The following is a 57,671-nucleotide window of genomic DNA, read 5'->3' on the forward strand; positions in this document are numbered from 1 at the left end:
TCGGCGAAGGCTTCAACCGTTGACAGCGCGAACCGGCCACCTAAACTGAATCCGATGAGCGAGAATCGACCGATGCGGTGTGCTTCCAGAAAAGCCGCCATTAACCTTTGCCAGCCCGTTTTGGTTAGTAGTTGATTGCTGGTGTATCGACTGTCGCCGTGAAAGAAAAGATCGATGGCAAAGATCGTGAACCGATGACCTGCCGTTTCGTTGAGGGGGTAAAAGACGTGTCCGGTTTGCCCAAAACCATGAAATCCCACCAATGTCGCCGGACCATGCCCAACTTTATGGTACGCCAGCCGGTTGCCTTCGTAATCAAAAAACAAAACGTCGTCGGCTTCGGTCATGGCGGCAAATTTGCACAAAACCAGAACACCTATGCAAACCTTCGCGAATCTGGCCGACTTTTCGGCTCATGCCGGGCAGTCGCTTGGCGAAACCGAGTACATGACCATCACCCAGGAAATGATCAATCTGTTTGCCCAGGCTACCGGCGATCATCAGTGGATTCATACCGACCCCGAACGTGCCGCCCGCGAATCACCCTATAAAGCAGCTATCGCGCACGGCTTTCTGACGCTCTCGCTGGCCCCCAAGCTTATGGCAGAGATTTACCAGGTTGAGTCTGTGAAGATGGGCGTTAACTACGGAGCCAACAAAATTCGCTTTACCAACGCCGTGCCCGTTGGGAGTCGGTTGCGCATGAAATCCTGGCTCCACCATGTTGAGCCGCAAAACGCGAATGAAGGTTCCAACGGGGTGCGGGCGATCATTGAATGTGCATTTGAAGTAGACGGTGAGCACAAACCGGCCTGCGTGGCAGAGTTGATTACCCTGCTGTTCGAATAGTTAGTGGCGAAAACAGTATGCGTGCATACCATTTATGTAGCTTTTTTGTATCTTTACAATCTTCTCAACAAACACATAATACATTAAATTACCTAATTCAGATGGCAACGGCAACGCTGGAGTTACAGGGATTGAATTTTAACTTATCAGAGGAACACCTCGCCGTCCAGGAAGCGGCCCGCGATTTTGCGCAGAATGAATTGATGCCGGGCATTGTTGAGCGCGACAACGAGGCCCGGTTTCCGGCTGCGCAGGTAAAGCGGATGGGCGAACTGGGCTTTATGGGTATGATGGTGTCGCCCGAGTATGGTGGGGGCGGCATGGACACGGTTTCTTACGTGCTGGCGATGGAGGAAATATCCAAAGTCGACGCGTCGGCCTCGGTTGTCATGTCGGTCAATAATTCGCTCGTTTGCTATGGCCTCGAAGCGTATGGCACGGAGGAACAAAAGCAAACGTACCTCACTCGATTGGCCACCGGCGAAACGATTGGCGCGTTCTGCCTGTCGGAACCCGAAGCCGGTTCCGACGCTACCTCACAAGCCACAACCGCCGAAGACAAAGGCGATTATTACCTGCTGAACGGCACCAAAAACTGGATTACCAACGGCAATTCATCGGGCATCTGCCTAGTAATTGCGCAAACCGACCGCGAGAAAAAACACCGGGGTATCAATTGCCTTCTCGTTGAGAAAGGCGTACCGGGCTTTGTTGTCGGCAAGAAAGAAGATAAAATGGGCATTCGGGCGTCGGACACACACTCACTACTGTTCACGGACGTGCGGGTGCCGAAGCAAAATAGGATCGGCGATGACGGTTTCGGCTTCAAATTCGCCATGTCGACGTTGAATGGAGGACGCATTGGCATTGCGGCACAGGCGTTGGGTATCGCGGCCGGGGCCTACGAATTAGCTTTAAAATACAGTCAGGAGCGTAGGGCGTTTGGAAAGCAGATATTTGAACACCAGGCTATTCAGTTCAAATTAGCTGAAATGGCGACCAAGATTGAAGCGGCCCGGTTGCTGGTTTACAAAGCAGCCCGGATCAAAGACGAACATAAGGATTATGTGCAGGCGGCTGCCATGGCCAAACTCTTTGCGTCGGACGTAGCGATGTGGGCCACAACCGAAGCGGTACAGATTCATGGCGGCTACGGCTACGTGAAAGAATTCCATGTGGAGCGCCTGATGCGCGACGCAAAAATCACCCAGATTTACGAGGGTACGTCTGAAATACAAAAATTAGTGATAGCCCGCGAACTCGTTCGATAAGTATTTTCTTGGATAAATAGAATTTTTTTAGGGGTAGAGTGCGTCTTCCAAGCGAATTCGCACTCTTTTTTTTATATACAGAAACTTTTATACTAATATTAGTTTTGTACAACTTATTAGTTTTGTGCAACTTTGGGCGCAAAAGCATTTTAGAGACACACCCCTTTCTGTTATGGAAGACTACAATAAAATTATCGAATCGCTCGGTGTCAAGTTTATCAAGGCCCGCAACATTCGGATTCTCCAACCGATTACGATAAAGAATTTCTACGATGTCGAGAACACGTTGTTGATTCTTTACAATGGTGAAGTATCCATTGGCGACGAAAAAATAAAGGTGGACGTGGGCGATATGCTGTTCATTCCGGGCGGCAAACACGTGACCGTTACCTACGGCGACCCCTCAAGCGCCAAAGGTGTATCGAATGAGGAGTTTATGACGCACCGGGAATCGTACTGGGAAGGCAACCATGATCCGAAACTGATTGGACACATGCCAAACTCGTTTGGCTACGTATCGTTCGAGGCAAAGGTGTTCGACTCGGTTAACTTCTTCAACTCGCTCGACGTACCACCGTTTATCATCAAACGGGAGGATCACTTAGCGAATACCATCGATCAGATTCTGGCCGAAGACATGACCGATCTGGCTGGTAAAGGGCGTATCATCAAGATTAAAACCGAAGAAATTGTTATTGAAGTTGTTCGGTACATTCTTAAAAACAGGTTGTTCGTCGAACAACTGGTTACGAATAGCACGTATTTTAAAGACCCGCGTCTGATCGACATCTTCGCTTACATCAAGGAAAACCTCGGTGGCGACCTGTCGAACAAGGTTCTGGCTAATGTGGCGAACGTGTCGGAAGATTACGTTGGGCAGTATTTTAAGATGCTAACCGGCATTAACCCGCAGGATTATATTGAGTACCAGCGGATGGAAGCAGCCGTTGGATTGTTGCGGACAAGTAAGAAGAGCATTCGGGCTATTGGCGCCGAAGTTGGGTATAAAGATACGGCCTACTTCTGCCGCCGATTCAAGATGATGTTCGGCATTCCGGCTGGCAAAATGCGCCGTCGGGAATCGTTGATGAATGTGTAAGGAAAAGTCGTAAGTGGCTGACGCGAGGGGTTTGCTCTCGCGTCAGCCACTTACGACTTACCACTTCTTTGACTTACGACTCTCTTATTACAGTGTCACCTCGATTGGCAAGGTGTAAAAAACCGACACCGACTGGCCATTAACCTGTCCAGGACGCCAGGGAGGCATTTTCTCAATAGCCGCGATGATCGTTGTCATAAACTCCTGCATCCCTTTTTGCATGTCCTTACTGAGCGGTTTCGTCGTGACCCGAACGTCACGCACTGTGCCCGACTTATCAATAATAAACCTGGCAGCAACCGGACCGGTATTGTAGTTTTTGCGCATCAGCGAACTGGGAAACCGAATATTGGCAGCCAGATACCGACTGAGCGCGGCTTTTCCACCCGGAAACTCCGGTTGTTGCTCTACAACCGTATAAATTAATTCATTACGCGTTTGGGCAGGGGCATTTGCGCTACTCAACAACAGTGTCGTAGCAAGGCTAATCAGAAAAAGCAACGCATTTGATACAGGTCTCATACATTAGCATTAACGGCGGCTGACTGATTAAATTCATGTATAACAGCCGACAGTTGCGGTAGCAAATCCGGGTCCTGTTCGAGACCATTCCCAACCACAATCATATCGGCCCCCGCCTTCAGCGCTTTGTACGCTTTTTCACCCGTGTTTATACCTCCCCCAACCACAAGGGGCGTTTCGATTACCGCTCGAACGGCCTCGATCATTTCGGGGGACACCGGACGGGGAGCACCACTGCCCGCATCTAAATAGATTAACTGAAGACCGAGCATTTCGCCCGCCATGGCCGTGCATGCTGCTACACCGGGTTTATCATGGGGCAACGGCATTGTTCCACTAACGTAAGAAACGGTCGTTTGCGTACCACTGTCAACGAGCATATACCCGGTTGGCAGAATTTCCAAACCACTTTTTTTGAGCAGCGGAGCAGCAATAACATGCTGACCAATTAAAAATTCGGGGTTTCGGCCTGAGATGAGCGATAGAAAAAGAATGGCATCGGCCGAGGGTTCAATGTGCAGCGGATTACCCGGAAAAAGAATAACGGGGATTGCTGTATGCCGACGAATTGTCGCGATAACCTCCTTATGAACGTAGTCGGTGACTAAGCTGCCGCCTACCAGAAAAAAATCAATCGGATACGTACGTGTACGGATGAGCAGGGCCTTAAGCGCGTCTTGCTCGACCTTATCGGGATCGAGCAAGACGGCAAGTGATTTTTGGCCAGCTTCTTTACGACTGCGTAGTGTAGTCAATAGGCTGTGTGGGAGCCTTTTCGTGGTATTCCGTTGGGTTTGGCTCGGCGGCTGGGTTGATGGCATTATTCTGACGGATGCGGCTCAAAAATCCACTTAGTTGTTCGCGGGCGATATTGGTTAGGATCGACGTTACCAGACCCCCTATCAACCCACTTGCGGCTGCGGACTTTTGCGTTTTTTTCGCTTGTTTCTTTACGCCCTCGCGAGAAGATGGCTGAGCATCGTTGTCATCATCTTCATCATCGTCGTAGTCTTGTTCGTCCAGTTCACCATACTTCTCGGCGTATCGGTACTCATCGGACTTGGGCAAGATGGCATTAGCAATCAAATATACGGCTAAAGCGGCACCTCCAACAAACGCAGCCGTTTTACCAATCTCATTTGCGTCTCCTTTAATTGAATCAACACTGTCGGTAATTGAGGATTTGAACCGCTCCGTAGCGGCCATCAACTGCGCCCGGCGGGCGGTGGTATCAGCGAAAGGCACTTTTGGGTCTTCCATATTTATACATTTTATTCGGGTAAATTAATGAATTCAGTTATGCCAGTTGCTGCGTATCAACGTGTCCGGGGGTCCGCTTGGGTAGCGGCAGCACGCTCGGCCGTTTCATTGATCGACGTGCGTGTTTGAGCCATCAACTCCTGAACCGCATCCGACTTTTCTTCAACCTTTTTTTCTTGGCTTTTCTTGATGGCATTGTAAGCAGCCACCCTGATTTTCGACTTAAAGAAGTCTTTTGCTGCGATCCAGATGACGGTTAATAATAAGAAGAACCCGGCTACAATTAAAAAGCCCATGTACCGGCTGTCGGTCAATTGATTCAGGTAAGCAGCCAATAAGCTAAAAAGAAAGATGGTCGTCATTGTGCCCAGTAATGCGAGTACAATACCGTGAACGCCAACAACAACGCCTTCTTCCAGTTTCCCCCGCGTTTCGAGCGTGAAAAGTTCAATGCGTGCTTCCAGATAACGGAATATGTTTTCCCGAATTTCTTCCAAACGTTCCAGCATGATCGTGAGCATTTAGTTTTGCTGCTCTGCCGTATCTACAAAAAAACGTCCAATTTGTTTAAAAAACGTAGTGTACTGTGTTAGGGAAACTACATGAGCTAACGTAAACAGCTTATTTCAGCCGCAGCAACCAACAATTGGATACTACGCATGTCAAAAAACTACGTGCTGTCATCAGTCAAATCCTTTCCCAACCACTCATCGGTTGACAATTGGGAACAGGATTGTAGAAAAACCGCCCACTCATTCATCTGCGCCGTTGCTCCGCGGCTTAGCAGACAACGGGAAGGGTATGTAACAGCTTCTGTTCCCCCAGAAACCAGAACAGCCCCGATGGACTGACCACCGAAGCTGTTTAGATTAAGAATATATGATTAGTCAGGCGTCAGAAAGTTACGCTGTCGTTCAGTAAGCTGACGACAGTTCTGGAACACAGCGAACAGGCGAACTCTAATTGGACTGCCTTAGCTTGGCTTCAATAGTTTGCTGCGTATGGGGCACCGCCCGGAGTCGCTCCTTCGGAATCAACTTGCCAGTATCCTTGCAGATGCCATAGGTTCCGTTTTTGATGCGCACCATAGCTGCGTCCAATTGCTGGGTAAACTTCTGCAAACGGGCGGCCAACTGACTTAGGTTCTCGCGTTCGCTGGTGTCAGCCCCGTCTTCGAGCGCCTTCGAGTTGCCCGACGTATTGTCGGTACCGCTGTCATTTCGCTTGCTTAGTGTTTCTTTAATGTAATTCAATTCGCTACGCGTGGCTTCGAGCTTCGAACTAATCAGTACCTGAAACTCCCGAAGATCTTCTTCCGAATAACGTTTCCTTTCTTCCTGAACCATACCGCTTATCTATATGGGGTGATACGCTTAATAAGGCCACAAAATTAACGTATTTCAGGGGGATTTTCAATCAGTACACCCGTAAGTTATATGTTCACGCTTTTTTTATCAAATTACGAAACAGCAACTTACCCAATTAAAATTTGGCGGCTCTCAAACTTGCTGATAAAGTATTCTGAACTTGTAAAGTAATGTAAACGATTATACGGAGTTTAATTATTAGATTAATCATAGAAAAAATATACTTTTCAGTATATCGTTGTAGTTTTAGTAAGTTTGCGCTACACTTCGCTGTCATTTTTAGTTTATCTACCAAAGTTATGGCTATGGCATACATTGAACCAGCCCCGATAAAAGATAAAGAAAATCCACTTGAGTCAATGATGTCGCGCTTTGACGCGGCTGCCCGCATGTTGGGCATTTCAGACGAGATGTATGATATTTTGAAGGTACCGGCCCGTCAGGTTATTGTTGGCTTACCCGTCACTATGGACAACGGTAGCATTCGGGTATTTGAGGGATACCGCGTCATTCACTCCAATATTCTGGGTCCGTCCAAGGGTGGTATCCGGCTCGACCCCGGCGTTCACCTCGACGAAGTACGTGCGTTGGCGGCCTGGATGACGTGGAAGTGCGCCGTTGTCGATATTCCGTATGGTGGTGCCAAAGGGGGTATTGCCTGCAACCCGCGCGAGATGTCGGCGGGCGAAATTGAGCGACTCATCCGTCAGTACACCGTGGCGATGCTCGACGTATTTGGTCCCGACCGCGACATACCGGCTCCCGACATGGGCACCGGTCCCCGCGAAATGGCCTGGATTGTAGACGAATACTCGAAAGCAAAAGGCATGACCGTCAACAATGTTGTGACAGGCAAACCACTCGTGCTGGGCGGCTCACTGGGTCGCACCGAGGCTACCGGGCGGGGCGTTACGGTGGCGGCCTTAGCGGCTATGGACAAGCTACGGATGAACCCCTACCGCACAACAGCTGCCATTCAGGGCTTTGGGAACGTCGGCTCGTTTGCGGCCGAACTGCTCCACGAGCGGGGCGTTACGGTTGTGGCCGTCAGCGATATTTCGGGAGGCTACTACAACGCGGCTGGCATCGATATTACGGCGGCTGTCACCTATCGTAATGCCAACAAAGGCACGCTGGACGGTTTCAGCGGAGCAGAGAAGATTTCAAATGAGGAGTTGCTGTCACTGGCCGTGGACGTGTTGGTGCCAGCCGCTAAGGAAGATGTCATCACCGACGATAATGCCGGGTCGATTCAAGCCAAGATGATTGTGGAGGGGGCCAATGGGCCAACCTCGGCCTCGGCCGATGAAATTATCAACTCTAAAGGCATTCTGGTTGTGCCCGACATTCTGGCCAACGCCGGGGGTGTAACGGTATCCTATTTTGAGTGGGTACAGAACCGAATTGGCTATAAGTGGACACTCGACCGCATCAACCGCCGGGCTGACCGCGTCATGAAAGATGCCTTCGACCGGGTGTTTGAAACGTCGCAAAAGTATCAGGTACCCATGCGCCTGGCGGCTTACATTGTAGCCATCGACAAAGTGGCCAGTACCTACAAATTTCGGGGAGGATACTAAAGGAGATGTATGATGTGTAATGTATGATGTATACTTTTGCCCATACTCGATGCATTGAAAATATAGCATACCGCAACGGCGGACCGTTCATACATCATACATTTCTACGATGCACTTACACCGGGAAGGGAACACCATAATGCTGACAACGGGGCTGATTCTGCTAACGCTTAATCTGCTTGCCTATTTTTACCTGTTCTCCGACAATACCACAGCGATTGTGCTCTTAGCGCTGGCCAGTATCATCTTGTTTGGGCTGGTTGTGCAGTTCTTTCGCATACCAAACCGACTGCTCACAACGGGCGAAACTCAGGTGATTGCCCCCGCCGACGGCACCATCGTCGTGATCGAAGAAACTGAAGAAGGCGAATATTTTAAAGCGCGTCGGCGGCAGATTTCTATTTTCATGTCACCCCTCAACGTTCACGTCAACCGCAATCCCGTATCCGGCGTTGTGCGGTATTTCAAGTACTATCCGGGCAAATACTTAGTGGCATGGCATCCAAAATCAAGTACGGAAAATGAGCGAACGACCGTCGTAATCGAATCGGCCGGGGGCACGCAAGTGTTGATGCGACAAATTGCCGGAGCCGTAGCCCGGCGCATCATCTGGTACGTGAAAGAAGGCCAACCCGTTGAACAGGGTCAGGAAATGGGTTTTATTAAGTTTGGCTCACGGGTTGATGTTTTTCTGCCATTAGATGCTGAAATAAACGTGAAGATCGGCGACCGCACCAAAGGGGGCGTTACGGTATTGGCCGAACTGACGTAGACGTGTAAGATTCAAAGAGCAATGCTCAGCAATTCCCCGCGTTCACTTTCGGTGACGACCAAGCCCAATTTGCCGGATGGATCGAAGATGCAGTTGGTGGGGTTTTGACCGGGCAGACTGATGTCCCGAATAAACTCGCCTTCGGCCGATAACACCCGAATTAGGCCCGCGCCAAATACCGCTGTATACAAGTTTCCATCAGGACCAACGGCCATCCCATCGGGGCCGGGAAAGGGCGCGTTCGCTGGTGCGTCGATGACGTGCGCCCACACCCGAATGGTTTCCCAGCTTAATCCTTCGTTATCCCAAAACCCTTCCCAAATTCGTTGGCGGTGCGTTTCAGCAATTAGTAACGTTTTAGTATTTGGCAAGAATGCCAGTCCGTTTGGGTAGGTCAGGCCATCGGCAATCACGTTGACGAGGCCACCGGGCGTACGAACGGCCACATAGCCCGCATCCTTCCCGTCTTCTGAACCGGGGCACGTGAAAATCAGATTGCTTCGCTCATCGAACAGCAGGTCGTTCGGTTTGTTGAGCGGTCGGCCACCAATTTCGGTTAGGATCGTGTCAATGGTCTTGGTTTCTATGCTCATGCGCCGGATGGCATTTTGACCTGAATCACAAAACCATACGTGTTCATCCTGAATTACGGCTCCATTGGGTCGGCCTCCCGTATGCACCCGCATGGTGCTGCCGTCTTTGTCGCGGCAAAATAAGCCTTCTCCTTCCTGTTCGACGCACCACAGACAGCCTGATGCATCAAACGCCGGACCCTCCGGAAACCGAAGTCCGCTTGTTAACACCTGTATCTTATCCATGTTAGTATGTCTCGTTGAGTTATTATACAATCAACTACTTGTTGCAACAGTCTGATTGCCAATTTATATATCGTCTACTATTAATCACACTCAGTAAAGGCAGTGCCTGATTGCTCATCATTTACGCAGTGAAGAAAGTGGACGGAGGTAGAAGAGGTAACTTGCTATTTTGTTTAAAAATTTAGTTTGTGTTACCAGCAGAACTCGAGTTACGTGCGTAACAAGTGCTTACCTGAACGCTCGTCAATAAATCAACGCGAAAAGAGTATTATTTTAAGAATAGCTTGTATCTTCACAATGCAAACTAACTCAATCCCAGCATGAAATTCGATTATATCATCGTAGGTGCCGGATCGGCAGGCTGTGTACTGGCGAATCGGCTTTCGGCCGACCCAACCGTGTCCGTACTTCTGCTGGAAGCAGGCGGTCCAGACACGAAGATGGAGCTGCATATTCCGGCCGCTTACTCAAAACTAAATGGTACGGTCGTAGACTGGGGTTTCTGGACGGAGCCACAAACGGCCCTCAATGGCCGCCGAATGTACCAGCCGCGTGGTAAAACCCTCGGCGGCTGTAGTTCAACCAACGCCATGGCCTACGTACGTGGTAGTCGGCATGATTATGATGATTGGGCCGCACTTGGCAACCGGGGTTGGGGCTACGACGACGTGCTCCCGTATTTCATTCGGTCGGAACATAATGAGCAGATCGACCAGCTCGATGCCCGCTACCACGGACAGAACGGCCCGCTAAACGTCACATTTGCAACGCGATTTCGTACGCCTTTAGCCAGCGCTTTCATCGAGTCGTGTCAGCAAACCGGTATTCGCCCGAATCACGACTATAACGGGGCAGAACAGGAAGGAACGGGGCTTTTTCAGTTCACGATCAAAGGCGGGAAACGCCATAGCGCGGCTACGGCATTTTTGAAACCCGCTCTCAACCGCCCCAATCTGACGGTTATCACCCGTGCCATGACGAAGCAGGTGCTGTTGAAAAATGACCGGGCCACGGGCGTTGAATTCGTAACGGGTAAAAACCAGACACAAACGGCAACGGCGACAAAAGAGGTGATTTTGTCGGCGGGCGCGTATCAGTCACCCCAGTTGCTGATGCTATCGGGTATTGGACCGGCCGATGCGATGCGGTCGGCGGGGGTTGCCGTCAAAAAGGAGCTGGCAGGCGTGGGGCAAAACCTGCAGGATCATTTATTCACGGCTGTCAGCACGTTATGTTCGCAGCGGGGCATTTCGTCCAATTTTCACCTGAAGCCGCTAAATCAGATCAAGGCGCTGGGGCAGTACTTTCTGTCGAAGAAGGGACCTATGACCACCAGCCCGCTCGAAGCCGTGGCGTTCCTGAAAACAGACCCGTCGATGGAGCGAATCGACATGCAGTTTCACTTCGCGCCTATTCACATGGGCGAAGACTACAAAACGGACATGTATGACCTGACTACCTGGCCCACCACCGACGGGTATACGATTCTGCCGACACTACTCAAGCCTAAAAGCGTCGGGCACGTGGGCCTGCGGTCGGCTAATCCCCTCGACGCGCCCCTGATTCAACCCAATTACCTCACGCATGAAGACGACCGGCAGGTGCTCATGCGGGGCATTCGGCAGGCGCTGGATGTGATGCAGGCCGATGCGTTCGGACCGTATCGCCAGCGAATCATAACGCCTGCCAGCCACACATCCGACGACGGTATCTGGCAGCACATTCTACAGCAGCTCGAAACAGTTTACCACCCGGTTGGCACCTGCAAAATGGGTACCGATACCGATGAAATGGCCGTTGTCGACGGGGACTTGCGGGTTAGGGGAATTGAGGGGCTGCGCGTAGTCGATGCGTCGGTGATGCCCACAATTGTTTCGGGCAACACCAACGCACCGGTGTACATGATTGCGGAGAAAGCAGCCGATCTAATTCTGGGAAAGGAGTTGGCAGAGGTGGCGAAGCAGACGGTTTCGCGGTGCCACCCTACGGCAGCGGCCGACCGTCCCCGGCCGCTGCCGTAGGGTGGCACGCTCATTTACAGATCCTTCAGCAGGTCGATATTCCGCTCTACAATCTCAATCACAACGACGTCGGGGCGTTCCGTCCGCACCTGCCTCAGATCGAGCTGGGGGTCACGTGTAACGAACGTTTCGCGAAAATAACTCGGCACGAACTGATTCATGCTGTAGGTGAATGAATCGCCGATCAGGAACAGTTTCGGAGCCGTTTTATTGGCCGTCACAAACCGCTGGGTTGGCAAGTGCGTTATTGGATTCGGTATGCTTTCCAGTGCCTTAATGCGCAGGTGAGCCGCCGGTTCGATCTGGTAATTAGTCGAATCCACAATTTCCTGGTTCAGCGCAAGCAGAAACACCAAATCGCCGGGTGATCCCCGTTTAGGCCGGATGCTGTAGTTGGCTAAGCGCGGGTCTGGCACTTGGGGGAAATCCTGCCGGACGCGCTCCGCCAGCCCCATCGACGCAATCAGTGAGCCGAAATCGTTCCAGTGCGTGTCGGTCTGGCAGTAGGATACGTTAATGGCTTTAGCCGCCCGCAGTTTATACCGCAAATCGATCAATTGAATGCTCGTGTGCTGCGCTAAGTGGCTTTTTAAGAGATCAAAATTAGACGGTGCTTTCCGCGTTTTCAGGTAGTCGGGTACGTTTTCCGGGTAAATGGTGTAGGAGTCGGGGGCTATCAGCACGTAAAGCCGGGTGCCCTGCTTCGCCAACGCCTGCTCATAATAGGTCAGCCGCTTGCCAATTGACTCCAGCGTTGTTGGCGAAAGCGTTCGTAAGCCCCGGTATTGGTCCACAACCATGTTATGGCTGTTACCTGGAAAAAACCAGCCGTTTTTGCCAATCACCACTTTATCGGGTAGGGGAGACACCCCCAGTCCTTTAAACTTCCACTGGCTATATTGATAAAACAGCGCATTCCGCCAGCCGAAATTCTCTTTGTAGTACAGGTTAAACTGGCTGACGAACGTCCGAACGTGGGGAAAGTGGAATGTTGGCAGTGGCGTCAGGATACGCTTTTCAGTGCTTTTGAAGCTGGCCGACAAATCAAGCCACTGATCGAGCATGGGCAGCCACAGTAGTCCAACAAATCCGATTGCAGTGCAGATAAACCGGAACCGCTTCGGAAACAGTTCCTGATCACTGCGGGGCGGGGCATCGGCAGCAGGAGGAAGTTGATTATCGAACCCCGTTGGTAATGACATAGTTGGCGTTATTAAAAGCGGAAGTAAATAAATGGGTTATAGGTATCGGCGGCTAAATACATGACTGCCATGATAAACAACCCAAATAAACCAACGGCATAGAGCGAGTCGAGCATCATCCGCCCGGAGGCATACAGCACCCGCGTTTGCAGTCGTTGCCACCCCCGCTGAAGCCAATGGTAAACGGGAGTAGCCAATAGAATGCCCAGCAGCAACGCTGTTATTACCTCGGCGTTCAACAGAAGTGAGGGCGGAAATGCCACGTTAGTCACCGTTGGGGGCGCTAAACCGACCAGTTTTTGCAAGAAGGCAACCCCAGACGTCAGCGTTTCGGTCCGAAAGAAGACCCAGCCCACCATGACCACCAACAGCGTATAAAGATGGGCGATGGGGCGCCAGACGCGGTCCAACCATTTACCGGCCCCGGCCCGTTCGATGAGCAGAAAAACGCCATGATACAGGCCCCAGACAATAAAACTCCAGCTCGCCCCATGCCACAATCCGGTCACAAAAAAAACGACCAGCAGGTTACGGTACGTACGCGCCAGGCTGCCCCGATTGCCCCCCAGCGGAATGTACAGGTAGTCGCGAAACCAGCTCGACAGCGAAATATGCCAGCGTCGCCAGAAATCCTGAATCGAACGGGCTACGTATGGGTAATTAAAGTTTTCTTTAAAATCGAACCCAACCATTTTACCCAGACCGATGGCCATGTCGGAATAGCCGGAGAAGTCGAAATAAATCTGGAGCGTATAGGCCACGATTCCGAGCCAGGCCGTGGCCGTCGGGTAACTGTCGGGGGGGGCGTTAAAAACCGTGTCGGCCAGTTCGGCGAACGTGTTGGCGAGCAGGATCTTTTTGGCTAAACCAATAATGAACCGCTCGGCCCCAAGGCCAAACTTGGCTAATGTCGTTGTCCGGTCGGCCAGTTCGGGAGCGATGTCGGCGTAGCGCACAATGGGACCGGCAATCTGATGTGGAAACATGGCCACGTAGGTGCCGTAGTCCACAAAGTTGCGGTTGGCCCGAATTCGTCCCCAGTAGATGTCGAGCGTGTAAGAGATGCCCTGAAACGTGTAGAAGCTGATGCCGATGGGCAGCGCAATGTTCGCTATCGTGAAGCTGTCGGAAACGGGCAGGGCAAAACTCCCGGCAAGCTCACGAACCGAGTCGAACAAAAAGTTGGTGTATTTGTAATAAAAAAGCAGTGATAAACTACCAGTCAACGAGAGCCAAAGACCCACCCGGCGACGCCCCCGCTCAATGAGTTGCCCAGCGAGGTAGTTGATCAGCGCCGACGCCAGTAGTACCAACACCACCGGACCCTCGCCCCAGGCGTAAAAAACCAAACTGGCAGCAAACAGGAATGCGTTATGCCATCGTTTAGGACATACATAATAGATGAGCAGAAATAACGGCAGGTAAAGGAATAAAAAGAGTGCCGAACTGAATAGCATAGTATTTTTGTCGGGTATTTAACGCAAAAATACTTGTTTCGACTAATAAATCTACCGAGACTCTATACGCCCACGTATGACTCCAGCAGTTGACTTTCTCGCCAGTCCTGGCAACATTTGGTTTTGGGATGGCCATTTGAAAACAGCGTACGATTTTAGCGATACGGTATGGCTGCTCATGATTCCTGCTCTGGCAATTTATGCGTTACAGCAACACAAAGTTAGCTACCTGCCAATGCGTCGCACCATTACCTGTCTGATTTGTCTATGCTTTTTCCAATGGGGCTGCGCTCAGTTTGCAACCGTTGAAAAGAACGCAGCGGCCCGGCAGATCGCCGACTCCGGCTGCGATATACCCGGTTGTATGCCCAGCACAGGCGTACGCGTACCTAAAGCCCCACCCGCTGCTCCGCAGGGGCTACCCATTCCTACCTTCAGTCCGCAAACGGGAACCGTGGCATTCGGTACTAAGATAAACCTGTCCGTTTCAACCCTGCCTACGGGGGCGGTTATCGAATACTCCTACGATAACGGAAAAACCTGGCTGCCCGGCAACAAGGTGGCCGTTGTGGGCACCGAACCCATCCTGAGCCGCACCCGCATCAACGACCTGACCTCAAATCCGGCCCAGGCTACTTTCAGGCCGTTTTACCAACGGATGCTGGTTATTGGCAACAGCATCATGAACCATGGCCCGCTGCCTGCTCAGGGCTGGTTCAACACCAACGGCATGGCCGCTTCGGCACCCGATAAAGATTTTGTTCACGTATTGACTGCCCACTTAGCGCAGCAGTGCCCGGAGGTGGCGTTCCGTTTAGTGTCGGGAGGCAATTTTGAGCGCCATTTCAGTCAGCAGGAGTACAGCTTTGACGAGTTCAAAGAGCCCCTGCAACAATTTAAGCCTGACTTGATTGTTGTCCGACTTGGCGAAAACGTTGATGAGGGCAACGTGTTCAGTCCGATTGGTTTTGAAGCCCAGTTTCGGCGCTTGCTGGAACGGCTTGCCACCTACAGCGGTCAGCCCGTCAGGATTGTTTGTACAACAAGCGTGTGGAAACGGCCACAGGCCGATGCCATAATCCGGCGGGTGACCAGCGAGAAAGGCATCCCGCTGGCTGACCTTAGCAATATGGTTGGTCAGGATCAATATTTTGCCATTGGCCAATATACCAGTGCCAGCGTTGCCGCCCACCCCAACGACGCGGGCATGAAACGCATAGCCGATCTGATCTGGCAAAAATTGCCATAATGTAAAATTCTGACAGCCAAAAAAAGGCGATTCCAATAGATGGAATCGCCTTTTTTTGGCCGAACTGCACAACTCAAAAGAATGACAACCGCAAAATAAACGGACTTCCGTAAATGTCACGGGCCAGCGCGTTATCATTCAGGTTATACAAGGCCGTCAGGTTTACCCCAAACCGGCGGGAGATCGGCTGCGAGTAGGTCAACCCAATCAGGGGGGCCGTTAAGCCGTAACTATTGGACTGATTGTTCTGATCACTCCTAATTCTGATCGTTGTGCTTTCTACTTCGCCGTGTAAGTACAGGTTCGGCACCAGCGACGGGATCGCTTCAAACATAACAAAGCCGCGTCCGCCAAACTGATTTAGCGTGGTTGGCGAATAAACGGGCAGTTTATAGCGCGTGTAATTATACGTTCCACCCACGCCCAGGAGCAACCGCTCCGTTGCCTGATACGCAACCACGGGAGACGCCCCCAAACTAAACGGATTGCCAAATCGGAACCCGTTGATGCCGCCCCCAAAGCGCAGCCGCTGGCCAAACGGCAACGGACGGCCTTCGGGCGTTTGTGTGCGTAGAGGGTCCTGCCCCTGTCCCCGGCGGTCGTCCGGGTCTTCGGTAAGTTGGCCAAAGGCCATGCTGCTGCTGAACAGCGCTGCGAACACAACTAACTTCTGAATATGATTCATGATCTATTGTAGGGATGAAAAGCTGGCGTTCAATTGATTACTACTGAAACAATTCCCAAAAAGTCAGAAAAAAACAGCCAGTCGTTATCGTATGGTGCCAACGTCTAAGTAAACGAAATCAGAACGTAAATTCTTTTACTTCCGGGTCATTGAGCAGGCGTTTGATGCATTTTTCGTGATTCTTTTCGGAACCGTCCACGCGCCATTGACCAATTATCTCGGTGCCAATGCGCTGCTGTCGGCTCCGCGTTGGCGACAGACCGCATTCGGCAAAAAATTTCTCGTATTGATTCAACGTCTTGTTTCGGAACGGCGTCACAATTTTATAATCACGGGTTTGGTTGGCCCGGCTAATCCGTTTGGACAAGCCCGTTAGCAACAGGAGCGACCCGGCGATGAACACGAAGCCCATAATGGCAATGTCGTACAACCCGCTTCCCAGACACATGCCCAGCGCCGACACGGCCCAGACGGTGGCAGCCGTGGTCAGGCCCTTCACGCGGTTATCCTCCCGAAAAATGATACCCGCGCCCAGAAAGCCGATGCCATTGACAATATTGGCCGCAATCCGGTCGCCCGAACCGCCAATCCGCCCGGACACCATCGTGAACAGCGCCGATCCCACGCAGATCATAATCATCGTGCGAAAACCAGCGGCTTTCCCGTGGTATTCGCGTTCCGCGCCAATCAGCCCACCAATGAGCAGAGCGGCCGTAAGCCGGATAATATCTTCCTGTGCGAAATCCATGTTTGGATGTATGATATAGGATATATGGTGTATGCTGCACTGTTTGACATACACCATATATCCTACATCATACATTGTTAAAGAACCTAACCGAAGAGGAAACCGTTAAAATTAAGATAGAGTTTATCCTACTGACACCGCATGACTTCACCTACGGAAACCGAACGCCAGATCTCCGAACCGCCGAGTGTCGGACCATTACGTTCCGTTGACCACCTCGACCCCAAGCAGTTTATTATTATCAAAGGAGCGAAAGTACATAACCTGAAAGGCATTGACGTTGCCATACCGCGCAACAAATTAGTAGTATTGACGGGCTTGTCGGGGTCGGGCAAGTCGTCGCTGGCGTTCGACACGCTGTTTGCCGAAGGGCAGCGGATGTACGTTGAGAGCCTGAGCAGCTACGCCCGGCAGTTTCTGGGCCGGATGGAAAAGCCCGATGTTGAGTACATCAAAGGCGTTTCGCCCGCTATTGCCATCGAGCAAAAAGTGTCGACCCGTAATCCGCGCTCCACCGTTGGCACATCGACCGAAATTTACGATTACCTGAAGCTGCTGTTTGGCCGGGTTGGTATTACATATTCGCCTGTATCGGGTCAGGAGGTGCGCCGGGATACGGTTACAGACGTCGTCAACTTTATTTTCTCGTACCCAGCCGGTCAGCGGGTTATGATTATGACGCCCCTGCTCATTCACCCTGGCAGGACGCTCGACTACGAACTGAAAGTGCTGCTTCAGAAAGGCTACACGCGCGTGGTAGCCGATGGACAAGTGTTGCAAATTGAGGACCTGCTGGAACAGGACCCGGAGTTGACCAACGCCCTCGCTCACGATAAAACGCTGGAGTTATTGGTTGATCGCGGCACGGTGATTTTAGATGATAATGGCCAGCCCGATGAAGATACGCAGTACCGTTTTTCGGACTCGGTGCAAACGGCCTTCAACGAAGGTGACTGCATCTGCCGGGTAGACATCGTTGGCATCGAGTCCCGCGTTTTCTCCGATAAGTTCGAGTTGGATGGCATCGTGTTCGAGGAGCCAAGCGTGAACCTGTTCACGTTCAATAACCCGTACGGTGCCTGCCGCCGGTGCGACGGTTTTGGCAAAGTACTCGGCATCGACCCGGACCTGGTTATTCCCGACAAAAACCTGTCGGTATTCGAGGGGGCGATCATGCCGTGGCGGAGTGAAAAAATGAATCAGGAGTTTTTAAAACCCTTACTTAAAAACGGCATCCGCTTCGACTTCCCTATTCACCGGCCCTACAAGGAACTGACCTTCGCTGAGCAGGAACTTCTGTGGACGGGTAACAACTACTTCGACGGCCTGAACGCGTTTTTTGCCTACGTTGAGAGTCAGACATTCAAAGTTCAATACCGCGTGATGCTGTCACGCTACCGGGGCAAAACGACCTGCCCTGAATGCCGGGGATCACGGCTTCGTAAAGATGCGGCTTACGTGAAGGTGGGTGGCAAGAGCATTACCGACCTTGTGCTGATGCCGCTAACCCAAGTGACGACGTTTTTCCGCGAGATAGAACTGCCTGCTCACCAGCATCAGATAGCGAACCGGATTTTGGTCGAAATTCGCAACCGGCTCGATTACATGGAGCGCGTGGGATTAGGATATTTAACCCTCAACCGCCTGACCAACTCCCTGTCGGGTGGTGAGTATCAGCGCATTAAATTAGCTACGTCGCTTGGTTCGGCGCTGGTGGGTTCGATGTACATTCTGGACGAACCGAGCATTGGTCTGCACCCGCGCGACACGAAGCGATTAGTCAGTGTGCTTAAAGCGCTGCGCGACATGGGCAACACCGTCATCGTGGTGGAGCATGAGGAAGAGGTCATGCGGGCCGCCGACCAACTCATCGACATCGGCCCTGACGCCGGTACGCTGGGCGGGCATCTGGTATTCCAGGGAACTTGGGGGGATGTAGTAAATAATGAAAACTTACTGCAAAATCATTCTGCGTTAAAATCCCACACCCTCGACTTCCTGACCGGGCGCGAAACGGTGCCGGTGCCGACGTTCCGGCGGAAGGCAACTAATTTTGTTGATCTGAAAGGAGCGCGGGAGAACAACCTTAAAAGTGTGGACGTACGGTTTCCACTCAATACGCTCACCGTCGTAACGGGCGTATCGGGGTCGGGCAAGAGTACGCTTATTCGCAAGGTGCTGTACCCGGCGCTGGCTCGCCAAAAGGGCGATGCGGCCGAAGAATCGGGCAAGTACGATTCGCTGACCGGGTCGCTGGATCGAATTTTAGCGGTCGAGATGATCGACCAGAACCCCATCGGCAAGTCGAGCCGCTCCAACCCCGTCACCTACATCAAAGCGTACGATTACCTCCGGCAGGTGATGGCCGACCAGCCCTTGTCGAAGTCGCGGGGCTATAAACCCAGCCATTTCTCGTTCAACGTGGACGGAGGCCGCTGTGAAGTGTGTCAGGGGGAAGGCGAGGTAAAGATTGAGATGCAGTTCATGGCCGACATTTACCTCAAATGCGAGGGCTGTGGCGGCAAACGCTTCAAGCAGGAGGTGCTGGAGGTGACCCTGCACGACAAGAACGTGTCGGACATTCTGGACCTGACCGTTGACGAAGCCATCGACTTTTTCCGCAAATCTGACCCAAAAATGGCCGATAAACTGCAACCGTTGCAGGACGTGGGCTTAGGTTATATTGGTTTGGGGCAGTCGGCCAATACATTGTCGGGTGGGGAGGCTCAGCGCGTAAAGCTGGCGTCGTTTTTGGGCAAAGGCAACCCGAACAAGGGCAGCACGCTGTTTATTTTCGATGAACCAACCACGGGGCTGCACTTCCACGACATCCGCAAATTGCTATCGGCCATCAACGCACTGGTCGATCAGGGCGACTCGGTCATCATCATCGAGCACAATATGGAAGTCATTAAAAACGCCGATCACATCATTGACCTCGGTCCCGAGGGTGGCGAAACGGGCGGTTATGTCACCTTTAACGGCACACCGGAAGACATGGCAAAACTAACCGACGGCAACTACACGGCTGAGTATTTGAAGAGGAAGGTGTAACTTTGGCTATGCCTACTGTCCTGCTTGTCCGGGGATACCGTTTCTTTTTCTACCTCAATGAGCACGAGCCGATTCATATCCATGTTGTCAAAGCCGATAGCGAAGCTCGATTCGTGCTCGTCCCGGAGATTGACATGACGTACAGCCGGGGTTTCAAGAGAAGCGAATTACGCGATATTGTCCAGTTGATTACCGAACATTATGGGACCTTCATCACTGCCTGGCGTACCACCTTCGGTCAGTAGCCGACTGACTGATTTACTACGATCAAATACCGACGAACCGGTCAACAGCGGGGGCGATGAGTTTGATCGTCTGATAGCCGCTGAGCGTCTGCGGATTAACCGGTTCGTTTTTTTTCGTGATCTTGATTTACTGCTGCTCATTCTCACCAACCGGCGGATTATCAGCCGACGCCTTTCAGATTATTCGTTTATGCGTAATGCAACAGATGAGCAGCTAACCAATTATGTTGTTTCTGCCAACGGTGTTCACTGGCCCGCCCTTGATACAGACTTAAGCCTGAGGGGATTCTTGATGGAAGAAGCTGTGCTGAACTTTCGAGCCAGCACAGCTCCCATTCTGTCACCCTCGGATGTCAGTTAGTCCCTCAAAAGCATGGCAAAGGCGGATGACAACATCCGCTTTTCTGGTTTATAACCCGGCTTTCTACTTACTTTCGTGGTAGATTATTCCTGCCATTCATGTCATTTTCTCCGAAGTGGGCCGTTCTGCTCCTTATTAGCTGGCCCGCGTTTGCCCTCGCTCAACTCCAGATTTCGCACCCGATGCCGAGGCTTGTGGTGCAACGCGCAAATGATGGTAACGGGCGGCTTTACGTATCAGGACGATTCACGGGCACCGTGGATCGCGTTGAAGCGCAACTGACGCCGGTTTCGCCCGGTCAGGGCACCGCCACCGACTGGCAAACGGTGCAGACCAATCCAGCAAATGGGCTTTTTCTCGGATTCGTGACGGGTGCGGGCGGCTGGTATGTGCTCACGGTGCGAACCATCGTCAACAACGCCGAAACCAGCCGGGCATCGGTGCAGCCGGTGGGTATTGGCGAGGTATTCATCACGGCCGGACAGTCGAACTCGCGGGGGCTTGGCTCCGGCGACAACGACCTCGGCACCGCCACCGACCGCGTTAACGCCATCGACTCCATCAACCACTCCTACCCGCCGGGGGCACAGGCGCTCGTGTCGTCCGGCGACCCCTCGCCGGTGCCGGTGTATCAGCCGCTGACAGCGGGTCGGCGTATTTTTCCGATGGCCGAAAGCTCGTGGGGCTGGGGCGAGTTGGGCGATTACGTGGTCAATCGGTACAACGTGCCGGTGGCATTTTACGTCGCTGGCTGGGACGCGTCTACGGTTGAGAACTGGATAAACTCGGCCAATGGCATTCCCACCTGCAACCGCTACTACTGCGTTGAGAACTGGCCGAACCTGCAGCCCTACACCAATCTCAAAAATATTTTGACCTATTACGCATCGATGGCGGGCGTCCGGGCGGTGCTGTGGCATCAGGGCGAAGCTGAATTTGGCGATGCGAGTTCGGGCAGCATCCCCAGCTACCGCAGTCGGCTAACGGCACTCATCCAGAAATCGCGTCAGGATTTCGGTGGGCGCAACCTGCCGTGGATGGTGGCTCGGGCGTCGTTCGACGGAAGTAGCACCCAGCCGGAGATCATCAACATCCAGCAGCAGGTCATCGACACGCCGGGGCTAAACGTGTTTCAGGGACCCTTCAACGATACGCTTATTAACCGCAACGCCGGAGTCTCCGACGTGCATTTTCGCAACGCACAACGCCCATCGTCTCACCCGCGCTACTATTTAGCTCCGAATGCTATTCCAGTCAACATGGGCCTGTCTCGTTTTGCCCGCAACTGGAACAACAGTCTAAACAACGCCTTTTTTCAAAACGCCCAGCCGGTCACGCCAACCCAGTTTGCCGCCACCGGAACACTGGCCAACTACGTTCTGCCCGGCGCTACTATCGACGTATCGTTTGCAACACTTGGCACATTTGCCGGGGACAATCAGTGGCAGGTGCAGTTGCTCGATTCGCTGGGGCACTACAAAGCCGTTCTGGGCAGTGGTCCGGCGAGTCCGGTGCGGGTGACACTGCCTAATGCATACCAGAGCGGCCGGTTTCAGGTTCGGGTGGTATCGATCTCACCGGGTCTGGCAGCGGTGCCCTCAAATTTGTTCCGCATCACCAATACCCCCCCCAGCGTGGAGCCGTCCGGCACCGATTTGAGCCTGATGATGACGGCCAGTCAGCGAACACCCAACGTGAATGATCCCATTACAATAACGCTCGTGGTGCGTAACAGCGGCACTCGTGCGGCAACCAGTATTTCGGTACGAAACCGCCTGCCCGACAATCTGGCCGTTGTTTCGGCATCAGGCTTAGCCCTCAGTGGCAACGTATTAACGGGCACGATCAGCAGTCTGAATCCTGGAGCAGTCACTACGCTTTATTTTGTGGCGCAACCCACCGCAGCCGGTACGTACCGCAACGCGGCTGAAATCATCTCGTCGTCGCTGACCGACCCCGACAGTCAACCTAATTCGGGTACTGGCGACGGGCAGGACGATGCCATTTTGGTAGACTTTCGGACTCGCCAGGCCAGTGGAGCCGTGTTTGCATCCCCCAATCCCGATCAGGTACCGTTGCCCCCCGCTGCCAGCAATCAGCCCACGCCCGACCCCGCCAAAGCGGATATTAGTCTGAGCTTGTCGGTCAGCAACCGCGTGCCTCAGCTGAGCGACATCATTACGTACACGCTGACACTCGCGAACCGGGGCGGACAAACGGCTACGGGCCTGAGTGTATCGGCAATCTTACCACCCGGACAGATGTTTGTGTCAGGCGACGACTTTGCCCCCAGTAACGGTAATCTAATTGGGGGGGTCAGCAGTTTGTCAGCCAACAGCAGCTTTTCAATTCGTTTCCGCGCCCAGGTCACCGCACCGGGGCCGGGTGTTTGTACGGCTCAGGTAGTAAGCGCCAGCCAACCCGATCCGGATTCTGTTCCGGGCAATGGCGTCGATAATGGCGAAGACGATACCGCCCGGACGGATGTGCGGGGGCAATAAGGCGATTGAGTATTTGAGTGTGTAAGTATATGAGTGCGTCCGCATACACCTATACACGTACACACTCAACCACCCAAACACCTTACCACTGAACGCATTAGCGCTTATCTTGGTTAAATTTGCACCCACCCGTGATTTCCTTAGTACAAAAAGCCGCTTTCCTGCTTTTAGTTAGGATACTCAGTCCATTTGTACCCGTTTATGAAAACTCAGTGGATCATTTTCAGCGCTGTTATCATCGCTGTGGGGTTGACTCTCACGTCATTCCTTGGTGTTTTTGAGAGTCGGGTGGATTATAACACCCAAATCAAACCGCTGCTCAACAAAAACTGCATTGCCTGTCACGGGGGCGTCAAGAAAGCGTCGGGCTTTTCGCTGTTGTTTAAACACGAAGCCCTCGCCCCCGCCAAATCGGGCAAACCGGCCATTATTCCCGGCGATGCCGACGGCAGCGAGATGATCCGGCGGCTGACCCTCACCGATCCTGACGAACGGATGCCGCTCGATCACGCCCCTCTAAAACCCGACGAGATTGAGACCCTGCGCAAGTGGATTGATCAGGGAGCCGAATGGGGCGATCACTGGGCGTATCAACCCGTTGAAAAGCCCGATGTACCCAGGGTCGGCACGTTCTGGAGTCGGTTGGGATTTGGCGACAACACTGAAGCAAGCTGGGTAAAAAATGAGATTGATCCGTTTATCCTCGACAAATTAAAGACCGATGGACTGAAACCGTCGCCCGAAGCCGACCGCGCCACGCTCATTCGCCGGGTATCGCTCGATTTGACGGGTTTGCCACCAACGGAACGGGAAGTAGCCAGTTTTGTCAATGACAAGTCGGCTGATGCCTACGAAAAAGTGGTTGACCGGTTGCTCAAATCACCGGCGTATGGTGAACGCTGGACCGGCTGGTGGCTCGACCTCGCCCGCTACGCCGACACGAAGGGCTACGAACGCGATCCCGGCCGCAAAATATGGCGGTATCGCGACTGGCTCATCAACGCCTTCAACAACGACAAACCCTTCGATCAATTTACCGTTGACCAGTTAGCGGGCGATTTATTGCCAAAGGCAACGGATGACCAATTGATAGCCACGGCGTTCCACCGCAACACCATGACCAACGATGAGGGCGGTACGCAGGACGAAGAATTCCGCGTGGCAGCCCTGCTCGACCGGGTGGGTACAACTTGGGACGTTTGGCAGGGCACGACCTTCGCCTGCGTCCAGTGCCACAGCCACCCCTATGACCCGTTTGTGCACGACGAATTTTACAAGTACGCGGCCTTTTTCAACAACAGCCGCGATGAGGATGTCACGAGCGACACACCGACGCTTCGCTTTTATAATCCCACCGATTCACTGAAAATCGTTCAGTTGAAGCAGTACATCGCATCGGCAGTGACCAGTCCAAAGCAGGCTCTGGCTGAAACAAACCACTTCACGCATTTTGTACGGACTGTTGAGCCGAAAATCAATTCGCACGACTTTGACCAGTTAGTCAATGCGTCACTGCTCGATGCCAAGTATTTCGGTTTTCAGGATAAGGGACTGGCCCGCGTCAAAAATGTGACCCTAACCAACCGACCCCGGCTCCTGATTGCCTGGGGAACCAAGGCACCCGACGCCACGGTTACGATCCGTCAGGACCGGGCCGATGGACCAATTCTGGCAACGATGCCCGTCCCGAAGACCGGTAGTCAGTGGAACGACACGATTCAGATGATTCCGTTGCCGCGTGTGCAGGGGCGACACAATCTGTATTTATCGCTGAACAGCCCCAAAGCACCGAAAGAATGGGTACTGATTAAATGGGTGTCATTCCAGCCGATGCTGCCCGGTCAACCCGCCAACGCCGTTGGTCCGCAGGATAAATTGCTGATCGACGTGCTCAACGCTGATGCCGAGTCACTGCCGATCATGCTCGATGGATCAGGCGATCTGGTCCGCGAAACGCACGTGTTCGACCGGGGCAACTGGCTCGTGAAAGGCAAGAAAGTAACGCCCGACGTACCCAAAGTTTTTCCGGCCATGAACCCGGCGTTGCCAAAGAACCGGCTGGGGCTGGCCCGCTGGATGGTCGACCGGGACAACCCGCTAACTGCCCGAGTGGCCGTAAACCGTTTCTGGGAACAGTTGTTTGGAGCAGGTATTGTGGAAACGGTTGAGGATATGGGTACGCAGGGCATTCCGCCCACGCACCGCGAATTGCTGGATTACCTCGCCATCGGGTTCATGGAAACCGACCGCTGGAGCGTCAAAAAGCTGTTGAAGCGACTGGTTATGTCGGCCACCTACCGGCAACAATCCAGCGCGTCGCCCGAGTTGCTGGCCAAAGACCCGTTCAACAAACTGCTGGCGCGGGGACCGCGCATCCGGTTGTCGGCCGAGCAGGTACGCGATCAAGCACTGGCAGTCAGCGGGTTGTTGAGCCGCAAAATGTATGGTCCGAGTGTGATGCCGACGCAGCCCGACGGCATCTGGCAGTCGCCCTACGATGGTGAATCATGGAAGCAGAGCACGGGCGACGACCTGCACCGGCGGGCCTTGTACACGTATTGGAAACGCACGGCCCCGTACCCGTCGATGGTCACGTTCGACAGCCCCAGTCGGGAGTTCTGCCAGTCGCGCCGGATTAGGACTAACACACCCTTGCAGGCCCTGGTAACGCTTAATGACCCGGTTTATATCGAAGCGGCTCAAACGCTGGCCCAGTACATGCAACAGCACGGCCGCTCACCCGAGAGTCAGATTCAGGCCGGTTTCCGGCGGGTGATGCTCCGCGACCTGCCGCCTAAAAAGCTGGCCGTACTAACCCGGCTTTACCGCACCACCGAGCAGTATTACCGACAGAAACCCGATGAAGCTAAAAAATTAGTAGCGCGGGCCGATGGCACACCGCAGCAGGCGGCCCTGACGGTGACGGCCAACACGATGCTGAATTTAGATGAGGTGATAACGAAAGAGTAACCATGAACAAACTCCTCAACGAGTTCCAACACGCAGCCGCCCAACGCGAAACCCGGCGGCATTTTCTGCACACCTGCTCAACGGGCTTAGGCGCGATGGCGCTCAGCTCAGTGCTGGGTAGCTGCGGTTTTTTCGGCAAAGACGATGCTCAGACCAACGCCGTCGGGTCCGAACTGTCGACCGATGGGCCGGGCACGGCTCCGCACCCGTCGCAGTATTTGCCCAAAGCGAAACGAGTAATTTACATCCACATGGCCGGGTCGCCGAGCCAGTTGGAGTTATTCGACTACAAGCCCGAATTGGTAAAATACAACGGCAAAGACTGCCCGCAGGAACTGCTCGAAGGCAAGAAGTTCGCCTTTATCCGGGGCGTTCCGAAGATGCTGGGGCCGCAGGGTAAGTTTGCTCAACGGGGGCAGTCGGGCGCGTGGGTATCCGATTACATGCCGCATCTACAGGGCGTCGTCGATGACATTACGTTTCTGAAGGCGATGCATACCGACCAGTTCAACCACGCTCCCGCGCAGCTACTTATGCACACGGGCAGCGCCCGGCTCGGTCGGCCAAGTATGGGGTCGTGGGTGACGTATGGGCTGGGTTCGGAAAACGACAATTTGCCGGGTTACATCGTGCTGGCATCCGGGGGCAAATCGCCCGACGCGGGCAAGTCGGTGTGGGGCAGCGGTTTCCTGCCGTCGGTGTATCAGGGAGTGCAGTGCCGCACGGACGGCGACCCGGTGCTGTATGCCTCGGACCCAGACGGCATGTCGCGCGATGTTCGCAAAGGCACCATCGACGCCATCAACCAGATCAATCAGCAGCAGTATGACGACGTAAAAGACCCCGAAATTCTGACCCGGATCGCGCAGTATGAGCTGGCATTCAAGATGCAGATGTCGGTGCCGGACGCAATGGACATCAAAAGTGAGCCGCAGTACATTCTGGACAGCTACGGCGTTGACCCTAACAAAGGCTCGTTTGCCCGGAACTGCCTGCTGTCACGCCGGTTGGTGGAGCGCGGGGTGCGGTTTGTGCAACTCTTCGACTGGGGCTGGGACACGCACGGCACCAGCAAAGACGGTTCCATTGATTTCGGGCTGAAGGATAAATGCAAAGAGTCCGATCAGGCCGTGGCGGCTCTGTTGACCGACCTGAAACAGCGCGGCTTGTTAGACGATACGCTGGTGGTGTGGGGTGGGGAGTTCGGCCGTACGCCCATGCAGGAAAACCGCGACGGGCAGGTGCTGCCGTTTATGGGCCGCGATCATCACCTCGACGCGTTCACAGTCTGGATGGCGGGCGGGGGCGTCAAGAGGGGATTTTCCTACGGCGAAACCGACGACATCGGCTACTACGGAGTTAAAGACAAAGTACACGTTCACGACCTGCAAGCCACGATTCTGCACCTGCTGGGCTTCGACCACGCCAAACTAACGTACCAGTTTCAGGGCCGCCCGTTCCGCCTTACCGATGTAGCAGGAAAGATCGTGAAGCCGGTAATTGCGTAGGTGTTAAGTACGGCCATAAGGTGTGTTTTCAAACAAATAAGCCGTAATTTTACTTGGTATGCTACTTCATCAGTACGCTCATGGATTTCGGGAAAACGCATAACCTCGACGCGGTCAATTTCGCGCTGCCGCCCGGCGCACCCTTCAACGCTACTATCTGGGCCGCCGTTGAGCCCACGTCCCGGCCGCAGGTGTTCATAGGCGGACCCGTGTGGGCGAATAAAGATTACGTCGGTAAAGTATATCCGACCAACGCGAAGGAACGCGACTTTCTGCACTACTACACCCGGCAATTCAACACCATTGAACTCAACCTGACACACTATCAGATTCCAACAGGGGGCATAATTGACAAGTGGCGGGCCGAGGCCACAGTCGGCTTCACGTACTGTCCCAAATTTCCGCAGATCATCAGTCACGAACGGCAATTGATCGCCACCGAAGGGCTGACGGAAGAATTCGTAAATGCCGTGCTGGGATTAGAAGAATATTTAGGTATGACGTTTTTGCAACTGCCCCCCTCGTTCGGACCGGATAAATGGCCGGTGCTGGAAGCTTACCTCAAAAGCCTGCCCGACGAATTAGACGTAGCTGTCGAGTTTCGGCACCCCGACTGGTTCAAACCCGCCACCGGTATGCTAACCTTGGAGCGACTCTACGGCCTGCGTCGCCACACGGTCATCACGGACGTAGCCGGTCGGCGTGATGTGTTGCACATGGGTCTGAGCAGCCCCGTTCTGACGCTCCGGTTCATCGCCAACGAAGGGCATCCCACCGATTATACTCGTGTTGATGCCTGGGTGCAGCGGTTGAAAACGTGGTTCGATAAGGGGTTGCAAACGGCATATCTGTTCGTGCATGGCGGGGGCGACAACGACACTGCGCCCGAACTAATTCTTTACTGGACCCGCGAACTCAATAAGCACTGCGGCCTGAACCTCCGCGAACCCGTGCTGCAACCGAAGGTGGTGCAGGGAAGTTTGTTTTGATACGTATATTGCTACTATGAATTATAAAGAGCGAATCACTTCCGACCACCGAGTTATGCTGGGCAAGCCAGTAGTTAAAGGTACTCGTTTGACAATTGAGCTACTGCTTCGTAAATTGTCTGAAGGGGCTACGATAGCCGATTTGTTAACAATGTATCCAAATTTGCAGGAAGCGGATGTGCTGGCTGCGCTGAATTATGCATCCGATATGATGGCTAATGAAGAAATCATTACGCTGAACGTAGCCTGAATAGATACTCGTATTTTTCTTAAGAGATCGTGCATATGTATAGTCAAAAAGCGCGACCATGATTGTAGCTGACGAGAACATTGACCACAGCCTGATTGATGCCATTCGCGATTTAGGCATTGAGGTATATTCGATAAATGAGTCTAACGGAGGTATACGCGACGAGCAGGTTATCGAATTGTCACGTAGTCCACCCCGTATTATCCTGACTGAAGACAAAGACTTTGGAGAATGGGTTTTTGCTCATCATGTTCGGGGTATCAGCGTACTATTTCTGCGCTATCATTTTAAAGATACGACGGTTATTAAGTCGATTCTGGTTGATCTGCTTTCAAAGCGACTTCAGGCTCTTGTCGGCTATTTTACAACGGTTACAGCTCAGAAAATTAGGACTCGGCCTATAGATTCATAATATAGCATCAACCAACTGTTCATTTTGATTTGCCCGACCGCGTTTTTACCTTTGCCACATGACCACCACGAAAGATACAATACATCACCATCACGTTCGGCCACAGCAGAACGGGGTGCGTTTGTTTTTGTGATTCGTATTCGATTGATTCACTCAGCTATACACAAAGCCCGGCTCTGCCCATGAGCCGGGCTTTTTAATGACTAATTGTCAATGTAAAATGAACAATGTCAGTCGCCGATTCGCATTGCGCATTTTACATTATCCATTTTACATTACCCATGAAAACCGTTATTATCAAATACAACGCAGGTAACGTGCAGTCGGTGATGTATGCGCTGGAACGGCTCGGAGCCAGTTACCTGCTCACCGACGACGAAGCCGAAATCCGCTCGGCCGATAAGGTCATTTTCCCCGGCGTGGGCGAGGCCAGTACGGCTATGACTTATCTGCGGCAACGGGGTCTTGAGAAACTCATTCCATCATTGAAGCAGCCGGTGCTGGGCACCTGCGTGGGAATGCAGCTTATGTGCCGCTACTCGGAAGAGAACGATACGACCTGTATGGGCATTTTCGACATCGACGTTCGGCGGTTTCCCGCTAATGCTCTGTTGGGGACGACCCGGCTCAAGGTGCCGCACACGGGCTGGAACAGTATCCATACCCTGCGCGGCCCGCTGACGGACGGCTTACCCGAAAACGCCTACGTGTATTTTGTGCACAGCTACGCGGCCGATGTCTGCGAACACACCACCGCTACCTGCGACTATGTCCGGCCGTTCAGCGCGATGTTACACCGCGACAATTTCTACGCGGCTCAATTCCATGCTGAAATCAGCGGAGACGCAGGCCAGCGTATTCTGGAGAACTTTTTGACGTTGTGATGTATCCTGGACGGCCACGTCCGGACGTGCACAGTAACTTTTTACGCCCGGACGTGGCCGTCCAGGATACGGACATTATATGCACATTATTCCCGCCATTGACCTCATCGACGGTAAGGCCGTCCGGCTTACCCAGGGCGACTACCGCCAGAAGACCGAGTACAATGCCCGTCCGTTGGAGGTGGCTCAGCAGTTCGAAGATGCGGGCTTGACGCGGTTGCACCTCGTGGATCTTGACGGTGCCCGCGAAAAGCGCGTCGTTAACTGGAAAGTGCTCGAATTGATTGCGTCGAAAACCCGACTGCACGTCGATTTTGGTGGGGGCGTTCAGTCCGACGACGATTTGCGGATGGTTCTTGAGTGCGGAGCCAAACAGGTTACAGGCGGCAGCATTGCCGTTAAACAGCCCAACGTGCTGGAACGCTGGCTTTCGCAGCATGGACCGGAGAAAATCATTCTGGGAGCCGATGCCAAAAACGAGAAAATTGCGGTCAGCGGCTGGGAAGAAGGCACGGACGTCTGGATTTATGACTTTCTGGAGAAGTGGGTCGATACCGGCGTTCGCTACGTAATTAGCACCGACGTGGCGAAGGACGGTCTGTTGCAGGGCCCCTCGTTCGATCTATATCGTAACCTGCAGGACCGCTTCCCCAATTTAAACATTATTGCCAGCGGGGGTGTCAGCAACCTGAGCGACGTCGAGATGCTCGCCGACATGGACATTTACGGCGTCATTATCGGCAAAGCGATTTACGAAGGGCGCGTGACGTTGAAAGAGTTATACGCAATCAGCCAGCAATGAATAGTGAGTATTCCATTAGTACCGACAAAAGCCGCCTGGACTTACCGTTGATTCAGCAGTTTCTGAGTCAGGAGTCATACTGGGCGCAGAACGTTCCACTTGATGTGGTGGTGCGGTCGATTGCCAACTCGCTGTGTTTCGGGGTTTATCAGCAAGATCGTCAGATTGGTTTCGCGCGGGTGATTACTGACCAGGCTACGTTTGCGTATTTGTCCGACGTATTTATCCTGCCCGAACACCGGGGCAAGGGGTTATCGAAGTTGTTGATGGAAAAAATCTCGAACTGGCCAACCTTGCAGGGCCTGCGTCGGTGGGTACTGGCAACCCAGGATGCTCATGCGCTCTACGAACAGTTTGGGTTTACGGCCCTCGACAAACCCGAAATTTTCATGCAGCGCAAGCTGATCGAACGTTACTAAATCATGCTCACCAAACGCATCATTCCCTGCCTCGACATCAAAGATGGGCGTACCGTGAAAGGCACTAATTTCGTGAATCTGCGCGATGCGGGTGACCCGGTTTCGCTGGCCGCGATCTACGCTGAACAGGGGGCCGATGAACTCGTTTTTTTGGACATCACGGCCACCGTCGATGAACGAAAAACGCTGATTGATCTGGTCAGAAACGTGGCGCATACAATCAATATTCCGTTCACGGTCGGGGGCGGCATCTCTTCGGTGGCCGATGTGTCGGCCCTGCTCAACGCTGGAGCTGACAAAATTTCGATCAACTCGTCGGCGGTGCGAAATCCTGATCTAATTAACGAACTGGCACTGGAGTTTGGTAGTCAGTGCGTGGTTGTAGCGATTGATACGCGGTACGTTGACGACCAACACATCGTTCATACGTACGGCGGACGCAAACCGACCGAATTGCGCACGATTGCCTGGGCGAAAGAAATTGAAGAGCGGGGCGCGGGCGAAATCTTGTTAACGTCGATGGATACCGACGGCACCAAAGCTGGATTTGCGCTGGAACTGACCGCCCAGATCTCCGGTGCAGCCAACATTCCGGTCATTGCCTCGGGCGGGGCCGGAACAATGGATCACTTCGTAGACGTGTTTACCACCGGGCAGGCAGACGCGGGGCTGGCTGCCAGCATTTTTCACTTCAAAGAAATAGAAATTCCCGCGCTGAAAGGGTATCTAAGGGAGAAGGGTATCGAGATGCGGATGTAATCTGGAGCAGATTTTTTATTATTCCGACGCAGGAGGAATCTCATATTTTCCGATCAAGAAAACTTGAGATTCCTCCTGCGTCGGAATGATAAAAAATCAGAACTTAAATCCTAAATCCAGACTTACCACCCGACTTTTGGAGATTAGTTGATTGGCCCGCGCTACGTTTACCAGACCGCGCTGGTACGTTACGCCAATGTTGAACGCATTGTTCTGGTTGATTTTGTATTGCACACCCGTCCCCAGCAGCAACTCAATATCGCCAAAGCCGTACTGCCGACGGTCACCGCCACCCTCCGCCTGATATAATCCGTTACGCTCAGTTTGCAGGGCTTTTTCAGCGAGTTTCAAGCTCAATAGACCGCCCGTCTGGAGGTACAGGCGTACGTTTGGCGCAATGTTATTGGCAAGCAGTTTCACCGTTGCCGGAACTTGCAGGTACTGCAAATTATAAATGGATTCTTTGAACGGAGTGCCGGAAAGGGGGCGCGTTTCGCCGAAGGAACCGGGCATCTGGAAACCAGACCGCTTAACGGTGTACCAGAGTCCGGTGCTGAGGGCGTAGCGGTCCTTGAAGAAAAAATAATCGAGCGTCGGTCCGATACTCATCCTGACGCCCGCGCCGTTATCCTGAAAACCAGTGTACGTCCCGAATCCCCCAGCTGTGTTGAGGTCGAGGGAGGGGGCAACCCGGATGCTCATTTCAATGAGGTGGTTCGGCCGGGCGTAATCGGGTCCAGTGCCGTCATAGGAGCCGTCGGCTGGTTGTTGCTGCTGACGACGCCGACGCTTCCGGTCATCCTCGTAGTCCTTTCGGTTTTGATCCTGGTCGTTGTAGTTATCGCCCAGAATTTTGCGAAACCGGCTATCCGATTCTTTCGAGAAAGCCGTTTTTGGGCGATATACTTTGGGACGGGCTACGCTGGATTGGGCGCAGACCGCTACTACGGTCAGCAACGTCAAAATCAGGCTGATCCCTGCAACTTTTTTCATAATTTTGCACGTTTTCAATATAGAAATCCAGTAATTTTCATGCGACTATGCTTGGCCCTGTTTGGGCTTTTTTGTTCTTTTCTACTGGTTTCGTGCGGTAAACACGACAATTTAGCGATTCTGCGGCTCGACCAACACCTGTTTGCAGGAAAGTCGCCTGACAGCGTCCGGGCGTTTCTAAACCGGAACCCCGCCGTCTCTCAATTGTACTTTAACGCGAACGGAGCCGGAAATGATACGGCTCTGATCAGCGAATTGACCAACCGGATCAACAACCCGGCTCTCAACGAACTTTATCGGCAGGTTCAGACCGAGTTTGGGGACCTGAACGATCTCAACAGCCAACTTTCTGAAGCGTTCGCCAACATCAAAAAAGACTTTCCTGACTTCCGTACGCCCAAGGTCGCTACCGTTGTTACGGGCTTCGACCTTGGGCCGGACTTAGTCGTTACGGACAGCCTGATTGTCATTGGCCTCGATTACTTCGTTGGCCCCAAAGCGAAGTTTCGTCCGCAGGGAGCACAATATCCACAGTATATTCTACGACGGTATCGGAAAGAGTACATTGTGCCTGCCATCGTCTTCGCCCTTTCGGACAAATACAACGCCACCAACAGGGCCGATCAAACCATGCTGGCCGATATGGTTTATTACGGAAAAGGGTACGTTTTCACCAAAACCGTGCTGCCCGAAGTGGCCGATAGTTTAGTCATCGGCTATTCAGACAGACAACTGACCGAAACGTTTAATGCTCAGGATATTGTTTGGGCGCATTTTATCGACAATCAGTTGATCTACCAAACAAATCCAGCCATAAAAGGCCGATATTTGAACGAACGGCCCTTCACGGCTGAAATTGGGCAGCGTTGCCCTGGTGCTATTGGCCGGTGGATGGGGTGGCGAATTGTGGGCCGGTACCACGACAAACACGACGACGTCAGCATTACTGACCTGATGCGCAACAGCGACGCCCGACAGATTTTTGAGCAGTCGGGCTACAAGGGACAAATAGAAGAGAGATAACATGATTTGTGGTTCGTGGTTTGTCGTTGTCGCAAAGGCACCAACGACAAACCACGAACCACAAACCACGATAGATAAACAATGGCACGAGGACGAAATTTGGGCGGTGAAACCCCCGAAGCGGATAAAAAGAAACTGAACCGGGACAGCCTTAAGAAGGCTATAAGCATCTTTCGGTTCATCAAACCCTATCGCATGAAATATGCGGCTGGATTTGCATTTCTGGTGCTGTCAACGGGCACTACCCTTAGTTTTGGGTTGCTGATCGGGCAGATTACGAGCGTGATTCAGGGTAAATCGGCGTTTACGCTCAACCAGGTGACGCTGTTTTTTGTGGGTGTGCTGGTGGCACAGGCCATCTTCTCGTTTTTTCGCATCTACTTCTTCTCGCAGGTAAGCGAGCGGGCCATGGCCGACGTGCGCCGGGCCACCTACAGCAAAATCATTACGCTGCCGATCCCGTTTTTTGAGCAACGGCGCGTGGGTGAACTCACCAGCCGCATATCGGCCGACGTGTCGCAACTACAGGACGTACTGACGCTGACGCTGGCTGAGTTGTTCCGCCAAATTGCGACGCTGACCATTGGAACGGCCATTATCTTCTATGTGTCGTGGAAGCTGACGCTGTTCATGCTGGCTACGTTTCCGGTGATCATTGTGGCGGCAATCGTGTTTGGCAAGTTCATCCGTAAATTGTCCAAACTGGCGCAGGATCAGTTGGCAACGGCTAACGTTGTGGTTGAAGAGACGCTTCAGTCGGTGAATATCGTTAAGGCGTTCACGAATGAAAAGTTAGAGATCGACCGGTACGGAACGGCTCTGCAACGGGTTGTAAATACAGCCTTGCGGGCGGCTAAATTCCGGGGTGTGTTCGTCTCGTTCGTAATTTTTGCGCTCTTCGGCGGCATCATTGGTGTGGTTTGGTACGGTGGTTCGCTGGTGCTGTCCAACGAAATGCCCTTCGCCGATCTACTGACGTTCATTGTTTACACAACTTTCATTGGCGGCTCTGTGGCGGGCATGGGCGATCTGTACGCACAATTGCAAAAGACCGTTGGCGCATCGGAGCGCATTCTGGAAATCCTGGAAGAGCCATCGGAAGTAAACGCTACTGAAGAGTTGCCGCTGTTTGTGCCGGTGCAGGGCCACGTTCGGTTTGAGGATGTCCGCTTTACGTACCCATCACGGCCCGACGTTCCCGTGCTAAAGGGCATTACGCTCGACGTGGCGGCTGGTCGCAAAATTGCATTAGTTGGACAAAGTGGAGCGGGCAAGTCAACCATTGTGCAGTTGCTGATGCGCTATTACGCCCTTAGCAGTGGCAAAATTACAGTCGATGATCGCGACTTGACAGGCTTCAACGTGACGGAGCTTCGTAAGAATATTGCCGTAGTACCCCAAGAGGTGATGCTGTTTGGGGGTACAATCGCCGAAAACATTCGGTATGGTAAAGCCGATGCAGCCGAGGCCGAGGTGCGCGAAGCGGCCCGTAAAGCGAACGCACTCCAGTTTATCGATTCGTTCCCGGAAGGTCTTCAAACGATTGTGGGTGAGCGGGGCGTTAAGTTGTCGGGTGGGCAGCGGCAGCGGATTGCCATCGCTCGGGCCATTCTGAAAGACCCGGCCATCCTGATCCTGGACGAAGCAACAAGCTCGCTCGATGCGGAGTCGGAGCGGCTGGTACAGGAGGCTTTAGATGAACTAATGCAGAGCCGCACGACTATCATTATTGCGCATCGGCTGGCCACCATCCGCAAGGTCGACATGATTTACGTCATGCGCGAGGGGCAAATCGCCGAAACAGGCACCCACGACCAGTTAGCGACGCAGGAAGACGGAATTTATGCCAATCTGGTCAGATTGCAGTTTGAAACGATAGAGTAAACAGTTAGTGAGTCAGCCAGTCGATAAGTCAGTAAGTATTCGCAATAGAATTGACATGAATGGTACTCACCGACTGGCTAACTCACTAACTTACTGAATCTTATGACACCAGCCGCTCAGACACTTAAAGACTTTAAACTCCGGCACACTAACGGCCGCGAGGAAGTGCTCGACCTGTTCCTGAACGCCGGTCACGCGCTGGCGCACAACGACGTTGAGGGCGGTTTAGGCCCCGATCACGACCGCGTCACGATCTACCGTACGCTCCGCACGTTTTTGGATAAAGGGCTGCTTCACAAAGTGCTCGACGACGAGGGCGGCACGAAATACGCACTCTGCCGCGAAACCTGCGCCGACGGGCATCATCACCACGACCACGTTCATTTCAAGTGCGATGCCTGCGGGCAAACGACCTGCTTAGACCACGTCAGCATCCCGGCCGTGGTGCTACCCGAAGGCTACAGTCGAAAGGAGACAAACCTGCTCATTCAGGGCGTTTGCCGGGAGTGTAGTTAGTAAGTTGGAAGCTCAACAACGTCATTGAATTCACTACCATCGGCAGCGCCCGCACTGCCGATTTTTTATGCCTACCAGCATGACCCCCGAAACTACCTTCAATCAGCGTCAGCGACAATTTAGTCAGGCCGAGAAAACAGCTCAGGACCGATACGATAAACTGGCGTTTTGGCGGCTTGTGTGGTTTCTGGGTAGCGTAGTGAGCGTTTGGCTGCTCATCCGAGTCGACCAGCAACTGATGGCTGTCGGGATGTTGCTGACTGGCCTTGTCGGGTTTCTGTTTTTGCTTAAAAAGCACCAAACCGTTCGGCAAGAGCGCGATCTGGCCCATCATCTGGCTTTTGTTAATCAGGATGAAGCGGCTCGTCTGAAACGCCAATACCTGCGGCCCGAAACGGGTGACATATTCATCAGCCCAACGCATTTTTATACGGGTGATTTGGATGTGTTTGGCAAGCACTCGCTGTTTCGTCTGCTGAACCGAACGCACACCCACGAGGGACAAAACCGATTGGCCACCTGGCTGCAGACTCCGGCTGGCTCCGATGCGATCCGGTTGCGCCAGCAGGCCGCTACTGAACTAATTCCTCAACTCGACTGGCGACAGCAGTTTGAAGCACTTGCTTACCAGAAAGAAACGATCAGCCGGTCACCCGATGCGCTCATTCAGTGGGCAACGGCTGATGCTGCGCCTTTGCCCGGTTATCTGAACAGTATCCGGTTCCTGTTCCCGGCCATCACGCTGGGGCTTTTTGTAGCCTGGCTACTGGGCTACGTACCGGGCGTGGCTATCACGGTGGCGCTGGGCATACATGGCTTTGTGTTGAGTCGAACGGCCGCACGAGCTAAAGATGTCAGCGATCAAACTCACGAAATTTCGGTGGCATTGCGGGCGTTTCAGGGTTTGTTTGTGCAGGCTGAACTGCTCACGGGCGAGGCCGTTCGGTTGCGGGCCATTCGGCAGGCGCTCACGGCGCATAGCCGCCCCGTATCGGATGTGATCGGCCAATTGGCACAACTAACCGAAGGATTAAACTACCGGCGTAATCCGTATTTCTTTCTCATTTTTGGGATTGCTACGCTGTGGGACGTACAGTACCTGTTTCGGCTTGAGCGTTGGAAAAAACAGTACGGCTCTGACATTGCTCATTGGTTAAAGGCCTTGGGTGAATTAGAAGCGCTGAACAGTCTGGCCGGATTTGCCTATGCTCATCCAACGTATGCTACCCCTGACATTACTGACGACGAGTTAATCCTGGATATCACTGCTGCGGCTCACCCACTGCTACCACCTGACCGTAGCGTAGCCAACTCATTAGCGCTGGATGGTTCCGGCCAGACTGTGCTCATCACCGGTTCCAACATGTCGGGCAAGAGTACGTTCCTGCGTACGGTCGGGGCCAATATCGTACTGGCATTGGCTGGGGCGGTTGTGAGCGCGGAGCGGTTTCAATGTTCGCCAGTGCGGGTGTTCACGAGTATGCGGACGCAGGATTCGCTGGAAGAAAGTACGTCGTCCTTCTACGCCGAGCTTAAACGGTTACAAACACTCATCGGCCTCTCAAAGCAAATTAACACGATCCCTCAGGATCGTCCCGGCCGGTCCGCCGGTGCGGGGGAACCGCTGCCTCAGGACCGCCTGCCGGTTCTATACTTCCTCGATGAAATTCTGAAAGGAACTAACTCTGCCGACCGGCACCGGGGCGCGGAGGCCCTGATCCGGCAACTGCACCGAACGTTGGCGTCGGGCTTCGTCTCAACCCATGATCTCGAACTGGGCCAACTGACCGATGCCACCGACTTCGTCCGTAATTTTCATTTCCAGTCTGACCTCGACAACGGTCAATTGGTATTTGATTACAAACTGCGGAATGGTATCTGCGCGAGTTTCAACGCCAGTCAGTTGATGCGGGCAATTGGTATCGAGATGGCGGAGGCCTGATTCAACAGTCAGAAAAATAGCCAGTGCCACCTTGTTTTGGGGCCGACTTGCAAAGTCGGTGCCGGAATTTTGATGTATTTCAGCAACCCAACCAGCACTTTTGCGGTATTACTACGGGGCTTAATCAACTTCACCAAATTAACATCCGGAGCAATGTACCACTCGTGTCGACCGCCCAGCCCGTCGTGCCGGACGCTCCATGTTTCGGCCTCTAAGCCCATACCGACGGAGACTTGAAGCCAGTCGGGCCAGGCGCGTTGCCAGCGGGCGTTCCCAAATCGTTCAGCCGAAAACGAGAACCAATACGTTTGATTGAGGTAGTCATCGATAGAAATCCGTTGCACTGGAATACCACGCTCTGTGAAATATTTTGGCGTTCGTTGCCAATAACTGACTTTCCACTGGGCGTCGCGCAGAAAACCTGACCGGTTCTGCGCCATCGGCCAGAATCCACCAACCGTTCCGGCCGCTACATCGCGCCAACTGAAGCCGTAGGTAGGCGAGTAGGCGTCTTTGAGTTCGATCCCCACTTCGACAAAAACCGCTGAACCGAACGCCAGCCACTCAGCTTTCCGCTCGGGTACACCCGACCAGCGAAAGGCATTGTAGTATGCTTCGGAAATGAATACACCACCGGCAACGTGCGCCACTTTGTCCAGACCACTCGCGTAGGCCAAATCGCGTCCCCCATCAAAATGAAACGGTACGCCCCGGCCATTCCACCACGTTTTTTGTAGATAAACGTAGGTCGACCCCAGTGTCAGCAGCGACGATGCTCCAACGGCCCACAACCGGGGGGCTCGCACGCTGGACGTGGTTCGGGCACTATCAGCGACTGAAGGTACTTCCCTACCATCCCTGCTGGTCGGCAGTGAATCAATTGGCAGAACACAACGGAGAAGGCCAATGAAAAGGATCGTTTTCAAGAAGGAGTGAACATGTGAGATAAGGAGTAAAAGAAAAGAGCAGAAAAATTAGTTGAGTCGCAGGAAGTAAATTAGCGGACGCAACAGGGCAGCAAACATATGCTTTTTTATCAGCGGTGAGTACAAAATAGGTCCTGAATTCGCTTGTTAAAATTACGCCAAGCTGTATCTTTGTTACTGCAAAAATAGTATGCGTGCATACTATTAAGGGTCGACTAACGTAACCATAAAGCATAAAAAAAGCCTTCCCGGTCAGGAAGGCTTACGTTAAGGTGGTGATGGACGGAATCGAACCGCCGACACAAGGATTTTCAGTCCTTTGCTCTACCAACTGAGCTACATCACCGAAACGTGGGTGCAAAAGTAAAATTACTTTGGTCGTCTTACAACCTGTTGCCGGGAATAATTTTACTTCGTGCGCTGATTGGCTCATGACAACGCTGATAATCAAGGTAGAAAACTAAAAAATTAATGGAAATCGTACAGCAGATTTTATTTGTGGCAGCATTAGCTTTCACCGTCTGGTACATAACCAAGCGGGTTAAACTGATTGCCCGCGCCATCAACCTGGGCCGCCCGGAAGACCGAACCGATAATGCGGGTGAGCGCTTGAAAACCATGTTGCTCGTAGCCTTTGGCCAGAAAAAGATGTTCACTAACGTTCTGGTGGGCGTGATGCACTTTGTGATCTACGCCGGTTTCATCATCATCAATTTAGAGATACTGGAAATTATACTGGACGGTGTTTTAGGAACGCATCGGCTGTTTGCACCTTACATAGCGCCCGTCTACCCGTTTTTGATTAATGTGTTCGAGGTGCTGGCGTTTGGCGTATTAGCCGTTTGTGTCGTGTTTCTGACCCGGCGCTTTGTAACGAAAGTAGAACGCTTACAGGCCGAACGGCACCGCGAACTGCTCGGTTGGTCTATCCCTGACGCAACCATTATCCTGACCGCCGAAATTATCCTGATGATTGCGTTCCTGACCTGGGACGCATCGGACAGTGTCCTGCGGGACCGGGGTGTGGGTCATTATAGTGAGTTGCAGGGCGTGGTGCCTGATTTCATCATCAGTCAGTTTCTAAAACCTCTGTTTGGTGGCTTCAGCGACACGGCCTTGGTCGCTTATGAGCGCACATCGTGGTGGCTCCACATCCTCGGCATTCTGGCATTTGCCGTTTACGTAACGTATTCCAAGCACCTCCACATTGCGCTCGGCTTCCCAAACGTGTACTTCTCCGATTTGCAGCCTAAGGGCGAGATGCAGAACATGCCCGAAATTACGAAGGAAGTACAACTGGCACTCGGCTTGCCGCTCACAACCGAGCCGGACGGTTCCCAAGCGAACGACAACGGGGAGCAACCAGCAGAAGTTGGTCGGTTTGGGGCGAAAGACGTGCAGGATTTGAAGTGGATTAACCTCATGAACGCTTATAGTTGCACCGAGTGCGGGCGTTGTACGGCGGCCTGTCCGGCGAATATTACCGGCAAAAAACTGTCGCCCCGCAAGATTATGATGGATACCCGCGACCGGCTCGAAGAGATTCAGCGCGGCTGGCAAACCAACGGTGACGACTACCGTGACGAGAAATCGCTGCTCGACGACTATATCACGGCCGAAGAACTCAACGCCTGCACCACGTGTCAGGCCTGCATCAACGCCTGTCCCATTAACATTAACCCGCTCGATATTATCTTACAGTTGCGCCGGTACCGGGTTATGGAAGAATCGCAGGCTCCGGCTTCGTGGAACGCTATGTTCAGCAATATTGAGAACAACATGGCTCCGTGGAAATTCTCGCCGAGCGACCGCTTCAACTGGGCTGACCAGGTTAATGAGCCAGTGAGCACAAAGTAGGATAGTTTGAAAAAGCCATGCCAGGGTCGTACCTTTTCGCTCCTCATTGACATGATTCATGACTGTTATCCTGATTAAAAGTCTGATTGCCTTCGTTGGGGCATTGGCGGTTGTTATCGGAGTTCGGTTTCAAAACCAGATTCTGAACGTGCCGGAGCCATTGGCTAATCGACTTCTGCTGGTTGCCTTCGTTCTGTGCCGGTTAGTACCGTTTGTGATTATCTACCTCTGGATGGGGTTTGATCCTCATTCTGATGTGCCCGTATTCTACGACGCGGCCAGTCATGCACTCCGGGGTGAGGTTGTGTATCGTGATTTCTGGTCGCCCTACAGCCCACTTTTTGCCTACGTTACGGCATTGCCGCTTCTGGTCTGGCACAGTGCGAAAAGTGTCGTGTTGCTGATGATTATGGTAGAGGGTGCCGCTTGGTGGCTGACGTACCGCTTCTTCCGCCCGCGACAGGGTAGCGTGGCTCAGCTATCGGCATTACTCTATTTAGCGCTGCCCGGACCACTCGTGTTTTGTGTAGTGGGTGGGCAGGAAGACGTTTGGATGTGGCTGTTTGGCGTCGTGAGTTTATGGATATGGGCGGACAACGCCAATGCGTTCCGAATGGGGTTGCTGATGGCAGCCATGCTTATTATAACCAAAGCGTTGGCGGTGCTGATTATTGCCGCGTTAGTATTTTGGGTTCATCGGCCCGTGCAGTACGTAGCAGGCTTATTGGTGGCTGGCTTACCGGCGCTTGTTCTGCTATATGTACTCACTGGCGACGGTATGCTGACGCCCCTCATGTTTGCTAACATGCCGTTTGCGCCCAATCTGCCAACCGTGCTGGCTCCGCTCATTGGCGACTTCACCTCGTACGCAGGCTTGTTAAGCGCGGCTGGCCTGCTGGTTGTGTTGGGGGTATCGGCTTACGGAGCTTGGCAACTCCGGCGTAGTGGTGTAACGTATGAATACGCTTTGCCTATTCTGTGGGTATTGTGTTACGGCCTAATCATGTTCGTCCATAAAAGCTCATTCGGAAACTATGTGTTTATCTATGCCTTACCACTGCTGATCCTGTTTCCCAACTGGAAGAACGCCCGACATATATCGGTTTTGTTGGTGCTGAATGTTCTGGCCGCTGTGCATCCGTCAGTGTGGTGGCAGATGGGCGCACCAATCTATTCAAATCCGACACGGCTCAGCAAGTGGCCTTACCTGATTGAATACTTAATGGAAATTGGCATTGTCGTCAGCGTCGGCTATTTCGTGTGGCTGGCTTACCGGCAGACAAAGCAAACTTCCCCATCCGTAAATAAGTGGTTTAAGCCACAATCCGTTTCGCCCTGATACAAATGGAAGCAACAACCGAAAAAACATATACCGTACCGACAATGGCTGAGATGGCCGCGTCGGGAGATCAACCTGAAATTTTGTTCTGGGTTGGCTGCGCTGGCTCGTTCGATGACCGCTACAAACGCGTAACCATCGCTTTCGTTCGGATTTTAAATCACATTGGTATCAAATTCGCCGTGCTGGGTCCGGAAGAAGGTTGCACGGGCGATCCGGCCCGTCGGGCAGGGAACGAGTTCTTGTTTCAGATGCAGGCTATGTCGAATATCCAGGTGATGAACGGCTACAATGTTAAAAAGATCGTGACGGCCTGTCCGCATTGTTTCAACACAATCAAAAACGAGTATCCTGAACTCGGTGGCGATTATGAAGTGATTCACCACTCCCAGTTTTTGCAGGGACTAATCAGCGATGGGCGCATTAAGGTAAAAGACGGCGAGTCGTTTAAGGGACGTAAGATCACATTCCACGATTCGTGTTACCTCGGCCGGGCAAATAAAATTTACGAAGCACCCCGTGAGGTGTTAGCCGCTTTAGATGCCGACTTAGTTGAGATGAAGCGCGTGAAGGCCAATGGATTGTGTTGCGGAGCCGGTGGCGGTCAATATTTCAAAGAACCCGAACCCGGTAAAAAGGACGTTAATGTGGAGCGGGTTCAGGAAGCGTTGCAAACCGGGGCCGATACCATTGCCGTTTCGTGCCCGTTTTGCATGACTATGATGTCTGACGGGGTTAAGAATCAGAACCGCGAGGACTCTGTCCGCGTTTACGACATTTCGGAACTCATCGCCCAGGGAGAGGGACTGTAGGAATGTACAATGGTTAATGCATAATGATGCGCACGGGCGGCCCCGAATTAATTGCTCGACAGTAGCCTTATCCATTTTACATTATTCATTATCCATCATTCATTAAAACTATGTGGATCGACTTTGATAAACTGCCGGACGATGCCCGCGTGTGGGTGTATCAGGCCAACCGCCCGCTTTCGGACGGCGATGTAAACGCCATCAATCAGGAACTGAAACCAGCGCTTAGTTATTGGGCGGCACACGGGCAGGCGTTGCTGGCATCGGCCCAGGTGATAGAAAACCAGTTTGTGATTGTGGGCGTGGACGAAGGCTACAACTTGCCGAGTGGCTGTTCCATTGACGCATCGGTGCGGACACTGCGCCAACTTGGCGAGTCGCTTGGTATTGACTTCTTCGACCGCTCAGCGGCTGTCCGGGGAGTAGATGGATCGGTGATGACAATTGAACTGCCCGCTATTAAAACGGCGGTGCTATCCGGCACTATCACGCCCGACACGGTAGTATTTAACACACTCGTAAAAATTAAGGCCGAATTCCTGACGAACTGGCACCTGCGGGCGGCTGACTCATGGCTAAAACGGTATTTCAAGTCAGTGGCTGTTTAATAGTCTTTTTACAGCGAAGCCGGTTAATCACTCCCCCTTTTAGGTAGCAATTAACCGGCTTTAACGCGGGTATTGATTAAAACGTTCACTGCCAAATAGTCACATTTACCTCATTTTAAACCTTTCTTCTGAACAAAGGATTGATTTTTGCATTCCGTTAGGCAGGCACTTCAATGAATCGGCTCTGTATCCTTCGGTAATTCGTTGAATACGGCCGATGGTAAACGGCAAATACCTATTACTTTTATGGCGACCATACCCCAAGTTATGTCAGATACGCCAACTCGCGACGACCGGGACGCCGGACCGGACCAAACACAGCCCATCGACGAAACTTCTGTCGAGCAGTCTCAGGCCGATGCCCCCGCCCGCGGTTATACCGATGAGCAGAAGTACCGGATTTTCAATAAGGAGTTTATGCCCCACATAGACTCTATGTACAACTTTGCCTTCAGGTTAACGACGGATGAGGACGATGCCAACGACCTCGTACAGGACACGTATTTAAAGGCTTTTCGGTTTATTTCGTCGTTTGAGCAAGGAACTAACGCAAAAGCATGGCTGTTCCGCATACTGAAGAACAGCTTCATTAACGATTATCGGAAGAAAAGTAAGGAACCGGCAAAGGTCGATTATCAGGATGTTGAAACTACCTATAATTCGGAAGATGCCGAGACTGAGCATACCGTTGACCTACGGGCCGAGTCTGTTTCTGACCTAATTGGTGATGAAGTAGCAACTGCCCTAAACTCGTTGCCGGTTGATTTTAGAACAGTCATTATTCTTTGTGATATTGAAGGATTCACGTACGAAGAAATGGCTAAAATACTGGACATTCCAATCGGAACCGTACGCTCCAGATTGCACCGTGCCCGAAACCTACTGAAGGATAAATTGCGTGATTACGCATCTTCAATGGGATATAAAGAAGAATCTGACGAATAAGCCGAACTTTTCTACTACCAGTTTTGGTTCTCCTGATAACTTAACGGTATTATTATTCTTGGAATAAATAAAACTTTTCCAATGCAAACGTCGTTGCCATCGTCATCTCCCGCCATCCCGCATCTTGCAATGAAAGAACATTGCAACCATCAGGCGGACTGTTTAAAGATGATTCAGTTAATTCTGGACGGGGAAGCCACCGAACAGCAACTTGCTAAGTTGAAGATCAACCTCGAAAGTTGTCAGCCCTGCATACGGATGTATCATCTTGAAAAAGAAGTTAAAGAGTTACTGACGAAACGAATGGAAAAACGGTGTTGCCCGGAGGAACTGGTGGCAACGATTAAATCGAAAATTCTAAGTTTTAGCTGATTACATCTGTACTTGCCATTGGGGTAACTAAGGAACCGGTATCCGCCGACCCTTGGTTACCCCAATTAGTTTAACGCCTTATCATAAAATCAAGCGCTATCTTGGACGGTAAACTCATCATCTTTTCGGCTCCTTCTGGCTCTGGCAAAACCACCATCGTAAAGCATTTACTGGCCAAGAACTCAAATCTCGGCTTTTCTATTTCGGCCTGCACCCGCGACCGCCGGGGCCGTAGTGAACAAAATGGTAAAGATTATTACTTCCTGACCCCTGAAGAATTTAAGCAGAAAATTGACAACGACGAATTTGTAGAATGGGAAGAAGTGTACGTTGGTGCATTCTACGGTACCCTCAAATCCGAGATTCAGCGCCTTTGGGATAGCGGGAAACATGTATTGTTCGATGTAGACGTGCAGGGCGGCCTGAAGCTGAAAGAGTACTACGGTGATAAAGCGTTGGGCGTTTTTGTGAAAGTGCCGGATGAGGAAACACTCCGTCAGCGCCTGATTGGACGCGGCTCTGAAACCGAAGAAAGTTTATCCAAAAGGCTTTTTAAGGTGCACTTTGAAATGAGCTTCCAGAACAAATTTGATGTAGTGCTGGTCAATGACGACCTGGAAACATCGCTGCAAAAAGCCCAGCAATTAGTCGATGATTTTGTAAAGGGGATCGTGCCGGTGAAGAGGACAGTGATTTAAAACAGGTTCATGGCTCGTAGTTATTTCAACTACGAGCCATGAACTACAAACTACAAACTCATTTTGCGCATCGGTCTCTTCTTTGGTTCGTTCAATCCCATTCATGTCGGTCATCTGATAATTGCCAACACAATGGCAACAATGACTGACTTAGAACAGGTTTGGTTTGTGGTATCGCCCCAGAATCCATTCAAGAAGACAAAGAGCCTGCTGCACGAATTCGACCGGTTCGATATGGTGGAGCGGGCTATTGCCGATAACAGCCGCCTGAAAGCAACCAACATCGAGTTCTCGATGCCCAAACCCAGCTACACGATTGACACGCTGACTCGATTAGGTGAAAAATACCCACAGCACACGTTCCGGCTTATCATGGGCGAAGACAATCTGGCGCAGTTTGCCAATTGGAAAAATCACGGGAAGATCTTAGAATACTACGGCCTGAACGTTTACCCACGCCCACACCGGAAGGCCGAACCGGCCACAGAAAGTCCCTTTAAATCACACCCAAACGTTCGCTTGGTCGAAGCCCCGTTGCTGGACATTTCGGCTACGTTTATTCGTGACTGCATCCGGGCGAACCGCTCTATCCGCTACATGGTCCCAGACGTGGTGGAAGAGATGATTGAGCGGAAGAAATTCTACGTGTAATGTACTCATGGGCTTCAGCCCGTGACCATAATCAGCAGTAGTACACAGGGTTTTGGTGTAGTCACGGGCTGAAGCCGATGGGTACCATCTACGCTACGGCAGCCCGTTCTGAAATGTGACTTCAGTAGCTAATCCGATAGCACTCATGCGAATAGCAACCGACGGGCTGTTCGACTTTTCGCTGGGTCGGTCGCAATGAGTACCCTTCTCCAAAAAATAGATGTAGTATTTCTGGTTGCGGTCGGCGATTTGATTAATGTCCGGTCGGCCGAGCAACTCGCCGATGGTGTTGGCTGAATTTCCTTTTAAATTTTGAATCTCGGCTCTGAAAGCAGGCACGAGCGTAGACCGAACGCCGTTGCAGCCGCCCCGGTCGCCCCGCCATTTTTTCAGATCGAGTTTCCCGAACGTATCGGGTGCCGGGCCGCAACTGACGGATAGCGCAATAAGTAGAGTCAGCAATGAAACGTATATTACCGTTCGTTCAAGGCCGCTCGTCAATTCAGGGTCACGCATTCTTTCATTGTTCATTATAGAGCACCTGTAATAGCGTTTGGCCGACAGCTTTCAGCGTACCCCGGTCAATGTTGCTCATATCGTCGGCTAAGGTGTGATGGGCCGGGAAGAAGCCACCGGTTTGCGTATTTAACTGAATAATATCAATCGTTGGAATCTTGGCAATGGTGTTTGGTGCAACGTGATCGTCCGTAATCTGTCCGCCTGGTGCGTCGACAAAATACTGACTGTACCCCAATCGACTGGCCGTTTGCCAGACGTTATTAACAACACTGGGGGCCATCTGCACGGAATAGCTTTCTTTGGGAAACGTAGCGCCTTTGGCACCAACCATATCCAGTAAAATACCGTAATAAGCGGAGTAGCCGGGTTTGTGAAGATTTTTGGCCCAGTAACGTGAGCCAAGTCCATAGCCAAGGTAATCAATATCGCCACTTTCCTTTTCAAAGTCTTTACTTGCTTTCTCACCATCTCCTAAGTCCTCGACGTCAAAACAGATGAAATCAACGCCAACGTTCGGCTTTGTCTTGGCCTGTTGAATGGCACGGGCCAACTCAAGCATCACGCCAACACCACTGGCTCCGTCGTTAGCGGCTGGAATGGGCTTGGTTTTATTAGCCGCTACGCTGTCGTTGTCAGCGATGGGCCTCGAATCCCAATGGGAAGAAATAAAAATGCGCTTCTTAGCCTGCGGGTTAATTGTACCGATGATATTTCGGGCGTTAATCTTTTTGCCATCCCAGGTAGTGGCCACAAACGCCTGTTCTGTCACCTCGCAACCGAACTGCTTCAGTTTAGCCACCAGGTAACTGCCCGTTTCTACGTGGGCGGGCGTGTTCGGTACGCGCGGCCCAAACTTCACCTGCTGGTCGATATAGGCATAAGCCGAGTCGGCGTTAAACGCGGGTGCTGACACCATTGCCGGTTCGGCGGTTTGAGTCGCACCGGTTTGGCTTGACTTCTCTTTACAGGCACTAGCAGTTAGAGCAAGGGCGAGTAAGAATAAGGTGGGTCTGCTCATAGTTTGGTTATTCTTCGTATGCCCAGTCGATCTGGTGCTTCATATCTTTAATGGCCAGCCCCTGCGCTTTAAAATACGAACGAATCTGGTCAACCTTGTCGTATTGCCGCTGCTCTTTGTACTCCCGATACAGCGTTAACAGACCCTCCAGCACGGGCTGGTTGTCGGTGCCTTCTTCGGCCAAACCCAGTACGTCCTGCATAAATGTGACGAATGAGGTCTTCAGGAGGGTAAACACATCCTCACCCAGCACAGTCCCCTGAAGCTGGTTCAAATACAACATGTTAACATACTTTAACAGTGTAAACAACTGCGCGATCCCAACGGCCGTATTAAGATCGTCGTTCAGAGCGTCGTAAAACTGCTGGACGGCTTTTCGAATATCTTCCTGTTTTGTTTCGTCCGGCACTATGTCCGCTTCTTCCTGGTACGTCATTATCTTGATAACCCGAAGCCCATTGGCTAAACGCCGGTAGCCTTTCTGAGCCGCTTTCAATGCATCGTTAGAGAAGTCGAGCGTACTCCGGTAATGCGATTGGAGCATGAAGAAACGAACCGTCATGGGGCTATAGGCCTGTTCGAGCAAATAGTGACCGCCCGCGAACAACTCCGACGGCAGAAATGAATTACCCAGCGACTTTGACATCTTCTGTCCATTGACAGTCAGCATGTTAGAGTGCATCCAGTACCGAACGGGATCGTGGCCGGTCAGGGCGTCACCCTGCGCAATTTCGCATTCATGGTGAGGAAACTTCAGGTCCATACCGCCCCCGTGAATGTCGAACTGAGTGCCCAGGTATTTTGTACTCATGCAGGTGCACTCCAGATGCCAGCCGGGGAAGCCCGCACCCCACGGAGAGTTCCAGCGCATGAGGTGCTCAGGGGCGGCCCGTTTCCAGAGCGCAAAATCGAGCGGACTGCGCTTTTCTGACTGCCCATCTAACTCGCGGGTTTCATTGAGCAGATCGTCCAGAATGCGCCCCGATAGTTTACCATAGTTGCCTCCTTGTTTATTGTAAGTTTCTATATCGAAATAAACGGAACCATTAGCTTCATAAGCCAGCCCTTTAGTTAACAGTGTTAGAACGGCCTCGATCTGCTCAATCATGTGCCCCGTGGCGGTGGGTTCGATGCTCGGTGGAATGGCATTGAACTGCGCCATCACGGTATGGAAGTCGTTGGTAAACCGCTGTACAATCTCCATCGGTTCAACCTTCTCCAACTTGGCCATGCGCCCGATTTTGTCCTCGCCTTCATCCCCGTCCCCAACCAGGTGTCCTACATCGGTAAGGTTGCGGACGTAGCGGACTTTATAGCCGATAAATGTTAGATACCGGTAAAGGGTGTCGAACGTCAGAAACGTGCGGACGTTACCGAGGTGAACATAGTTGTAAACCGTTGGACCGCAAACGTACATGCCAACGTAGGGCGGGCTGATTGGTTCAAATAGTTCTTTTTTGCGGGAAAGCGTATTATATAACTTAAGTGGTTGTGTCATTGCGGGCGGTCAGCATGATAAAAATGACCCTATAAAGTGGCTGCAAGTTACGGATTGTACGACGGAAAATGGTGGACACGCACTTCGGCAAAGTCTAAACTCAAGCGCACAGCCTTTGCCAAAGCTAAAATGACCCCGCCCGTTTTGGCTATATTCGCACCCAATTTACGCGAAACCCGAATGCAGGTAGTTGAGGTTGGCCAAAACGCCAGATACCAGAGTGAGTTTATCCAGTTTCCCGTGCGGCTCTATCGAAACGATCCGTGCTGGATACGGCCGTTGGATACGGACGTAGCTGAAGTGTTCGATCCGTCCCGCAACAAGCGATTCGAGAACGGCGAATGCATCCGGTATCTGCTACTGAGCGATGCCGACGAAACCATCGGGCGCGTGGCGGCTTTCATAGACCGCGAAATTGCCAATCTTGACAACGATCAACCGACGGGTGGCTTGGGCTTTTTCGAGTGCATCGACGATCAAACGGCTGCGTTTATGCTGTGTGACGCGGCCAAAGCATGGCTCCAAAGCCGGGGTATGGAAGCGATGGACGGCCCCGTCAATTTCGGCGACCGCGACCGCTGGTGGGGTTTGTTGGTGGATGGTTTCGACCGGGAGCCAAACTACTGTATGCCCTACACAAAGCCATACTACGTTCCGTTTTTCGAGACCTACGGCTTTCAGGATTATTTTAAGCAGTTCACATTCGGCATTCCAACAACCTGGTCCCGGCTGACGAGCATGTCGCAGGCCGTGAAAGACCGCGCCCAGCGCATCTACGAAAATTCTGATTACAGCTTCCGAACCATCGACAAGCGGCAACTGCCCGCAGCCGCCGAGCAGTTCCGCCATATTTACAACGCGGCTTGGGCCGGGCACAGTGGCGTGAAGGAAATGTCGGCCGGGCAGGCGCAGGGGCTGATGCAAAAACTGAAGCCAGTGCTTGACGAGAAGATTATTTATTTTGCGTATTACGGCGAGGAACCCGTCGCGTTTTTCGTGTGCCTGCCCGAACTGAACCAGGTCTTCAAATATGTAAATGGCAAGCTGGATCTGATCGGTAAGGTGAAATTTCTATGGCACATGATCCGTAGAACCAACCGCAAGGCGTTCGGCGTGGTATTCGGCGTGGCCCCGGACCATCAGGGTAAAGGCCTCGAAGCGGCCATTGCGCTTCGAATGCCCCACGAAGCCGCCTATAATCCGGCCTTTCAATACACCGAACTGGAGATGAACTGGGTGGGCGATTTTAACCCGATTATGGTGCGGTTCGTGAGTCAGTTGGGTTCAACCATCGTTAAAACGCACGTCACTTACCGCTACCTGTTCGACCGAACCAAACCATTTAAACGCTGCCCGGTGATTGGGCGGAAGAAGTAAATCAGTTTATAGTTTGTTCGGTTCCCCGCCGGGATTTGTAGCTGGCTGACGCGTTTGTTTTTATGCGTCAGCTAGCTACAAATCCCGGCGGGGAACCGAACAAACTACAAACTCATAAACCAAGTACAATGAGCTTACTAACCATTGGTTCCGTAGCGTTCGATGCGCTGGAAACCCCATTCGGCAAGACCGACAAAATCATCGGCGGTGCCGCCACGTACATCACCCTCTCGGCGTCGTATTTCACCGACGAAAATAACCTCGTGGCCGTGGTGGGTGACGATTTTCCGCAGTCGATGATTGACGACCTCAACCGGCACGGCGTCAACACCGAAGGGCTGGAAGTGAGGAAAGGCGAACGGACGTTCTTCTGGTCGGGGAAGTACCACAACGACATGAACACCCGCGATACGGTGGAGGTGCAACTGAACGTGATGGAGAACTTCGACCCTGTCATTCCCGACTCGTACCAGGACTGCCAGTACCTGATGCTGGGCAACACGGCCCCGGCCATTCAGCAAACGGTAATTGGTCGGCTGCGTAACCGTCCCAAACTGATTGTGCTGGACACGATGAACCTGTGGATCGAAATCGCCCGACCCGACTTGATGACGCTGATTCCGATGGTCGACGTGCTGGTGGTGAATGACGAGGAAGCCCGCCAACTGACCGGCCAATACGCATTAGTGACGGCCGCAGCTAAAATCCGGGAGATGGGACCGCAAACGGTCATCATCAAAAAAGGCGAACATGGGGCGCTGCTGTTTCACGACGGTCAAATTTTCTTTGCCCCCGCCCTGCCATTGGCCGAAGTCTTCGACCCAACCGGCGCAGGCGACACTTTCGCCGGTGGTTTCATTGGTCATTTAGCCAAAACCGACGACATTTCGTTCGAGAACATGAAGCGGGCCATCATTTACGGTTCGGCAATGGCCTCGTTTTGCGTCGAAAAGTTCGGGGCCGAGCGAATCATGAACCTGACGAAGGACAAGATTCAGGCCCGCGTAAGTGAGTTCGTGAAATTGTCGGCGTTTGGGCTGGAGTAGTTAACAGTTTGTGGTTTGTGGTTAGCTGACGCGGATGATGTTTTCGCGTTAGCTAATTACAAACTTATTCTACCGTCTTCACATTATCTTTCGGGTGGCGGTCGATGAGCAGATTCAGCGTGTCGATTTCGGCCAATATACCGAGTGTCACCACGAACTGCTTGCCCAACGACTTCACGGTCGCTTCATTGACAGAGGCTGCTCCTTCTTGCTCTCTCCCGCCGACCGCTGAGGTAATAGTCGAGTTCGTGGCGCAGGAATGGCGGTATCTACTATGGTTTCATCATCAGGGCCCGGTGTTCGGCCAGCGACTCCAACAGCATGCCGATGCCCATCAGACTCGATTTGCTCGCCCCGTTGGGGCCGCGCAGCCCGGACAGCCCCGGTCGATGGCTAATGACACGCCGTTCTGGGCCTTAACCGCACCGGCGGACCATTCATTGCTGTAGGTCTTGGTCCGTTCTCAATTAGTAGTTTCATCGGGTCCAGGGATGAGAGGTTGACTAATAGGTACGAAGCAACGGGAGTGGACTACACCCAGCAATTTGCTTCGACTAATGCCCGGTTTTCTTCGACCAATGATTGTCTACTATAGACAAATGAAATTCGTAGGACATAGGTTATTCGGCCGATGCTCCGCTTCCCCCGACCAATGATTGTGTGGTATAGACTAATGAGACTCAAGCGGATATAAGCAATTCGGCAAACGTAACCGCTTCTTCAATCAATATACTACAACAAGCGGTTAATGAATATATTGCAATATCATGGATGAAAGACTCACTTGCTATCTGGTGGACGACGAACCGCCCGCGCACCACATTATGTCGAAGTACATTGAGCGCGTTCCTTATTTAAATTTAGTAGGGAAGACGCTCGATCCGTTTGAGGGGCTGGAGCACGTTCAGGAGCTTAAACCCGACATTCTGTTTCTGGACGTGGAAATGCCGTACATGACTGGTGTCGAATTTCTGAAGTCGCTGCCAATGCCGCACCCGATGGTAATCATGGTGACGGCGTCACCCCAGTTCGCGGCCGACACGTATCAGTTTGAGTCCGTGACGCATTACCTGCTCAAACCGGCCGGTTTCGACAAGTTTTTGGACGCAATCAATCGCGTGACGAAGAGGCTTGGCTTTATGGTGGACCCTACCGCGCCGACACCCACGCGTCCGCCCGCCCGCAATCAATCGCGGGAGCCAGTCGACCCCCGCGAACGCATACCGTATTTTCTGATCAAGGAGGACAAGAAGCTGGTGCGGGTGGCTCCCGAAGATATTGTCTTTGCTGAGGGGATGAAAGATTACCTGAAAATGCACCTCACCACGCGCACCGTAGTGACCCACATGACCATGAGTAAGTTGGAGGAAATGCTGCCGCCTTCGCAGTTTCTGCGCGTGAACCGCTCGTTCATCGTCCGGCGGCAGTCTATCAAAGAAATCGATGGCAACCAGATTACCACCCTCGACGGCAGGAAAGTGACCATTGGCGTTACCTACCGTGAAACAGTGATGAACGAGTTGAAGAAGAACATGATGTGAAGGTTACTGCTGGCGAACGGCCATAATAAGCAGGTCCTGCATGTTGAGGTTAATTAGATCCATCAGGCTAATCTTGTAAAGTGAGGAGACCTGCTGTAGAACGGTCAGTGACAGTTCGGTGCGGCCGGTTTCTTTTTTGCTATAGGCGGCCTGGCTAACGCCTAACTGGAAGGCGACGTACTCCTGCGGGTAACCGTGAATTTCCCGAAGTTTGCGGAGTTTAGTGGCAATTGGGTTCATAACAGCAGTTCATTTGAGGTTTTGGCCTTGTTTGACTGTCACAAAACAATATGACCCGTAAGCAGAAAAGAATTATTTTCGACTAATGCAACCGCTTCTTCGACCAATGATGAATGTCTGTCGATAGATGCGTTTGCTGGTAATGCGACAGACACGTAGGCTCGTTAGGCACGGAAACAGAGTAACTCGGTCATTTCACTATGGAAGCTCAGGCTCTTTCTCGTCCCACTTTATTAGCTTTCTACGAACGCCATCGCCGGGCTTTCCGCGTGGGGGGGCATGTAGCGATGTGGCTTGCCGTTTATTTCTTGCTGATAAAAGATACATACCCAAGAATATTTGAAGATAATGAACGGGTAGGTAGCGTGGCTTCATTCGCAGCTCTCTTTCAAGCAATGGTCTTATATTATAGCATAGGCCATTACGTATTTCCTAAATTTTTCTATAAACGAGACTACGCTAAGTTAATTCTAATTCTGGCGACCGTCTTTTTTGTGATTTATCAGATCAATTATTTGCTATTTTATTATTTAGATTCAATAAGTAATAAAGTTCGTCCAGATGGAAAGTTCACATACGTAAGGAAAATCTTTAGAATGGTTCAGGAAGCCGGTTGGTTAGGATGCTTCACCAGTTTACGGGTGTTTCTTTGGAATTTATCTTACAATTGTTTTCTGCCAATATTCATGTTAGTGACCAAAGGCTTTAGAGATATCATAGATTATCAAAAACGATTGGTTACTGCTGAGAAAGATAAATTTGCGCTGGAACTAAGCTTTTTAAAGGCTCAGGTAAATCCGCACTTTCTATTCAACACGCTAAACAGCGTTTATGCCCGCGTCTTCGACTCTGATGAGCAGGCGGCTGACTTGATACTGCGCCTGTCTGAACTGATGAGGTACAATCTGTACGAGACGGATGTAGCCAAGATTACTCTTGACAAAGAACTGAGCTACATTCAAAATTACCTTGATTTAGAGCGTAACCGCCTGTCGGATCAATACGTCGTCATTGACTATGAACAGAGTGGCAACCCGTCGGCGTATCAGATTGCACCCCTGCTGTTGATTGCCTTCGTAGAAAACGCCTTTAAACACGGAGTCAAAAGGGCTACTGAACCATCCTACGTGCAGGTAAGTGCCAACTTAACAGACGGTAAACTGGTGTTTCGTGTCCAAAACAGCGTACCCCACCGACGGGAAGCTCCGCCTGCTGAATCTGAACCGTTGGTACATTCAGACAGAGAGTCAGGTGGTATTGGCTTAGTCAATGTTCGTCGGCGATTAGACGCTCTTTATAAAGGCCGTTATGAGTTGGTAGTAACGCCCAATTTAGACACGTATCTAATTGTACTGACCATGCGGTTAGAGACAGTAAGTACCATGACAAGCGTAAGAGTTTGAACGCACTGGTCGAAGGAATTTGCCTGTTGGTCGAATTATACTCCTCCATTTGTCGAAAGTAATTGAGTTGACCTGTGTCAATCCACTACTTTTGAATCGTCGGAAGACACGAACTGAACTCTTCAATCATAATGCTAACCAACTTCTACTAAAATCATGAAAAATCAAACGATTGCTACCGCCCCCCGTCTAATGTTGAAAAAACAACGGATTGTTTGTCTGACTTCAACAGCTATGTCGAACGCCAAACCTGGCAAGTCATATATTATTTGTGAGTACCTTACAATTGGCGGTCGATAACGTTGCGAACCTACCTCACCCTGAATTACTCAAGGGCGAGTCGAAGCCAACTTGCCCATTACCTCCAGCGCACCGGCTGGCTCCAGTTTGGTCAGATCGGGGCGTTTACGGAGGACATGCTTACCTGCGTACAGTCAGACGATTGTGCACTGGTATTTCTCCGGCTTGCGGACCCCAGCGAACAAGTGCCCGGTCCGTTTTTGGATGCCCTGCGGAATCACCCGGCTGTCATTGTCACCTCGCCATATCCGCAGCATCTATTCAATCACTTGAACCTGCACCCGTTCGATTTCCTGACCGAACCCTACTCATTTGAGCGGTTCGCGGATAGCATGGACCAGTACGTAGCACGATACGGCTGACAAGGTATACAAAGAATATAGTTACATACTGTTTCTTCTAACCAAAAGATAACAATAACTTATTTTGCAAATTGGTCGAAAAAGCAACGATTTCTTTGGTAGCATAGTAGGTGAGCCGTAATTTAGTTGTCCCTCAACTGCGAACGTGCTCCTTTTATGATCCAACTAAAAGACTTTTTCGTTATACGTCAACCAACGTATCCGGTTAACAAGCTACTTAAATTTTACGACCAACTTTCCACCCAATCTCTCGAAGAACTTTTACGACACCATTATCAGGACCCACTGGCACAGGAGGCCATTTTTGCCGCTTCGCCCACGCTCTACGAACGCTTCCGGCGGTGGCTGTCGGGCGAGACGCTGCCTGATCGGGAAAAACTGCTCGTAACGCTTCATAAATATTTGATCCGAATGTGTAGCCGGGCCACGCCCTACGGTCTGTTTGCGGGCTGCACAATGGGCACGTTTGGCGAGTATACCCGGCTCCGGGGTGGCACTGTTGACACCCTGCGCACCCACACGCGGGTCGATATGGACTGCCTGCTGGCCATTTGCCGGTGGCTCACTGACCAGCCTGATGTTCGGAAGCAACTCAAGCTTTTTCCAAACTCATCGCTTTACACGGTAGGTTCGTCGCTGCGCTACGTGGAGCAGCAGCGCGACCGCGAAAAACGCCACTACTTCATCAGCGCCGTGGAGGGCGATCAGTACCTGACGGTTGTTCTCAGCGCAGCCCGCAATGGCGCGACCATTGGTGAACTGGCAGCTTTGCTCACCGAACTGCGGGCGGAACCGGACGAAGCCGTTGAGTTTATCGAACAACTCATTGAAGGACAACTGCTCCTGTTCGAGATTGAGCCGACCGTCACCGGATTGCACTACCTAAACCGGCTGACGGAGCGCATTGCATCACTGACCAATACAGGCCACGTTGCCAACGAGCTGCGCCAGTTGCAGGCGCACCTGTGCCAACCCGACCGATTAGGCGCTTACGACCAAACCCGGCAGTGGTTTCTGGACCGCGCCATCAGCCCACCCGCAGCCGATATTGTGCAGGTCGATACGTTTTTTGATAATCCATCCCTGCAATTGAGCGAACGCGCCATGCAGCACCTACAGCGCGACCTGGAAAAACTGATGGTGCTCAACCAGCCAAACGTTTGTCCTGATCTGGACGAGTTTAGACGGCGGTTTCACAATCGGTACGAAGATGAAGAAATTCCGCTGGCGCTGGCTCTCGATGGGGAATTTGGCGTTGGATACGGCTCCGGTTCGACACTCGGCGTTGGCTACGCCCCCCTGATCGACGATCTGTCATTCGCAACCACGGCCACGGCACCAACTACCACCTGGGACTGGTGGCAAACGTTTGTGATGGACAAATACGCCGACGCCCTGCGCACAAGCCGGGTTGCTAATGCGCAGGGCGAAATTGTACTGACCGACGGCGATCTGGTCTACATTGGCAGCAAGCAACCCCTATCGGCGTTAATTCCCGACAGTTTCTACGCGTTTGGGTCGCTGCTGGCCCGCTCGGAAAAGACCCTGGATGAAGGTGATTTTCAATTCAATCTGTTAGCCTGCAAAGGGCCATCGGCGGTAAACCTGATGAGTCGGTTTGGTGAAGGGGATCCGGCGCTGGCCGAGCGAATCCGCACCTGCGCTGCCGCCGAAGAAGTGCATCACCCCGACGTAATCATTGCTGAAATCGTTCACCTGCCCGAAAACCGCGTTGGCAACATCCTAA

General features: G+C 52.2%; 56 protein-coding genes and 1 tRNA gene (2 of these 57 running past the window's edge). 39 read left to right on the forward strand and 18 right to left on the reverse strand.

The features are described from left to right. Window positions 1-347, reverse strand: partial view of an alpha/beta fold hydrolase gene (locus tag ACYVHB_RS13650; RefSeq protein WP_461052298.1) — the 5' end (the start) only. 460 nt of this gene lie to the left of the window's left edge; 347 of the gene's 807 nt are visible here — the first part of the coding sequence; it begins with the start codon at window positions 345-347; the stop codon falls past the left edge of the window. Window positions 348-378: 31 nt separating this feature from the next. On the opposite strand from ACYVHB_RS13650, the gene ACYVHB_RS13655 reads away from it, so the two are divergent. From ACYVHB_RS13655 to ACYVHB_RS13665, 3 genes are all read left to right on the forward strand, one after another. Beyond that, on the forward strand, window positions 379-849 hold the full coding sequence (locus ACYVHB_RS13655; RefSeq protein WP_461052299.1) for a MaoC family dehydratase: 471 nt from the start codon (window positions 379-381) through the stop codon (window positions 847-849). 101 nt (window positions 850-950) lie between these two features. Next, on the forward strand, window positions 951-2,120 hold the full coding sequence (locus ACYVHB_RS13660) for an acyl-CoA dehydrogenase (protein WP_461052300.1): 1,170 nt from the start codon (window positions 951-953) through the stop codon (window positions 2,118-2,120). Window positions 2,121-2,292: 172 nt separating this feature from the next. Next, on the forward strand, window positions 2,293-3,219 hold the full coding sequence (locus tag ACYVHB_RS13665; protein WP_461052301.1) for an AraC family transcriptional regulator: 927 nt from the start codon (window positions 2,293-2,295) through the stop codon (window positions 3,217-3,219). A gap of 87 nt (window positions 3,220-3,306) precedes the next feature. Here the strand turns inward: ACYVHB_RS13665 and ACYVHB_RS13670 are convergent, their stop codons facing one another. The 5 genes from ACYVHB_RS13670 to ACYVHB_RS13690 all read right to left on the reverse strand — a co-directional run bounded on the left by ACYVHB_RS13670 (window position 3,307) and on the right by ACYVHB_RS13690 (window position 6,347). Continuing rightward, window positions 3,307-3,741 carry an energy transducer TonB gene (locus ACYVHB_RS13670; RefSeq protein WP_461052302.1) on the reverse strand — a complete coding sequence of 145 codons (435 nt, stop codon included), beginning with the start codon at window positions 3,739-3,741 and terminating at the stop codon, window positions 3,307-3,309. Further along, window positions 3,738-4,445 (reverse strand): phosphoglycerol geranylgeranyltransferase, encoded by a 708-nt coding sequence (locus tag ACYVHB_RS13675; protein WP_461052303.1) that lies wholly within the window; start codon window positions 4,443-4,445, stop codon window positions 3,738-3,740. Before ACYVHB_RS13675 ends, ACYVHB_RS13670 begins: the two co-directional genes overlap by 4 nt. Before the next feature lie 28 nt (window positions 4,446-4,473). After that, window positions 4,474-5,001 (reverse strand): hypothetical protein, encoded by a 528-nt coding sequence (locus ACYVHB_RS13680; protein ID WP_461052304.1) that lies wholly within the window; start codon window positions 4,999-5,001, stop codon window positions 4,474-4,476. A gap of 56 nt (window positions 5,002-5,057) precedes the next feature. Then, complete coding sequence (locus ACYVHB_RS13685; protein WP_461052305.1) at window positions 5,058-5,510, reverse strand: phage holin family protein; 453 nt, start codon at window positions 5,508-5,510, stop codon at window positions 5,058-5,060. Between the two features lie 450 nt (window positions 5,511-5,960). After that, window positions 5,961-6,347, reverse strand: coding sequence for a TraR/DksA family transcriptional regulator (locus ACYVHB_RS13690; protein WP_461052306.1), 387 nt, complete (start codon window positions 6,345-6,347; stop codon window positions 5,961-5,963). A gap of 326 nt (window positions 6,348-6,673) precedes the next feature. Between ACYVHB_RS13690 and ACYVHB_RS13695 the strand changes: the two genes are divergently transcribed. Beyond that, window positions 6,674-7,948 (forward strand): Glu/Leu/Phe/Val family dehydrogenase, encoded by a 1,275-nt coding sequence (locus ACYVHB_RS13695; protein ID WP_461052307.1) that lies wholly within the window; start codon window positions 6,674-6,676, stop codon window positions 7,946-7,948. Between the two features lie 109 nt (window positions 7,949-8,057). Then, entirely contained in the window at window positions 8,058-8,720 is a 663-nt protein-coding gene (locus tag ACYVHB_RS13700; RefSeq protein ID WP_461052308.1) for a phosphatidylserine decarboxylase family protein, read from the forward strand. 11 nt (window positions 8,721-8,731) lie between these two features. Here ACYVHB_RS13700 and ACYVHB_RS13705 read toward each other — a convergent pair whose 3' ends face one another. Continuing rightward, window positions 8,732-9,538 (reverse strand): SMP-30/gluconolactonase/LRE family protein, encoded by an 807-nt coding sequence (locus ACYVHB_RS13705; protein ID WP_461052309.1) that lies wholly within the window; start codon window positions 9,536-9,538, stop codon window positions 8,732-8,734. 320 nt (window positions 9,539-9,858) lie between these two features. Here ACYVHB_RS13705 and ACYVHB_RS13710 point away from each other — a divergent pair, with 320 nt between their 5' ends. Further along, complete coding sequence (locus ACYVHB_RS13710) at window positions 9,859-11,559, forward strand: GMC family oxidoreductase (protein ID WP_461052310.1); 1,701 nt, start codon at window positions 9,859-9,861, stop codon at window positions 11,557-11,559. Window positions 11,560-11,573: 14 nt separating this feature from the next. On the opposite strand, the gene ACYVHB_RS13715 is transcribed toward ACYVHB_RS13710, so the two are convergent. Both ACYVHB_RS13715 and ACYVHB_RS13720 read right to left on the reverse strand, forming a co-directional pair. After that, window positions 11,574-12,761, reverse strand: coding sequence for an alginate O-acetyltransferase AlgX-related protein (locus tag ACYVHB_RS13715; protein ID WP_461052311.1), 1,188 nt, complete (start codon window positions 12,759-12,761; stop codon window positions 11,574-11,576). Between the two features lie 11 nt (window positions 12,762-12,772). Beyond that, window positions 12,773-14,218, reverse strand: coding sequence for an MBOAT family O-acyltransferase (locus tag ACYVHB_RS13720; RefSeq protein WP_461052312.1), 1,446 nt, complete (start codon window positions 14,216-14,218; stop codon window positions 12,773-12,775). A gap of 76 nt (window positions 14,219-14,294) precedes the next feature. On the opposite strand from ACYVHB_RS13720, the gene ACYVHB_RS13725 reads away from it, so the two are divergent. After that, on the forward strand, window positions 14,295-15,467 hold the full coding sequence (locus ACYVHB_RS13725) for an SGNH/GDSL hydrolase family protein (RefSeq protein WP_461052313.1): 1,173 nt from the start codon (window positions 14,295-14,297) through the stop codon (window positions 15,465-15,467). A gap of 73 nt (window positions 15,468-15,540) precedes the next feature. Here ACYVHB_RS13725 and ACYVHB_RS13730 read toward each other — a convergent pair whose 3' ends face one another. Then, window positions 15,541-16,152: a hypothetical protein gene (locus ACYVHB_RS13730; protein WP_461052314.1), complete on the reverse strand. Its 612-nt coding sequence runs from the start codon at window positions 16,150-16,152 to the stop codon at window positions 15,541-15,543. 118 nt (window positions 16,153-16,270) lie between these two features. Continuing rightward, window positions 16,271-16,900: an MgtC/SapB family protein gene (locus ACYVHB_RS13735; RefSeq protein ID WP_461052315.1), complete on the reverse strand. Its 630-nt coding sequence runs from the start codon at window positions 16,898-16,900 to the stop codon at window positions 16,271-16,273. 141 nt (window positions 16,901-17,041) lie between these two features. On the opposite strand from ACYVHB_RS13735, the gene uvrA reads away from it, so the two are divergent. The 13 genes from uvrA (at window position 17,042) to hisF (ending at window position 32,054) form a co-directional block, all read left to right on the forward strand. Beyond that, window positions 17,042-19,954, forward strand: a complete 2,913-nt coding sequence (uvrA, locus tag ACYVHB_RS13740) for an excinuclease ABC subunit UvrA (protein WP_461052316.1) — start codon at window positions 17,042-17,044, stop codon at window positions 19,952-19,954. A gap of 8 nt (window positions 19,955-19,962) precedes the next feature. Beyond that, window positions 19,963-20,199, forward strand: a complete 237-nt coding sequence (locus ACYVHB_RS13745) for a DUF4160 domain-containing protein (protein ID WP_461052317.1) — start codon at window positions 19,963-19,965, stop codon at window positions 20,197-20,199. After that, complete coding sequence (locus ACYVHB_RS13750; RefSeq protein WP_461052318.1) at window positions 20,156-20,560, forward strand: DUF2442 domain-containing protein; 405 nt, start codon at window positions 20,156-20,158, stop codon at window positions 20,558-20,560. Before ACYVHB_RS13745 ends, ACYVHB_RS13750 begins: the two co-directional genes overlap by 44 nt. 98 nt (window positions 20,561-20,658) lie before the next feature. Beyond that, a complete protein-coding gene (locus tag ACYVHB_RS13755; protein WP_461052319.1) occupies window positions 20,659-23,061 on the forward strand; it encodes a sialate O-acetylesterase in 2,403 nt (800 codons plus the stop codon). A 201-nt stretch (window positions 23,062-23,262) separates the two neighbouring features. After that, entirely contained in the window at window positions 23,263-26,031 is a 2,769-nt protein-coding gene (locus ACYVHB_RS13760) for a DUF1553 domain-containing protein (protein ID WP_461052320.1), read from the forward strand. Window positions 26,032-26,033: 2 nt separating this feature from the next. Beyond that, window positions 26,034-27,539, forward strand: coding sequence for a DUF1501 domain-containing protein (locus ACYVHB_RS13765; RefSeq protein WP_461052321.1), 1,506 nt, complete (start codon window positions 26,034-26,036; stop codon window positions 27,537-27,539). Window positions 27,540-27,619: 80 nt separating this feature from the next. Then, on the forward strand, window positions 27,620-28,528 hold the full coding sequence (locus tag ACYVHB_RS13770) for a DUF72 domain-containing protein (protein WP_461052322.1): 909 nt from the start codon (window positions 27,620-27,622) through the stop codon (window positions 28,526-28,528). Window positions 28,529-28,544: 16 nt separating this feature from the next. Next, the gene (locus ACYVHB_RS13775) at window positions 28,545-28,778 is read left to right on the forward strand and encodes a DUF433 domain-containing protein (RefSeq protein WP_461052323.1); all 234 of its coding nucleotides are present in this window, start codon (window positions 28,545-28,547) and stop codon (window positions 28,776-28,778) included. A gap of 58 nt (window positions 28,779-28,836) precedes the next feature. Next, window positions 28,837-29,190 (forward strand): DUF5615 family PIN-like protein, encoded by a 354-nt coding sequence (locus ACYVHB_RS13780; RefSeq protein ID WP_461052324.1) that lies wholly within the window; start codon window positions 28,837-28,839, stop codon window positions 29,188-29,190. A gap of 281 nt (window positions 29,191-29,471) precedes the next feature. Further along, window positions 29,472-30,074: an imidazole glycerol phosphate synthase subunit HisH gene (gene hisH / locus ACYVHB_RS13785; RefSeq protein WP_461052325.1), complete on the forward strand. Its 603-nt coding sequence runs from the start codon at window positions 29,472-29,474 to the stop codon at window positions 30,072-30,074. A 79-nt stretch (window positions 30,075-30,153) separates the two neighbouring features. Beyond that, window positions 30,154-30,876 carry a 1-(5-phosphoribosyl)-5-[(5-phosphoribosylamino)methylideneamino]imidazole-4-carboxamide isomerase gene (gene hisA, locus ACYVHB_RS13790; protein ID WP_461052326.1) on the forward strand — a complete coding sequence of 241 codons (723 nt, stop codon included), beginning with the start codon at window positions 30,154-30,156 and terminating at the stop codon, window positions 30,874-30,876. Then, a complete protein-coding gene (locus tag ACYVHB_RS13795; protein WP_461052327.1) occupies window positions 30,873-31,295 on the forward strand; it encodes a GNAT family N-acetyltransferase in 423 nt (140 codons plus the stop codon). Before hisA ends, ACYVHB_RS13795 begins: the two co-directional genes overlap by 4 nt. Window positions 31,296-31,298: 3 nt before the next feature. After that, complete coding sequence (hisF, locus tag ACYVHB_RS13800) at window positions 31,299-32,054, forward strand: imidazole glycerol phosphate synthase subunit HisF (RefSeq protein ID WP_461052328.1); 756 nt, start codon at window positions 31,299-31,301, stop codon at window positions 32,052-32,054. Between the two features lie 96 nt (window positions 32,055-32,150). Here hisF and ACYVHB_RS13805 read toward each other — a convergent pair whose 3' ends face one another. Continuing rightward, window positions 32,151-33,047, reverse strand: coding sequence for a porin family protein (locus ACYVHB_RS13805; protein ID WP_461052329.1), 897 nt, complete (start codon window positions 33,045-33,047; stop codon window positions 32,151-32,153). A gap of 39 nt (window positions 33,048-33,086) precedes the next feature. Here ACYVHB_RS13805 and gldB point away from each other — a divergent pair, with 39 nt between their 5' ends. From gldB to ACYVHB_RS13825, 4 genes are all read left to right on the forward strand, one after another. Next, a complete protein-coding gene (gene gldB / locus ACYVHB_RS13810; protein WP_461052330.1) occupies window positions 33,087-34,070 on the forward strand; it encodes a gliding motility lipoprotein GldB in 984 nt (327 codons plus the stop codon). 81 nt (window positions 34,071-34,151) lie between these two features. Continuing rightward, window positions 34,152-35,954, forward strand: a complete 1,803-nt coding sequence (locus ACYVHB_RS13815) for an ABC transporter ATP-binding protein (RefSeq protein WP_461052331.1) — start codon at window positions 34,152-34,154, stop codon at window positions 35,952-35,954. A 102-nt stretch (window positions 35,955-36,056) separates the two neighbouring features. Beyond that, window positions 36,057-36,470 carry a Fur family transcriptional regulator gene (locus ACYVHB_RS13820; protein WP_461052332.1) on the forward strand — a complete coding sequence of 138 codons (414 nt, stop codon included), beginning with the start codon at window positions 36,057-36,059 and terminating at the stop codon, window positions 36,468-36,470. A gap of 79 nt (window positions 36,471-36,549) precedes the next feature. Beyond that, on the forward strand, window positions 36,550-38,412 hold the full coding sequence (locus ACYVHB_RS13825; protein ID WP_461052333.1) for a MutS-related protein: 1,863 nt from the start codon (window positions 36,550-36,552) through the stop codon (window positions 38,410-38,412). Window positions 38,413-38,420: 8 nt separating this feature from the next. On the opposite strand, the gene ACYVHB_RS13830 is transcribed toward ACYVHB_RS13825, so the two are convergent. Beyond that, window positions 38,421-39,218: a DUF2279 domain-containing protein gene (locus ACYVHB_RS13830; protein WP_461052334.1), complete on the reverse strand. Its 798-nt coding sequence runs from the start codon at window positions 39,216-39,218 to the stop codon at window positions 38,421-38,423. A 393-nt stretch (window positions 39,219-39,611) separates the two neighbouring features. Continuing rightward, a tRNA-Phe gene (locus tag ACYVHB_RS13835) sits at window positions 39,612-39,684 on the reverse strand. A gap of 125 nt (window positions 39,685-39,809) precedes the next feature. Between ACYVHB_RS13835 and ACYVHB_RS13840 the strand changes: the two genes are divergently transcribed. From ACYVHB_RS13840 to nadD, 8 genes are all read left to right on the forward strand, one after another. Next, entirely contained in the window at window positions 39,810-41,195 is a 1,386-nt protein-coding gene (locus ACYVHB_RS13840) for a 4Fe-4S dicluster domain-containing protein (RefSeq protein WP_461052335.1), read from the forward strand. A 58-nt stretch (window positions 41,196-41,253) separates the two neighbouring features. Next, the gene (locus tag ACYVHB_RS13845; protein WP_461052336.1) at window positions 41,254-42,534 is read left to right on the forward strand and encodes a hypothetical protein; all 1,281 of its coding nucleotides are present in this window, start codon (window positions 41,254-41,256) and stop codon (window positions 42,532-42,534) included. A 5-nt stretch (window positions 42,535-42,539) separates the two neighbouring features. Beyond that, on the forward strand, window positions 42,540-43,346 hold the full coding sequence (locus ACYVHB_RS13850) for a (Fe-S)-binding protein (RefSeq protein ID WP_461052337.1): 807 nt from the start codon (window positions 42,540-42,542) through the stop codon (window positions 43,344-43,346). A gap of 110 nt (window positions 43,347-43,456) precedes the next feature. Then, window positions 43,457-43,954, forward strand: coding sequence for a hypothetical protein (locus tag ACYVHB_RS13855; protein WP_461052338.1), 498 nt, complete (start codon window positions 43,457-43,459; stop codon window positions 43,952-43,954). 246 nt (window positions 43,955-44,200) lie between these two features. Next, window positions 44,201-44,899, forward strand: coding sequence for a sigma-70 family RNA polymerase sigma factor (locus tag ACYVHB_RS13860; protein WP_461052339.1), 699 nt, complete (start codon window positions 44,201-44,203; stop codon window positions 44,897-44,899). A 129-nt stretch (window positions 44,900-45,028) separates the two neighbouring features. Next, window positions 45,029-45,271 (forward strand): hypothetical protein, encoded by a 243-nt coding sequence (locus tag ACYVHB_RS13865; RefSeq protein ID WP_461052453.1) that lies wholly within the window; start codon window positions 45,029-45,031, stop codon window positions 45,269-45,271. Between the two features lie 101 nt (window positions 45,272-45,372). Beyond that, entirely contained in the window at window positions 45,373-45,969 is a 597-nt protein-coding gene (gmk, locus tag ACYVHB_RS13870; RefSeq protein ID WP_461052340.1) for a guanylate kinase, read from the forward strand. A gap of 63 nt (window positions 45,970-46,032) precedes the next feature. Next, the gene (gene nadD / locus ACYVHB_RS13875) at window positions 46,033-46,620 is read left to right on the forward strand and encodes a nicotinate (nicotinamide) nucleotide adenylyltransferase (protein WP_461052341.1); all 588 of its coding nucleotides are present in this window, start codon (window positions 46,033-46,035) and stop codon (window positions 46,618-46,620) included. A gap of 93 nt (window positions 46,621-46,713) precedes the next feature. Here the strand turns inward: nadD and ACYVHB_RS13880 are convergent, their stop codons facing one another. The 3 genes from ACYVHB_RS13880 to cysS form a co-directional block, all read right to left on the reverse strand. After that, window positions 46,714-47,079 carry a hypothetical protein gene (locus tag ACYVHB_RS13880; protein WP_461052454.1) on the reverse strand — a complete coding sequence of 122 codons (366 nt, stop codon included), beginning with the start codon at window positions 47,077-47,079 and terminating at the stop codon, window positions 46,714-46,716. Window positions 47,080-47,140: 61 nt separating this feature from the next. Next, entirely contained in the window at window positions 47,141-48,157 is a 1,017-nt protein-coding gene (locus ACYVHB_RS13885; RefSeq protein ID WP_461052342.1) for a M28 family peptidase, read from the reverse strand. A 7-nt stretch (window positions 48,158-48,164) separates the two neighbouring features. Next, window positions 48,165-49,655: a cysteine--tRNA ligase gene (gene cysS / locus ACYVHB_RS13890; protein ID WP_461052343.1), complete on the reverse strand. Its 1,491-nt coding sequence runs from the start codon at window positions 49,653-49,655 to the stop codon at window positions 48,165-48,167. Window positions 49,656-49,835: 180 nt separating this feature from the next. Here cysS and ACYVHB_RS13895 point away from each other — a divergent pair, with 180 nt between their 5' ends. The 4 genes from ACYVHB_RS13895 to ACYVHB_RS13910 all read left to right on the forward strand — a co-directional run bounded on the left by ACYVHB_RS13895 (window position 49,836) and on the right by ACYVHB_RS13910 (window position 53,619). Further along, window positions 49,836-51,032 carry a hypothetical protein gene (locus ACYVHB_RS13895; protein ID WP_461052455.1) on the forward strand — a complete coding sequence of 399 codons (1,197 nt, stop codon included), beginning with the start codon at window positions 49,836-49,838 and terminating at the stop codon, window positions 51,030-51,032. 128 nt (window positions 51,033-51,160) lie between these two features. Further along, a complete protein-coding gene (locus ACYVHB_RS13900) occupies window positions 51,161-52,078 on the forward strand; it encodes a PfkB family carbohydrate kinase (RefSeq protein WP_461052344.1) in 918 nt (305 codons plus the stop codon). Window positions 52,079-52,182: 104 nt separating this feature from the next. Continuing rightward, window positions 52,183-52,527, forward strand: a complete 345-nt coding sequence (locus ACYVHB_RS13905) for a hypothetical protein (protein WP_461052345.1) — start codon at window positions 52,183-52,185, stop codon at window positions 52,525-52,527. A 318-nt stretch (window positions 52,528-52,845) separates the two neighbouring features. Continuing rightward, window positions 52,846-53,619 carry a LytR/AlgR family response regulator transcription factor gene (locus ACYVHB_RS13910; RefSeq protein WP_461052346.1) on the forward strand — a complete coding sequence of 258 codons (774 nt, stop codon included), beginning with the start codon at window positions 52,846-52,848 and terminating at the stop codon, window positions 53,617-53,619. Window positions 53,620-53,622: 3 nt separating this feature from the next. Here ACYVHB_RS13910 and ACYVHB_RS13915 read toward each other — a convergent pair whose 3' ends face one another. Continuing rightward, window positions 53,623-53,859 (reverse strand): helix-turn-helix domain-containing protein, encoded by a 237-nt coding sequence (locus ACYVHB_RS13915; RefSeq protein WP_461052347.1) that lies wholly within the window; start codon window positions 53,857-53,859, stop codon window positions 53,623-53,625. 200 nt (window positions 53,860-54,059) lie between these two features. Between ACYVHB_RS13915 and ACYVHB_RS13920 the strand changes: the two genes are divergently transcribed. From ACYVHB_RS13920 to ACYVHB_RS13930, 3 genes are all read left to right on the forward strand, one after another. Then, entirely contained in the window at window positions 54,060-55,262 is a 1,203-nt protein-coding gene (locus ACYVHB_RS13920) for a sensor histidine kinase (protein ID WP_461052348.1), read from the forward strand. 302 nt (window positions 55,263-55,564) lie between these two features. Continuing rightward, window positions 55,565-55,924: a hypothetical protein gene (locus tag ACYVHB_RS13925; RefSeq protein ID WP_461052349.1), complete on the forward strand. Its 360-nt coding sequence runs from the start codon at window positions 55,565-55,567 to the stop codon at window positions 55,922-55,924. 156 nt (window positions 55,925-56,080) lie between these two features. Continuing rightward, a protein-coding gene (locus ACYVHB_RS13930) for a lantibiotic dehydratase (protein WP_461052350.1) crosses the window boundary here: on the forward strand, window positions 56,081-57,671 show its 5' portion. It continues 1,526 nt past the right edge of the window; 1,591 of the gene's 3,117 nt are visible here — the first part of the coding sequence; its start codon is at window positions 56,081-56,083; its stop codon lies beyond the right edge, outside the window.

The organism is Spirosoma arcticum, from assembly GCF_054779955.1.

Excerpts from the sequence above, each read along its gene's own strand:
- ACYVHB_RS13655 (WP_461052299.1), top strand. The coding sequence starts at position 379 with ATGCAAACCTTCGCGAATCTGGCCGACTTTTCGGCTCATGCCGGGCAG.
- ACYVHB_RS13660 (WP_461052300.1), top strand. The coding sequence starts at position 951 with ATGGCAACGGCAACGCTGGAGTTACAGGGATTGAATTTTAACTTATCA.
- ACYVHB_RS13665 (WP_461052301.1), top strand. The coding sequence starts at position 2,293 with ATGGAAGACTACAATAAAATTATCGAATCGCTCGGTGTCAAGTTTATC.
- ACYVHB_RS13670 (WP_461052302.1), bottom strand. The coding sequence starts at position 3,741 with ATGAGACCTGTATCAAATGCGTTGCTTTTTCTGATTAGCCTTGCTACG.
- ACYVHB_RS13680 (WP_461052304.1), bottom strand. The coding sequence starts at position 5,001 with ATGGAAGACCCAAAAGTGCCTTTCGCTGATACCACCGCCCGCCGGGCG.
- ACYVHB_RS13685 (WP_461052305.1), bottom strand. The coding sequence starts at position 5,510 with ATGCTGGAACGTTTGGAAGAAATTCGGGAAAACATATTCCGTTATCTG.
- ACYVHB_RS13690 (WP_461052306.1), bottom strand. The coding sequence starts at position 6,347 with ATGGTTCAGGAAGAAAGGAAACGTTATTCGGAAGAAGATCTTCGGGAG.
- ACYVHB_RS13695 (WP_461052307.1), top strand. The coding sequence starts at position 6,674 with ATGGCATACATTGAACCAGCCCCGATAAAAGATAAAGAAAATCCACTT.
- ACYVHB_RS13700 (WP_461052308.1), top strand. The coding sequence starts at position 8,058 with ATGCACTTACACCGGGAAGGGAACACCATAATGCTGACAACGGGGCTG.
- ACYVHB_RS13705 (WP_461052309.1), bottom strand. The coding sequence starts at position 9,538 with ATGGATAAGATACAGGTGTTAACAAGCGGACTTCGGTTTCCGGAGGGT.
- ACYVHB_RS13710 (WP_461052310.1), top strand. The coding sequence starts at position 9,859 with ATGAAATTCGATTATATCATCGTAGGTGCCGGATCGGCAGGCTGTGTA.
- ACYVHB_RS13715 (WP_461052311.1), bottom strand. The coding sequence starts at position 12,761 with ATGTCATTACCAACGGGGTTCGATAATCAACTTCCTCCTGCTGCCGAT.
- ACYVHB_RS13720 (WP_461052312.1), bottom strand. The coding sequence starts at position 14,218 with ATGCTATTCAGTTCGGCACTCTTTTTATTCCTTTACCTGCCGTTATTT.
- ACYVHB_RS13725 (WP_461052313.1), top strand. The coding sequence starts at position 14,295 with ATGACTCCAGCAGTTGACTTTCTCGCCAGTCCTGGCAACATTTGGTTT.
- ACYVHB_RS13730 (WP_461052314.1), bottom strand. The coding sequence starts at position 16,152 with ATGAATCATATTCAGAAGTTAGTTGTGTTCGCAGCGCTGTTCAGCAGC.
- ACYVHB_RS13735 (WP_461052315.1), bottom strand. The coding sequence starts at position 16,900 with ATGGATTTCGCACAGGAAGATATTATCCGGCTTACGGCCGCTCTGCTC.
- uvrA (WP_461052316.1), top strand. The coding sequence starts at position 17,042 with ATGACTTCACCTACGGAAACCGAACGCCAGATCTCCGAACCGCCGAGT.
- ACYVHB_RS13745 (WP_461052317.1), top strand. The coding sequence starts at position 19,963 with ATGCCTACTGTCCTGCTTGTCCGGGGATACCGTTTCTTTTTCTACCTC.
- ACYVHB_RS13750 (WP_461052318.1), top strand. The coding sequence starts at position 20,156 with ATGGGACCTTCATCACTGCCTGGCGTACCACCTTCGGTCAGTAGCCGA.
- ACYVHB_RS13755 (WP_461052319.1), top strand. The coding sequence starts at position 20,659 with ATGTCATTTTCTCCGAAGTGGGCCGTTCTGCTCCTTATTAGCTGGCCC.
- ACYVHB_RS13760 (WP_461052320.1), top strand. The coding sequence starts at position 23,263 with ATGAAAACTCAGTGGATCATTTTCAGCGCTGTTATCATCGCTGTGGGG.
- ACYVHB_RS13765 (WP_461052321.1), top strand. The coding sequence starts at position 26,034 with ATGAACAAACTCCTCAACGAGTTCCAACACGCAGCCGCCCAACGCGAA.
- ACYVHB_RS13770 (WP_461052322.1), top strand. The coding sequence starts at position 27,620 with ATGGATTTCGGGAAAACGCATAACCTCGACGCGGTCAATTTCGCGCTG.
- ACYVHB_RS13775 (WP_461052323.1), top strand. The coding sequence starts at position 28,545 with ATGAATTATAAAGAGCGAATCACTTCCGACCACCGAGTTATGCTGGGC.
- ACYVHB_RS13780 (WP_461052324.1), top strand. The coding sequence starts at position 28,837 with ATGATTGTAGCTGACGAGAACATTGACCACAGCCTGATTGATGCCATT.
- hisH (WP_461052325.1), top strand. The coding sequence starts at position 29,472 with ATGAAAACCGTTATTATCAAATACAACGCAGGTAACGTGCAGTCGGTG.
- hisA (WP_461052326.1), top strand. The coding sequence starts at position 30,154 with ATGCACATTATTCCCGCCATTGACCTCATCGACGGTAAGGCCGTCCGG.
- ACYVHB_RS13795 (WP_461052327.1), top strand. The coding sequence starts at position 30,873 with ATGAATAGTGAGTATTCCATTAGTACCGACAAAAGCCGCCTGGACTTA.
- hisF (WP_461052328.1), top strand. The coding sequence starts at position 31,299 with ATGCTCACCAAACGCATCATTCCCTGCCTCGACATCAAAGATGGGCGT.
- ACYVHB_RS13805 (WP_461052329.1), bottom strand. The coding sequence starts at position 33,047 with ATGAAAAAAGTTGCAGGGATCAGCCTGATTTTGACGTTGCTGACCGTA.
- gldB (WP_461052330.1), top strand. The coding sequence starts at position 33,087 with ATGCGACTATGCTTGGCCCTGTTTGGGCTTTTTTGTTCTTTTCTACTG.
- ACYVHB_RS13815 (WP_461052331.1), top strand. The coding sequence starts at position 34,152 with ATGGCACGAGGACGAAATTTGGGCGGTGAAACCCCCGAAGCGGATAAA.
- ACYVHB_RS13820 (WP_461052332.1), top strand. The coding sequence starts at position 36,057 with ATGACACCAGCCGCTCAGACACTTAAAGACTTTAAACTCCGGCACACT.
- ACYVHB_RS13825 (WP_461052333.1), top strand. The coding sequence starts at position 36,550 with ATGACCCCCGAAACTACCTTCAATCAGCGTCAGCGACAATTTAGTCAG.
- ACYVHB_RS13840 (WP_461052335.1), top strand. The coding sequence starts at position 39,810 with ATGGAAATCGTACAGCAGATTTTATTTGTGGCAGCATTAGCTTTCACC.
- ACYVHB_RS13845 (WP_461052336.1), top strand. The coding sequence starts at position 41,254 with ATGACTGTTATCCTGATTAAAAGTCTGATTGCCTTCGTTGGGGCATTG.
- ACYVHB_RS13850 (WP_461052337.1), top strand. The coding sequence starts at position 42,540 with ATGGAAGCAACAACCGAAAAAACATATACCGTACCGACAATGGCTGAG.
- ACYVHB_RS13855 (WP_461052338.1), top strand. The coding sequence starts at position 43,457 with ATGTGGATCGACTTTGATAAACTGCCGGACGATGCCCGCGTGTGGGTG.
- ACYVHB_RS13860 (WP_461052339.1), top strand. The coding sequence starts at position 44,201 with ATGGCGACCATACCCCAAGTTATGTCAGATACGCCAACTCGCGACGAC.
- ACYVHB_RS13865 (WP_461052453.1), top strand. The coding sequence starts at position 45,029 with ATGAAAGAACATTGCAACCATCAGGCGGACTGTTTAAAGATGATTCAG.
- ACYVHB_RS13885 (WP_461052342.1), bottom strand. The coding sequence starts at position 48,157 with ATGAGCAGACCCACCTTATTCTTACTCGCCCTTGCTCTAACTGCTAGT.
- cysS (WP_461052343.1), bottom strand. The coding sequence starts at position 49,655 with ATGACACAACCACTTAAGTTATATAATACGCTTTCCCGCAAAAAAGAA.
- ACYVHB_RS13895 (WP_461052455.1), top strand. The coding sequence starts at position 49,836 with ATGCAGGTAGTTGAGGTTGGCCAAAACGCCAGATACCAGAGTGAGTTT.
- ACYVHB_RS13900 (WP_461052344.1), top strand. The coding sequence starts at position 51,161 with ATGAGCTTACTAACCATTGGTTCCGTAGCGTTCGATGCGCTGGAAACC.
- ACYVHB_RS13905 (WP_461052345.1), top strand. The coding sequence starts at position 52,183 with ATGAGCAGATTCAGCGTGTCGATTTCGGCCAATATACCGAGTGTCACC.
- ACYVHB_RS13910 (WP_461052346.1), top strand. The coding sequence starts at position 52,846 with ATGGATGAAAGACTCACTTGCTATCTGGTGGACGACGAACCGCCCGCG.
- ACYVHB_RS13915 (WP_461052347.1), bottom strand. The coding sequence starts at position 53,859 with ATGAACCCAATTGCCACTAAACTCCGCAAACTTCGGGAAATTCACGGT.
- ACYVHB_RS13920 (WP_461052348.1), top strand. The coding sequence starts at position 54,060 with ATGGAAGCTCAGGCTCTTTCTCGTCCCACTTTATTAGCTTTCTACGAA.